Below are 56,414 nucleotides of genomic sequence, written 5' to 3'. Positions count from 1 at the left end.
AATGTTTGCCGTGCATTATTTCCTTTCGACTTTAATCGCTGTTTCAATGACTGCCTATCCTGCCAGGAAGATCTTTTGTTTGAAACAGATCATGAATTTTATGACGAATAAATAAAAGACTAGAAGTCACCAATCATGTGACTTCTAGTCTTTTATATTTTCTGCCTCCCCTTCATTCTTAACTTCAGTGCAAAACTAATGATAAAAATATTATTTGAAATTCCCCTAGTTAAAACTTAACCTCCTCTATCATTCTCGGAAGCCTCTTTATTTTTCTATCTCAATTCTTTGTTTCAACAACCAGTTATTTGATTCAAAACTAAAAAGCGACATCCTGTCATTTAAGACCTAAGATATCGCTTTTAAAGAATCATACTATTCTTTTTCTTCACTATTCTATTCATCCCCAAAGGTTTCAGTCACCCCAAACGTATCCTCATGGTCATAGTGATTCATCGCTTTATCGAGATCATGGAAATACCTGTGGAGTGTGCGAATTTCCAATGTGTTTGGCTCACTACTCGCGAGCTCCTTAATCGATTTCAAATCTTTCTCAAGGTCTTCATGTGCTACCCCTTTATCAAGAAAAATCGTAATATATGCAACTGCAGCATCTGCCTGCATTTTTTGAGCTTCCACATCAAGCTTTCGATCGATCATCCCATAGCCTGTTGTTCGGTTATAAAAAGCATGGAAATCGGCGACAAAATCTTCAACGTGACCATATTCAGTAGGAAAAGAAGCGGCGGAAACAACGTGATCTGAAGTCTTCACTTTTGAACCATTTACTTCTGTGTGCAGTGAAAAAATATAAATATAGAGAGCAGCGAATGTAGCAGCGACGAGGAGACTGAGTATGGAAAACATCATTTTGACTTGATCCATTTCATCTTCCCCCATTCAGATTTCTCCCTCTCTATCTCAATCTGTTATTTGGCAAAACCGAAAATATTTTTGATTTTTGATACGCCCCATTTAGGGTCTTGTATTTTAGCACTTTCCTCTCGAAATCGATCCTGGACAATTGCCATCAGTCTTTCCTCTCTCGCTGACATATGATCTTCTGAAATTTTCCTCTCCTTCGTAATTTCATACTGGTACAATTCACGCTCATCGACTGAAACATCAGCCAGCGCATCGATTTTCTTTCCAATGTTATTAAGTTCCATCTGGTTGATCGTCGCGTGAGCGTCCGATGCCGTAGCAATTTCTTCATGCACAATTTCATGGACCTGATGAACAATATCTTTTTCTAACCTTTTCACCGTATCATCTATTTTTAGTAACTGCTTAACCTCATCTGATTCTACAAACGATACAATTTTAGATAAGGATAAACGAATGTCTTCTTCCCCTTCCCTTTTCTGTGGTATAGCTGGCTCTCGAAAGTCAGGAGTTTCTCTTATATGCAATTCAAGAGCACTTGTTATTACATCATCTCCTGCACGACTCTCCTTCAAGTTCTTAATTAATTGAAGCACTTCAATGTCGCCAACTGTATACGTACGGGCATTATTCTCATCGCGTGGTATTGTCAGAAATGGAGCAAACTGCTCCTCCCATAATTTTAATGTATGACGGGACACATTCAACATGGAAGCCACCCTGGAAATCATCATTGTACTGTTTGTCATCTTCATTCCTCCCCGTTGATTTTCTAACAGTATTCCATGCGTCTATGTGTAAATTCCTGCCTGTTGACAAAGCTTCTTATAAACAGTCAGAGACTCTCAAATCTAGCTACATTCTTCGATTTAAACCCGTATCCTGTATTTTTTTGGACCTCAATGAATGATGAGGAACAAATTTCTCCCACCATCGAGTTGTGGTACCAATTCATAGCTTTAAATCGACAAGTTCAGATCAACTAGTCTTATAACCATGACAAAGAACCACCTCAAGGTATGAGGTGGTTCTTTGTCAAATTAAAATCACTACTTCACTGCTATCGTCCACTCATATCGATCTTCAAGCTTTCCGGTTTGAATGCCTGTGATGGTATCGTACAATTTCTGCGAAAGCTCTCCGATTTCGTGGTTGTTGATCACGATTTTCTTGCCCTGCCAGTTTAATTCACCAACTGGTGAAATAACGGCAGCTGTTCCTGTACCAAACGCTTCTTCTAGCAAGCCTTTTTCAGATAACTGGTAGAGCTCTTCAATCGATACTTTACGTTCCGTAACTGGGATGTCCCATTTCTTCAGTAATTCAATAACTGACATTCGAGTAATCCCCTGCAAAATACTGCCGTTTAGTGCAGGCGTAACCACTTCTCCGTTGATTTTGAAGAAAATGTTCATGCTTCCAACTTCCTCGATAAATCGTTTCTCTACCCCATCCAGCCACAATACATCAGCATTTCCATCTTTGTATGCTTTTGCCTGCGCTTGATAAGCTGAAGAATAGTTACCGGCAGTCTTGGCCATTCCCGTTCCACCTTTAACTGCACGAGTGAATTTATCCTCCACACTTATTTTGACTGGTGTTAACCCTCCAGAAAAGTATGAGCCAACCGGTGAAAGGATGATCATTAGTTTATACGTATGAGATGGAGCGACAGAAAGGTTAGGTTCTGTCGCAATGATGTATGGACGAATATAAAGTGAAGTTCCTGGTGTTGAAGGAACCCAATCTTTTTCAAGGCTAACCAGTTCTTTCAGGTATTCCATCACTCTTTCTTCATCAATCGGTGGAATGCTTAAACGCTCGCTTGATCGGTTTAAACGCTCGAAGTTTTTCTCAGGACGGAATAACAATATTCGATCACCTGAACGATACGCCTTTAATCCCTCAAAAACAGTTTGTCCATAGTGAAAAATCATAGCTGCAGGATCTAACGTAATTGGCTCATAAGGAATAATACGCGGCTCAAACCACCCTTTATCTGTTTCATAATCCATAATAAACATGTGATCTGTGAAGGTTCTTCCGAAAGGAATTTGATCCTTCTCTGGTTTTGGTTTCAGGTTAGTGCATTTCACGATTTCTAGATCATTACTCATTGTCAGGACTCCTTACTCTCTTGAAAGTAATAAATTCTTAAAAAAACTGTAACCTCTCACATAGAGGTTGCTACTATACTATCTATCCATTGTACTTCCAATCTCTAGCGAGTTAAAGCTTTATTGTACAGAAAGATGAAAAATTCAGAGCTTTCTTTATCATTCTGTTAAACTTCACAAAAACCTCTATAAAAAACATTTACCTACTAGAAACTTTTATTCTATTTCCATTCTTATATGAGAGCGTTATCTTTCCAGTCTCAACAAGCTAGTAGCAAATTCACTTTCAAGATCCACTGTGCCCTCTTCAATTTTTGCTATTGCATCTATCCATTTTTTTATGTAAATTAGTCAAGTATGTTTAATAGGAGGTCTCAACATGAATAACACACAAACAACACAACGGGTGCAAATGGTATCAGCCGATCCTTCAGCTATTGGATTATTCGGACTAGCTATGGTTACACTCGTTGCATCTTCTGCAAAGCTCGGTTGGACAGAAGGAGTTTCCTTCGTTCTACCATGGGCTATTTTTCTGGGTGGAATTGCGCAGCTATTTGCTAGCTTTCTAGATGCAAAGCATAACAATACATTTGGAACAACGGCCTTCGGGGCATTTGGACTATTCTGGCTCGGTGTTGGAACTTCATGGTTAATCCAATTCGGTGTGTTCGGCCAAGCTGCAGCAAGCGCTGTTGATCCAAAGCAATTAGGAATTGCGTATATTGGCTACTTAATCTTCAGCTTATTTATGACTGTTGGCGCGATGGAAACTCATAAAGTGCTATTTTTTATATTCGTCTTTATTGATTTCTTATTTATAGGTCTGACATTCTCTACACTTGGTATTCTACCTGAAGGAATGCATTTGCTCGCTGCAGTAGCAGAGTTTATGATCGCTATCTTAAGCTTCTATGGCTCAGCTGCTAGCGTTTTGAACACCCATTTCGGTAAAGTTACCCTTCCTGTGGGAAAACCGTTTGGTATTTTCAAATAAGGCATGATCAAAACCAAAACTAAAGAGGACAGATAGGGTAATACTTTATCTGTCCCCTTTTTCTATTCTCCTATTATCTGACTGCTTGAGCCAATACCTAAATCCTTTTCCTGCATATGTATCGTTCCATTCTTCTATCGTTAACTCAAACGCATTCCCATGATGTTCTTTAGGGACAATTAACCCTGATCCTTCTAACACATCTTGTTCTTTATCGTGCTGTAAGAAATAACATGGAGCATTTTCAAATATAATGTGTTGTTTTGAATCCATTTGCGGATGACAAAAAGGACATTGATCGTTAACCATTTCAACTCTCCTTGTAAGAATTTTTGAGATAAGTTGGGAATCACTATTGCTTGATTAATGAATTGCCGTCAATCAATCACCCCATTTCAATTTACAAGGAAGAAGCTATACATCTGCTCCTTTTTAGAACACTTCGATTGTGAGAACTTAGTTAACCATTCGCCCCTGGTCCTTCCAGAACGATTTACGGATTACAGCTTTTTGGATCTTACCTGATGCGGTTTTTGGTAATTCATTGATAAAAGAAACACTTTTAGGCACTTTAAAATGAGCCATTTTTTCACGACAAAACGCTATAAGTTCATCCTCAAGTAACGTTTCACCTTCTCTTAAGACAACTACCGCATGAGGGACTTCACCCCATTTTTCGTGCGGAATGGATACCACCGCAGCTTCCAGGATCGATGGGTGTTCATATAAAACACCTTCCACTTCAATTGAGGATATATTCTCACCTCCGCTAATAATCACATCTTTTTTCCGATCAACAATCTCAATATTACCGTTTTCATCCACGACTGCCATATCTCCAGTATAAAGCCAGCCGTTATGAATAGCTGCATTCGTTGCTTCTGGATTTTATAATACCCCTCCATCACTCCGTTCGTTCTTGTAATGATTTCACCAATCGCTTTTCCATTATGGGGTACCTCTACACCCAGTTCATCTACAACGTTCACTTTACTTCCAATCATGGCATATCCCGCTTTTGCTTTGAGACGATACTTTTCTTCAGAAGGACGTTCGAGATCCATAGACCTAAGTTCCGATGTGGTAATCAACGGCGATATTTCAGTCATGCCATATACCTGAATGAATTTCCATCTTAAATCCTCTTCTACCTTTTTAACGAAAGCAGATGGCGGTGCAGATCCTGCAATCACAACGCGAACATTTTGATTGATTGTCGGCTTTTCTTTTTCAAAGCTTTCGATTACCATATTAAGAACTGTTGGCGCCATATGTAATACCGTTACGCCATACTTTTCTATTTTTTCAAAAATGAGTTTTGGATCTATTTTTCGTAACATAACCTGTGTCGCGCCATTTGCCGTATAATAAAATGGAGAGCCCCAACCATTGACGTGGAACATCGGAAGAACATGGAGCAAAGTATCCTGGTCATGAACACGTAAATGGTGCATAGCTGACAACGCATGAAGGTAGTTAGCACGATGACTGAGTAAAACACCCTTTGGATCTCCAGTTGTGCCACTTGTATATAATAATGACGCAATATCAGTTTCTTCTATTTCAACCCTCTCAAATTGGGCACTTGAAAAAGAGGCAAGCCATGGCTCATAAGCGATAGATCCTTCATTAGCCTTACCGTGAATAATAACACTTTCTAGTTGAGAGATTTCCGGTAAAATCTCTTCCACGAGAGGATAAAGCACTTCGTCAACCAATAAAACCTTGCTTCCACTATGCTCTAGAATGAATTGGTAGTCCGCTGGTTTCAGGCGGGTGTTTAATGGCGTCATAATTGCACCAATCTGAAAAACGCCATAAAACCCTTCAAGCATTTCTGCTGTGTTAGGGGCCAGATAAGCTACTTTATCGCCTTTCTCCACCCCTAGTTCCTGTAATCCCCGAGAAAGTTGATTGACACGTCCGTTCATTTCCCTGTAAGTCAAGACGCGCTCCTCATCGATAATAGCTGGTTTCTCTCCATATAACTCAACAGCCCGGTCTAGAAAATCAGTCAATACTAACGGTACATTCATCCCATCAACTCTCCTTCTGATTAAAGCGGTTACATTTAATTGTAAGTATTCTCCTGTTATATATCAACACCTTAATAGTAATACAGATTATAGAATATGATTTTTACATTGCACAAGCAAGATTATTACACCAAAATACCCTCCTAGCTTAGATAGAGCAGAAGTTGTCAATATGATGCAACTAAAGACTTAGAATAAACGAAAACCCGCTTTAATAAAGCGGGCCATTCGGTTCTAGGAAACAATTTTATTCCCTCAATTGTTTAATCTCATTGATAATACTTGTAATCTCATTCAGTGATTGAAAAGCTTCTGTATTCTCAAGCAGGGATGGATCAAGCTGTCCATCCTGGATATTAGTTAAAAAAAGATCAATCGCATCTGTAGCTTTGTTGTTATTTTTTACAATTTGCTGATGGAGATCAGCCCCTACTTCAGGAGCCTCAAGCTCATTAAATTCTTCAATATCCTGCTTCATTTCTTTCAGTCTTGTTTCGAATTCCTCAAGTGCCTGCTGATCATTGATTGCCTGTTCAGCTAGCGACGGAGCTTCATTCGCAAAAGCACTGGCTTCATTTGCGTATTCTGTAGCTTCATCTACATAAGTTAATGTGTTATTAACATCAGTAAGGAACGAACATCCTCCGACGAAGAGAAGGAATATCAACGACAAGAGCATAGCATGTTTTTTCATTTTAGTACCCCTCTCCTGATCTAACTGTAATACGAAAGAAGCGATCAAAAGTTTCACATTCTACGATATAACTATATTTTCCATGAAATTGAAGGGAACATTCGAACAAAGAATTTGTTAACCTTCCAACACCATCCATTAAATACATGAACCTTTCATCCTGTGTGCTTGATAAATCGATCTTCTACCATTCTATCGTTAGATTTCCAGATTTCATTATAAAATTCAGACGCTTTTTTCATCATTGATTTACTACTTTCCAACTCTTTAATCTCAGCCACAACTAACACTCCTTATTTAGCTAAGAACCACTTACTATTCTATACACTAACACTAACCTTCAACTTTAATCCACCAACGGGTTCAAACGGACTGCTTGGGCCACTTATGGGACAGCGTGCCTGACTATTGTATGAATGTGTCCTTCAAAGGACCAAAATTAGCTATGTAGAGCTTTTCAAAAATCTCAATCCCTTGATAAAAGCTCTCATCAAATGTTTCGCCCTCAACTGTCCATGAGGTGGCTAATACCGTATGACAATAACCCCAGAGAAGTAACCTTTTTTTATCTAGATCAAGTTCTTTCACGAAGATTTCCACCCGCTTTTCGATTACACCATAAACTCCCTGATCAGGTAATTTATTAAGCATAAACTGTATCAAATCATACTCCATCTCACCGATTAACCCTTTAGGATCAATCGCCGTCCACCTACCCTGTCCAGAGGCAAGAACGTTATAATGATGAAAATCCCCATGAAGAAGCAAGCGTTTTTTAATTGTTTGATTTAAGGATGTGAAAATCCTTAATGCCCGTTCTAACGTCGCCCGGGATATAGGGCCAACACCCTCTGGATTTTGATCTATCATTTTTTGAAGTCCTTCTTCTCTTACCTTGGTTGTAGGAATCCGAGTATATGCAGGTGCACGAACGGATAAATCTTTCATTACATCAGCTGCTATCCGACAGGCATCCTCATCATCCTTTACTTCTGCGAGAGTATGCCCGGGTAATAGTTTCTCAAGAATAATAATTCCATTATCTCTATCAGAATCGATCAGTTGAACAATTCCCTTTTCCCCTAATAATTTCAAAGCTTCCACCTCATCAAGAAAGCCATCCCCCGGTATACATAGCTTCAAAACTAGCTTAGTTCTGTCTTCCATTACCGCGGGTGCAACGTAATTGATGGAGAGCGAATAAGGTTCTTTTATCTTCATAGTCCATTTATCTTCACAGTTTTGAATTAAAGACGGCAACTTTTGTAGCCAGGCTTCCCCTTCTGCTTTAAAGTAGAAACGCACGGACTGTTGAAAACGATATGGTAGTTCCATATGTCCTCCTAGTTTAATATCTTACTAATACTCTCCATAGTGAATGTGCCAGTGCATATGCCTAATACTTTGATATAGTGCTGTAAATTAAGTAAAACTAGAATTCTACATAAAACGGCTGAAACTCTTCATTTAAGCAATACTCAATTCTTTGTTTGAAATTTCCCCAGGTTACCATTTTTAATGCAAGCTCAATTGGAAAGAAACCCACTTCTAAAGCTTCAGAGGTTGTAGTTAGGTTTCCTCCAACTGGTCTTCATAAAAATAGTGTATTGCATATTGATCTACTGACATTTTGAAAAACACCGCAGAATTTTGTTACCTCAATATCCAAGCCGCATTCTTCCTTTGTTTCTCTTATTGCCGCGTCTTTCAGTGATTCTCCTTCTTCCACCTGTCCACCAGGCATTTCCCATCCACGCCTTGGTCCTTTAATTAATAGAACTTCATTCTTTTCATTTATGATTATAGATGCCGCTGAGACAATATGTTTTGGTGGTATCATCAATGAAGATTCCTTTCCATCTTAGCTTTTTCAATAATCCTTTTGATAAAAGGCTCTTTTCCCTTTGTATATGTAGGTCTTTCGATATATTTCACTATAAGTTCTTTTTTTAATTGTGCATACTCTTCTGCTGCTTTTGGATGTAACCTAAGATAATCACGAAACAAGTTTTTTTCAACCCACTGTGTACCCTTATATTCACAAATATACAAATGAAAGGATCCCTTCCGGAAAAACCTTCTATCTTTCAATTCGGGTTTAGGAATGTATTCATATTCAATTTTGCGTAACGGACTAATAAACATGTCAGCTTCATCTAAAGTCTTGTACACCTAACAGAATGTCAATGATTGGCTTCGCTTCCAGTCCCGTGATAGACGTGCTCCCGAAGTGTTCAATCCCAATAACTTTCTTTCTTAAAACACCAATTATTCTATTCTTTTCATCTTCAAATTGTAGTTTCCATTCAGGGTTATATTCCTTAAGAGTAACAATTGGTTTTGTCATTTACAGTTCCCACCTATTAAATTCACCTTAATTTCATTTGATTCTTCATACTTAATTGCAAACAGTGAATCTTATTTCTCACTATCCCTTATTAAATCTAAACCATTTCAAATAACTCAAGTTATTGTTTGTTAGAAGCTTCTATCACTATAAATAAACCTTTGAAATAGGATTCAACTTTATTTATCCTCATGTTTGACTGGTTAAGTAACTGCAATGTATCCCGGTTTAAATGACAACCATCACATATTTTTTTCCATATCGGAGTTACGATCTCTTGAGTTTTCCCTAAAACAGGTTGGTGCATTTTGATATGCTCAAATAATAATAAAGAGGCATTTGGCTTACACACACGTTGTATTTCTTTAATAGCCTGAGCGGGGTGAGGGATGGTACAAAATACAAGAGTAGCGACAACGCTATCAAATGTATTATTTTCAAAAGGTAATTTTTCAGCCTCTGCCCCATAAACATAGATGGGGACTTTTGCTTGTTCCAATTTGCTTTGAGATTGTTTTCTCATCAAAGGATTTGGTTCAATAGCATCTACCTGTAGTACACCATTATATAATGGGAAATTCACTCCAGTTCCTGAACCAATTTCTAGTACTCTTCCTTGCGACCTAGTTACAAGATTTTCTCTAATCTTACGAAACCTATACTTCTCAAAAGGCGCCATGACCGAATCGTAAAGTATTGGAAACCAGTTACCCATCTCTTATCACCCTAACTTTATGATTAAAATATACTATTTCCTCCACTTTAATAGTATTCCCCCTTAGCCATGAATGACAGCTCTTCTCAACTGTTCACTCTCCAACCCCAATTTTCACCATCCGATCATCTTCTTTAACAGGATTGCCTCTACCATCTCTATTGTTCGTAATCGCATAAAGCATGCTTTCTTCTTGATAGAGAGACCTGATTCGACCTATACTATCAACGTATTTCTTCGTTTCGCTTCCGTCGAGCTTAAATGTTCTTATTTCTTCGCCTCTAAGTCCTGCTACGTATAATAGGTCATCGTAAACAAGCATGCCAGATGGTGCCCACGTATCGTTTCCAGAATGATAGAGAGGGGTTTCCATGCCTTCTTTTTCCTCATCTCCTTCGATTTCTGGCCAACCGTAATTTTTCCCCGCTTCAATTTCATTAATTTCATCATGAGCGGATTGCCCATGCTCTGAATTGTAGAGCTGACCATTTTTATCCCATGCCAGTCCCTGTGGGTTTCGATGTCCAAAGGAATAAACAAATGAATGCTCGAACGGATTATCCTCTGGCACTGTCCCATCAACGTTCATTCTAAGGATTTTCCCTGCAAGGCTCGTCACATCCTGTGCTAGCTCCGGTTGTCCAGCATCTCCTGTGGTGATATATAGTTTTCCATCAGGGCCGAGCTTAATCCGTCCGCCATTATGAAATTGAGCTCCCGGGATGTTACTGAGCAACTCCTCCGTCTCTTTCCACACGCCATTTTCAAGCTTTACTTTTACAATGCGATTTAACGTAACGCCTTGCTCTTGATAGGTATGATAGATAAAGGCTGTGCTGGAACTTGAAAAATCCTGTAATTGCATACCAAGCAGTCCACCCTCCCCTTCATCATGAACTGAAAAACTGAGGTCGACTGGTTGTCTTGTCACCTTTCCGTTTGCAACCTCAACAATTGTGCCGCTTCGTTCTGTTAAGTAAAAGGTATTATCGGATTTAGTAATCTCCCAGGGTACATTCAGATTTTCAACAACGACGTCAATCTCCTTATTCATTTCTTCCGTTGGAGCTTCCTGAGAGCCTTCATTTCCGCCCGCACATCCAGTAACTAGCATCACAATAACAACCGCCCTTGAAAGCTTTAGCACAACGATCCCTCCTGCAGAATAACTCTTACTATTTAAAAAGCAGCCGTATCTCAACAGCCGCCTTACGGTCATTACTGGCAAATCATAAGGAGATTGCCGTCAGGATCTTTAAAATTAAACCAGTGACCGTTCTCAATGGCCGTGGTGAGAACGACACCTTTCTCCTTCATATAGGAGTATGCTGCTTCAATATCGTTCGTATCAAAATGAAAGGCTGGCCATTTATACACACTTTCTTCAGAATAAATTTTACTATCCAGGACCACACCAGTGCCTTTCATCGGCATCACGTATAAATGCCCTGCGACAATGTTGTCTGTTTCTGGAAGATTTAATAGATCACAATACCATGCCTTTGATTTTTTAATGTCTTTGACTGGAATAAATACTGTCCCTATTTCATTCTTAATAGGATTCATTTCATTCAACTCCTACAGTAAAAGATTACAAGCTCTTCTGTATTCTTTTTCTACAAGACAATTCCATCTCCTTCCTTACTAGTAGAAGATCACTTAAGTCCAACCTGTTTAACACTCCACTCCCACAGCCAGGCTGCAGTATCATCGTCAAGCGCCCTTATGGAGATGCTTGCAGGTTTCTTTTTGTAAAAGTACTGATCCGTTACGCCCGTACATGCCGGACTAGAAGCTAGATAGATAGCGGTTGCTGCCCCCTGTTCAGGTGTTTGAAAAACGGGAGTTAGTAGTTTCATAATTGTTTTACCAAACCCTGTTTCTCGATCAATACCAAGGTTTGTAGCTACAGCTCCAGGATGAAGCGCGTTGACGCTAATGGTAGTGCCCCGAAGAAGCTTATTCAGTTCCCTTACGAATAAAAGATTTGCTAGCTTAGAGATTGACCATAGGCTCGTGCGACATTATAGCGTTTCTGCAAATGAGGATCTTCTTTATGAATTTCACCCCATTTATGGGCACCAGATGACACGACGACAATCCTACCTTCTGAAGACCGCTCAATCCAATCGAGAAGCAGATTAGTTAAGAGAAAGTGACCGAGGCGATTAACCCCGAGAAGCTTTTCAAAACCCTCAGAGGTTTCCTGCCTTTTAAGTGACACAACCCCAGCATTGTTAATTAATATATCAACTCTGTCTACCTTCATTTTCACATTTGTATCAAATGACCTGATATTTTGCAGGTTAGCGAGATCGAGCATCAATAATTCGATGTGATCCTTCCCGCTCTTCGCCTTAGCATCTGAAAGAGCACGTATTACGGCAAGCCATGATCACATGTATGCCTTTCTTCGCGAGGGCCACCGTCGTCGCAAGTCCCATTCCCGAGTTAGCACCTGTTACAATTGCTGTTCTCGTCATCCGCTCTTCCTCCCTATGTAAAAAAAGCACAGCCAATGCTGTGCTTTCACTACATTCTTTCTATTGCAGCTGTAATGTCGTATTCCGCTGGATCTAATTCCGTATCCCGGCCGAGCGCGAGGTGGGCAAGCTCGCGGCCAAGGTATGGACCTGACGTTAGACCGGAAGCTCCAAGGCCATTAGCGGCAAGTAATCCCTTCACTTCCGGTACAAAACCAAATACAGGGAGAAATCCAGGCGTAAATGGACGGAATCCTACTTTTGTTTCAAGTACTGTGCTATTCGCAAGGCCAGGCGCGACTGTCAATGCTTTGTTGAAAATTTCATACAGGCCGCCAGCTGTCACTCTGTTATCCAATCCAGCATCATTTTCATGTGTAGCACCAACAACAACTCGTCCATCATCAAAGCTCAATAAATACTGATCGTTTGGAGGCATCACTAATGGCCATTCATTTGTTACCTGATCAGGAACCTCCAAATGGACGATTTGAGCTTTTTGGGAAGTTATTTTAAATTCGAGACCAAGTGGCGTCAATAGATCCTTTCCCCATACACCTGCTGTTACAATGACCTGGTCTGCAGAGATCGTCTCGTTACCAACCTTTACGCCTGTTACCTCATTCTCTGTATAAACAAGCTCAGCATTACTAATGAGACTCTTTGCTCCATGCTTTTCTGCTGCTTGTAGAAGTGCTTTTCGTAAGCTTGAGCCGTTCACTCTTGCAGCACCACTTACAAACACTGACTGATATTCTAGTCCGAGAGGCGGAAAACACTTCTGGGTTTCTTCTACCGTTAATTTTGTAATGTCCCCAATTTCAGGCGCATCTTCTCTCCGCTTTTTAGCTCGTTCAATCATTTTATCAAGCTTGGTTTCATCTGTGTGAAGACTAATTGCGCCAACTTTTTTGTATCCTGTTTCGGTTTCTCCATCGTTCATTAATTGCTGAATCAATTCAGGATAATACTTCGCACCAGCCTTTGCAAGTCGATACCAGACTTTGTTTCGACGTTGCGAAAGCCATGGGCAGACAATACCCGCCGCTGCTTCCGTTGCCTGTCCTGGCTCCTGTCTGTCAACAATGATCACCTTTGCTCCTTCTTTTGCAAGGTGGTAGGCTGTAGAAGCCCCAAGAATTCCTGAGCCAATAATAATAGTTGATTTCATCTCTAACACCTAATTTCATCAAATTCGATTCTTTTTCCATTTTACTGAAGATAACGTATTTGCTCAAATCTATCCTTCCCGAACTAATGATAGGCGACTTTCCTATTTAAGTGATCTTTCATTATGCTAAAATAAGGCCATTACATCCAAAAGGAGCATGCACCATGAAGAAAACGTTAGATCATATCGGCATTGCGGTCAGACGCCTCAATGAAAGCATCCAGTTTTATACCGAGGTATTGGGCGGTGAGCTCTTTGATCGTTACCGTAGTGAAGCGACAGGTGTAGAAAGTGAGATTGCTGTCATCGACCTTAATGGGAGTCGCATTGAATTGCTTATGCCTACAAATAACACCACGTCACCCATCGCGCGCTTTATGAAACAAAAAGGGAAAGGTGTCCACCATATAGCCTATGTTGTTCCAAACCTTGATCAGGCTTTAGAAGAATTAGAAGGACAAAACATTCGCGCAATGGAAGACACGCGTCGTGTTAATAAACATGGCCGTCGGCTTATCTACCTCAATCCAGCTGATACCGAAGGAACCATTATTGAGTATTGTGATTATCCTGACCTTGATTAATCTTTTACAGCTAGATAAATGCAAGGCGAAAAACAAGAATCATGAAAAGCAGGAAAGTAAGAACAAGGAGTACGTTTAGTCTTGTTGGCAAATCACGGTTACGATTAGGTTTATCACTCATGTTGTTATCTCCTTTCAGAAGTCTAATAATTGATATCGCTCATAATGGAATGTGAAAATCAATCGGATTAGGATTTCACTACTCCTTATCGTTTGCATTTTAGCACAAATCATCATGATGATGACTCATATTCCTAAAATTAGTTCGTGGCTACTTGTGATATTGTGAGTTTCATACGAAAGTTACATTAACTATTCAAAGCAAAAAGCAGCTTTTTTTAGCTGCTTTTTGCTTTGAATATAGTGAAGACTTTTAATGAAGTTTACGATATGGCAATTTCCAACTAAACCGGAGTGAAAGCATTCGAAGAAAGACAATTGATACAAATAATAGCATCAATGGTGGTAATTCTTGCGGATAGCCAAGTCCGATAAGCAATCCAGCAAGCATCGCCCAAACAGCATAAACTTCCTTTTGGAGAACAGTCGGTTTTCTTCTCGCAAGAAGATCACGGATAATACCGCCACCAGTACCAGTCATCGCTGCAGCAACCATTGCTGCAATAAAGGGATGACCCATCTCCTCAGCATACAGTGCTCCTTGAATAGCAAATGCCGCTAATCCTATGGCATCAAAAAAGCTTCCCCATTTCTCCCAGTAATAGTTGATCCAGGTTGCTGGAAAAACGAAAATGATAAGAATGGTTCCTATTGCAACCATAATAAGCACATCCTGCTCCCAAATCGAAGCAACAGGTACCCCAATTAATAAATTACGTATGATTCCGCCGCCAAAAGCTGTTGCTAATCCAAGCACGATGACACCAAGGAAATCAAATTCCTCTTCTAATGCAACCAGCGCCCCACTGGCTGCAAAAGCAATGGTTCCGATTATATTTAATATCTCCCACGTCACTACATAACGCCCTTTCTATTCCACTCGAAAGTTAAAGTGTACGTGACCTTCCCTCTCTTTTCAACCTTTTTAAATTGGTAGTTACAAAGAAAAAAGCCTCTACATGAAAGGCTCAGGAAGATATATGGTAGTACATTTGAATAAGGTCTTCGTCCGAATGAGGAATTTCATTTCCTCTAACGATTTGGGCGCCGTTAATACATCCGCTCGTTAATAAGATAATGTCATTTTGACTGCCGAGCTCAAGTGATTTCAGTACTCCCTCTCTTCTCGTGTTTGTTCGATGAATGTGAGGGACATTCGGATCGGAAAATCCTGACATCACTTTGTCTACAATGATAGATGGATCATGATAACCAGGATGGTCGACTGTTACGATGATTTCATCAGCTCGTCCTTCAATGGCTTTTGCCATTTTCGGCATTTTCTCAAAATCACGAATGCCAATGCCGGCGATCATCACAATTAGTTTTCGATGCTCGATCTTTTTAACTTCATCAACTAGCCTTGTCAACGCAACTGGCGTATGAGCATAGTCAAGAATAATCGTTTCATTAGACGGACCTGCAATAACCTGGAAACGGCCTTCTGGACTTTCAAGCTGTGTTAATGCCTGAATTACATCGGGAAGCGTGTACCCAAGTAAAAGGGCAGTCCCCATTGCAGAGAGCACATTTGCTACATTATAATCCCCAAAAACGGGGACAAAAACATCAAATTTCTGTCCGTTCGTAAGTAATGTAAACGATGTTCCGTTTCCGGAAAGTTGAAGATCAATAGCTTTTAAGTCAGCTTCCGTTTCCGGTTGTAAGCTATATGTGACCATGCGATTATCAAAGTTGCTTACAAGATCAAGACCCATTTCATCATCTACATTCACAACAGCACTTCTCGCTTGATTGAAAAGTCTCATTTTGCATTTCTTATAATGGTCAAAAGTATGGTGATATTCAAGATGCTCCGGTGAAATATTCGTTTGTATAGCAACATCAAATTGAAGGCCTTCAACACGCTTCTGATCAAGAGCAATCGACGATACCTCCATCGCCACTGCTTGATCTCCGTGTTCATGGAGATCCTTGAAAATTTTGTGAAGATCAAGTGATTCAGGGGTCGTTGGGGTACTTTTCTTATAAGGAATCCTTTTTGTTGAAGACCAGATCCCTGTTGTGCCGATTGAGCTGGAAGGCATACCAAGAAGTGTTAGCAACGAGCGAACATAAGCAGCAACGGTTGTTTTGCCATTAGTCCCAGTTATACCAATGGTATTTAGCTTCTCATCAGCAGCTTGATAGAAGTGCTTTGAAAAATAGGCCATTGTTTTTCGAACATCATCGACCAAAAGGATTGTGCAACTCGGGTTTGTTTCGGAAAGACTTGCGGCAAGGTCTTCACGTTCAGCTACAATTGCAGCTGCACCTCTCTGAATCGCATCTTCAATGAACTCATGACCATCATGATTTTCACCTTTAATAGAGAAAAAAATAGAGGAAGGCACCGCCATTTTTGAATGAAAAGTTAGTGCCTTTATCTGTTGGACCATTGGCCCATAAATTGAACGTATAGTATGGAATTGAAGCTGGTCAAATTGAATAATCATGGTGAATTCCTCACTTTTATGGTTGCATCATTTACTTTTATTGGAAAATTTTTAAAGTGAAAGTAAATAATAGATCATTACTTAAATTCCCCATATCTTACTAAATAGAAACATTTATTTACTTATAGCTTGTGCAATTAGTCCTATATTTATCAAATTCACGCGAGTAAAACAAGGTTTTACCCGCGTGAATCAGGTACGTAATCACAATAGCAGTTAACGAACAACAGACAGCTCCTTATTCATAAGCTGCCTCTGTTGTTTTCAAACCGCTTATTCCGTAAAAGCTTGATAGTGGTTCTTAATTAAATCAGTTAAACTCAATTCATCTAGTAGATGTGTTGGAACAAGGAATGTTACGGTAACAACTCCCGGGTGTCTACCGATCTCAATCGAGCCTGTGATTGTTGCACGGTTCATAACTTCAGGAACTGTTAATCCAAGCGTATCTGCCGCTCGCTGTAATCCATTATCCGTTGCGTCATTTAACGTAGCTCCTGTTCCGATAAATGAGACAGGAAGAGATTCTTCAAGCTTCGAAACGCCATATAATCCTGCAACCTGTTTGGCAGCCTGCTTTTCTTTTGCAGTAAATGGCTTTGCAAGATATGGAAGATCCTCCGGTACAGGAAGTATAATTGGTCCGTCCAAAGTAAGGTCTTTAATAACCTTAGCCTGAAGATTGACTATACCTATTACATCTGTCGTATGTCCAGCAACTTCACCATTTCCCTGCATCGCATGCATATCTCCTACATAGATGCCACCGCCAGGTACTTTAACAGGACAGATCAAAACGGCGCCTTCTCGCACTCGATTAATATCCATATGACCATCTGTGCGTTCTTCAAGTTGTTCCTTTGTGACGCCATAATCATGAGGGGCGTCGATGAGAAATTGGCCGAAATCTCCAGCGTTATGGGAGTCAGGCAAGGCGCGAGATGGCGTAGTTCCAAGTTGTCCTAGAAAAGGACGTAGTCTCGCCATTGTACCTACAAGATCGGTTGGTGCAAACGTTACAATTGGATTTTGGACGGAGTTTTCAGGAGTTGCCATGAACTCTCTTCCTTCCGTACCAATGTGATTTGCCGCTGCTTCATCCACGGTTACACCAACTGTTCGATTGGAATCGAATGCCATCGTATAACCGTTTGTAAACACAAATGGTGTAACATCCTCTCCACAACTTGCACAGCGAATTGCTTCAGGCCCTATTCCTTCAATTTTGGCATCAGGATAGAGTTCCCACAACCGGGGCACTTCACAGCAATAAAAGGGTCTCCAATAAATCGTCCATCCACGGGACGATCATTACCAGAAGCCGTTCCCATAGATGTCACTTGAATAGATTTGATTCGGATTGCAATGGCGTCCCCAACTTCGGCGCCTTCAACAAAAACAGGTTTTGTAACCTCATGTCCCCCTCGCAAACAGGGTGTGATCATTGGTCCCCAGCATCCAGGTGCTGTATTTGCTACGATATGACCGCCGTCTTTTAGAGGACCGAGCATTTTTTCAGCTGGATCCAGGACGCCATTCGTAAACTCATTGACATAAATTGTTTGCTTTGCTTCCATTTCCTCTCCCCTTTACATTATTATTTCTACCTTTATTATAAGAGTTTTGTCGATTCTAGTAAAAAAGAAATGGCTTAAACCTTAAACTGAACGATTGACAGTTAACACAGATGATTGACGAATTCATTAACCTTGCCTATACTGAATGAACGCAAACTTAAAGACAGGTGATGACATGGAACTCAAGATGCGATACCTCTCCTTTTATTTAATCCAGGTTGATGGTAGCGGGGAAAGTGAAGAAAGACGATTCAAGCATTATCAAACGCTTGATCAAGAGCATTACGAAGACAGTTCTCTTAAAACGTTCCTTGATGGTGAACTAGCTAAAATCATGAAGAGAAAAGTAGATCGTCACGCTAAATCAGAAGGCGCTCCTACTAAAATCGGGCGATTCGTCGTAGAACCAGGGTACGACCTAACGTCAAACCCCAATTACAATCTTTTTGATAGGACACGCCATGCTGAAACAGGGGATGATTTTGAAACTTCGGCGGATCAAATCGTTCAAATGTATCTCGACACAAGCGCGATACGTGGGGGCGTTCTGATCGTTGCAACAGCTAAGCTCACTAAACTGTTTGATGATCCATTTCTATTTATTATGAAATGCGATTTTGAACAAAAGGTAGCAACGATTACAGATGAAGAAACACTCATCCAAAATGTTGAAATGGCTATTACTACAAAGAGCATGAAATCCGTCCAATACCCCTACATGCCAGAAGAAGGCATGATCGACAGCGCTGAGATCAAAGTCCACCAATCGTCTCACGCCCGTTACTTTGAAGACTTCTTAAAATGGGTCGAATATGAAAAGTCGATGCCTGAAATCGTGAAGACTCAGACGGTGGGCATGGTGCAGGAGCACATCCAAGAAACGTATCAGGAAGAAAGCGAAGAAAAGGAAGAGTTCGAGCAAGCGATGGAAGAATGGGCAGCTAGTCCTAAACGTGAGCTACAGGAGCGGTTTACAACGGAACAGGTCGTTGAAGCAACCTCCCAAATCGTTGAACACTCCCCTGACGTTGAATGGAAGATAAAGCTAGACCATGTATCAGTGAAAGCGATGCTCTCTGACTTTGGAGAAACGATTCATCTTGCGAAGGTGAATGGGAAGTATGTACTTGCGATTGAAGCGGATGCGATTACGTTTGAGAAAGGCTTTTCTCCTGTGGAGTTTCATAAGCCTGATACGCTTCAGGAAGTGGTCGAGCGTATTTATAAAAAGAATGAGAATGAATAAATAAGCAGCATCCACTAACCACATTTCACAAACTGCCTATTAAGAGCATTTATTAATGAGGCATAAAAAATAAGAAAAAGTATACAAAAACGCTCAGAGGATAAAGTTGCTCTGAGCGTTTTTGTATACTTTATATACTAAAGAAAGAGGGTTCCCTTACTTCACTTTTACTTATTCTCATTTTTAGCAGAAATATAGCCTAAAATAGCACCTAAAATCGCTCCACCAAGTACCTCTACCGGTTGATGTCCTAAAAGCTCATTCAGTTCCTTTTCCCTTTCTACAAACTCAAAGCTAGGAAAATCTCCTGAAATTGCAGCGAAGTTATCCTCCAAATCATTGACAAGATGAGCAATCTCACCCGTGTGACGTCGGATTCCCTGCGCATCATACATGACGATCACACCAAAAATGGTTGCCAGTGCAGTTTCCGTATGGCGTGATCCTTTATTTGTAGCTATATAGGTAGCCAGTGCTGAAACGCCCGCTGAATGTGAGCTTGGCATCCCACCTGTTGTAGCCACCTGCTTTACATCCCACTCTCCTGTCAGTCTCTTGTAAGTCAGGATTTTAAGTCCCTGTGCAATCGCAATCGACGATATCGCCGTCAAAATTCCTCTGTTCATCTTCTGCATCTCTTTCACTCTCCACTCTCAATCATTTATGTAACAGGTTGCTTCTTTTATTTCCAATACCCTAAGTGGAGGATTTTAATCGACGAGTTAGGACTTTCTTTAATGAATTTATCGACCTCACCCCTTTCGAACTTCCTTTTAGTTTAAAAAGCTCCAACCCTACTACTTCACCTACTATGAGTTTGTTCCAGAATAATTTTCATTTGATTACCATCCACATTGTAAATAATGGTGAAAATCACTCATTTTAATATAATTCAGTTACCAACACCCATTTAAACACCTGAAATGAACGACTTTATTATATATTAAAGTAAAAGTTATAGTATTAAACAAAACCATTGACTTATAAATCAGTGGATTTCATACTAGCTGTAATGGATTCAGTTGACGTAACGTTCTTACCCGATCGAGCAAGAATAAATAAACATACTTCCTGAAAGGGTTGTGATAGATAAGATGCTTTATATATGGGACATCGAGAATATAATTAAAGATACATTACATGAACACAATTTAGACATTAATTATGAATTTAACAATAATCTAACTTCACCTATGAGTTATAACGTATCCACCAATACTATAAAATTTAACTACTTAGAAGTTAATGGTTATACAGGTAAAATAAACTTTAAAATTAAAGAGACAGAAGAAAACATCGTTAGAATTCTTCTTTATCATGAGATCGGTTATTATTTGGATTTCAAGAAACACAAACATGATTTAAGAATTCTAATGTATGATGAGGAAGAGATACAACAAGAGCTTCTATCTGAAATAGAAACGAATGCCTGGGAATATGGAAGGAAATTGATACCTGAACAACTAATAGAATCCTTTGATAAAGTTCGTGAATTAGATAAAATGCTGCTTAAAGGCCAATAGATGAACTTTTATCTGACAGAAGTTTACTAGACCTCATGTTGGTAGAAATATGTTAAATCACATTCGAATGAAAATAGTATACAGAATGAAATCCCACCTCCAAAGTTCTCTAACTAACTTTGGAGGTGGGATTTCATATATAAAAAATATCGAGTTTTTAGATAGTAATGCTGTAAAAGAATCTTAGGTTCTGAAAATATACTTCTTATGCCACTTAAAATACACTTTATTTTCGAAATAAATTTGTAATTTAGCCCGTGGTGCTAATCCATACATTACATAATCTTCATTTCTTATCACTGAAGAAATGTGCAAACGACCTTGCCCATCAAATGCAATTAATCCTTCATTATAAAGCGCATCATGATTACTACATAGTAACAAGCCGTTATACGGGTCCACCCGTTCAATGTTTGTGCTGTCTTTCCATGGCTTGGAATGGCTTGCTTTTAGCACTTCTGATAAGTTTATAGCACACAATGCACACTTACCTTTCCATAGAGGAATCAAATCTTTTCTGAACTTTTGTTCGCCCCATCGCATTTTTGTTTTCGCTTCAGACTCTGTTTCAGTAATCACTGGAATAAGTGTATTTCGTTCTGTTCTTCTTACCTCATCAATTGTTAATTCTAATTGCTCGTCATTTACTTGATAAATATTCAACTCGCTTATTAGTTCGAGTAGCTTAATGGCTAATTCTTCGTTACATGGATACAAATAGCCTGGATTCCCATTAGCATCTTTCTGAAATGGTGCATACTTAATAGGTAACAGTGGAAATATTTCCTTAAACTTATCCCTTACATTAACCGGGACCTCTAAATCATGATATTCTAGATTCACTAAGTATCCTTCGATTCTTTCATTACTACTCTCCAAATTAGATGGTTTACAAGCCTCTTTGCATCCTTCACTTGCAATGCTAACCGCAACAATATTTCCTTTTACATAGTGAAAGAATTGATCTCCTTCATTTACTTCAGTTATTCGTTTCCAGGAATGAGGCTCATTACCTCCTTTATCTTGTTTTGGCGACCAAATCATCCCTAAATCTTTTTCTATCTGGTAAGTGTCACCTTGCATGACAATAAAACTGTTCATCTTTTGTCCCCCAAATCACGTTCTTCTATCACTTTTTCTATTTTACATGAAATACTCTCATTTTACTTCCCATTCACTTTGTATACTTCCCCAAATAAAAACCAGCAGTCGTTTGCCTTTCTTTGGTTGATCGTTTATCGAATCCCTAAGTCTCCAGCCTTGTCTTCTCGACGACCTAAGACCGCAACGTTCGCTCCCTCATTAGCAAGGTGCCTCGCAATCGCTTCACCTACTCCACTACTCGCTCCTGTAACGACGGCTACTTTTACCTCAAGTTACAATCTTCATTTCCATACCTATCCAATTAAAATAAAGTTGACCGTAGCTAAGTTGAATGAATTTATTAATGCTCGTACACTCATTAAATTCACTGGAGTAAATCTGAATCTCACATTAAAATAGAGTTAGATAGGGGGGTATCAATGTTAACGAATGATCAGCTAACAGATATTGAAAGGCTCAAAAACATTTGCGAAAAGGAAGACCAAATCTCATTGAAGTTGAATTTTGATTTTCTGAGAAATCGGAAGAACAATGAAAAGAGAGATTTTTTCATTACGAAGAGGAAGAGCTAGTTGGATTTATAGGGCTATATGGTTTTGGCAATGTCATCGAGGCTTGCGGAATGGTTCATCCAGACTATAGAAAAAAAGGGATATTCACCACCCTCCGACATGAAGCTCTAGCTATCATTAAACAAATAGAGCCTGAACAAGTACTCTTGAATGCACCTGCAGAATCAAAATCCGCAATAGTGTATTTAAAGAATTTACCATGTACGTATTCCTTCTCCGAACATCAAATGAAATGGATTCCCTGTAAATTCACACAACAGTTGACGGGGGTTTCATTGAGAAAGGCACAAGCAGAAGACCTTTCTTACTCTAATTGGTTAAATAAGATCTGTTTTCAATCGACTCATGAACTAACCGGTATCAATGAGTCGGATACGTACACTTCCTTTATAGTTGAAGAGAAAACGATAAAACGAGGAAAAATACATATTGAACCTTTGGGAAAGCAAAGCTGGATATGCGGCTTTGCGGTAGAACCAGAGCATCAGGGGAAAGGTATTGGAGCAGAAGCATTAAGAACGGCAATTTCTATGGAATTGGAACAAGGACAGGAAATCTACCTGGAAGTAGCTCTCGTCAATGAGCATGCTATGAACCTCTATCTAAACTGCGGTTTCCAAATCATAGAGACTCAAAACTATTACGAACTAACGCGATAATTACAGAAACCACCCCGCCTACGGGGTGGTCTCTGACTAGTCGACTGTTTTTTCTGCTGCGTCAACGGTATGCTTTAATAAGGTAGCAATCGTAACTGGACCTACACCGCCTGGTACTGGTGTAATATAAGAAGCGTTCTCGGCAGCAGCTTCATATTCAACATCACCAATGTTCCCTTTATTGTAGCCAGCATCAAGCACGACTGCGCCTTCCTTAATCCAATCGCCTTTAATAAATTCAGGCTTTCCTACAGCTGCAACAACAATATCAGCTTGAAGGACATGGCTTGCAAGATCTGTTGTTCTAGAATGACACGTTGTAACCGTTGCATTTTGATTGAGTAAAAGCGCGGATACCGGCTTGCCAAGAATCGGGCTTCTACCAACGATAACAGCATGCTTCCCTTCTGCTTGAATATCATAATCTTCCATGATTTTCATGATCGCAGCTGGAGTACAGGAAGGAAATGTTCCAAACCCGAGTGCTGTTTGACCATACCCTGCACTCGTCACACCATCAACATCCTTCTCGATTGCTATCGTTTCAAAAGCAAGTCGCTCATCAATTTGCGACGGGACAGGGTGTTGAAGCAAAATACCGTGAACAGAAGTATTCTGGTTTAGTTCCTCAATCGTCTGAACTAATGTTTCAGTGGTTGTTTCTTCAGGGAGATGAATCTTTTTAGATGTAATGCCAACTCGCTCACAGGCATTCCCCTTCATTCTGACGTACGTTTCAGAAGATGGGTCATCACCAACAAGAATCGTTACTAGACTCGGTGTCACACCTTGCTCTTTAAGGGCTATAACTCTTGTTTTCAACTGATCTTTTATACGATTTGCAACAGCTTTTCCGTCTAAAAGTTTCGCTTCGTTTGTCATATGAATTCCTCCTGAAAATTGGTTAAAAATGAATACGGCCACTTCTTCGCCCAGACGACCGGCTTTAGGCACTGCAGCTCCCCTATGGTTCCTTCCACAATTGTCGTCAGTAACTGCAATGAATGGTTTCTACGGATATAGTAGCACAAAATGTGTTATAAACAAATAATTTCATGTAAATATTCTTAAAAAGTTAATAAATATCCACAGAAATGATTTAACGTTCGTGTTTTTGTTATCAATGTGACGATCTATATCTTACGACTTAAACAATTTAAAAGGTAAAAAGCCCTCTGAATGATTTCATTCAGAGGGCTTTTGTATATGCGCCTTAGAGGATTCGAACCTCTGACCCACAGCTTAGAAGGCTGTTGCTCTATCCTGCTGAGCTAAAGGCGCATGATGTGATGAGGATGGTTACTGTTTGATAGTATACCACGTTTTTTGTCCTCAAGGAAGTCACTATTTTAGGATTTCTTTAATAAAATTATGGAGCGGGTGATGGGGATCGAACCCACGACATCAGCTTGGAAGGCTGAGGTTTTACCACTAAACTACACCCGCAACATGGCTGGGCTAGCTGGATTCGAACCAGCGCGTGACGGAATCAAAATCCGTTGCCTTACCGCTTGGCTATAGCCCAAAAAATGGTGGAGGGGGACGGATTCGAACCGCCGAACCCTGAGGGAGCGGATTTACAGTCCGCCGCGTTTAGCCACTTCGCTACCCCTCCATGATGAAATTGTGAAATTGAAATATGGTAGCGGCGGAGGGGATCGAACCCCCGACCTCACGGGTATGAACCGTACGCTCTAGCCAGCTGAGCTACACCGCCACTAATTAAGTTATGTAATGGTGCGCCCGAGAGAAGTCGAATCCCTAACCTTCTGATCCGTAGTCAGACGCTCTATCCAATTGAGCTACGGGCGCAAAATGTATGGTGCGGGTGAAGGGACTTGAACCCCCACGTCGTAAGACACTAGATCCTAAGTCTAGCGCGTCTGCCAATTCCGCCACACCCGCATGTGCTTTGTTGTGTATCAGCGACGTTTAATACTATAGCATCTAATCTGATTTAAAGTCAATCATTATTTTAAAAAAGTTTTGTTATTGTTTTATTTGCCAGAAGTGAAAGCGTTGACAGTACCTCGTCTCTCTCATACGATAAGTTGTAGTAAAGGAGCTGAGTAATATGAGTTTATCACAGTCAATTGCTTATGCAAAAGAATTAGATAAAAATGATCCGCTTTCCCTATTTAAGAATGAATTTTACGTAAATCCAAACTCCATCTATATGGATGGAAATTCATTAGGTCTATTATCTAAGAAAGCAGAAAAAACCCTTCTGGACTCCCTTGAAGACTGGAAAACCCATGGCATTGATGGTTGGACCGAAGGTAAACATCCATGGTTCTATATGGCGGAAATCATTGGTGAAATGACCGCCCCTCTAATTGGTGCAACGCCACAGGAAACCATTACAACAGGATCGATTACAACAAACCTTCATCAACTGTTAGCAACGTTTTATAAACCAGGTAAAAAATCAAAAATCCTTGCAGATTCCCTTACATTTCCGTCAGATATTTATGCCATCAAAAGTCAGCTTGAGCTTCATGGGTTATCTCCAGAATCACATTTAATTCAAATTGGAAGTGAGGATGGCCGGACGATTCGCGAACAAGATATTATTGAGGGTATGGATGAAGACGTCGCGATAATCCTACTGCCCTCGGTTCTCTATCGAAGCGGACAACTCCTTGATATAGAGGCATTAACGCAAGCAGCGCATAAAAGAGATATCATAATTGGTTTTGATTTGGCGCATTCCATTGGCGCTGTTCCTCACAACCTACATAATTGGGGCGTTGATTTTGCAGTCTGGTGTACATACAAATATTTAAATAGTGGTCCCGGAGGCGTTGGTGGTCTTTTTGTCCATGAGAAACACCTCGGAAAAAGACCTGGTCTTGCCGGCTGGTTTAGTTCAAATAAAGATGTGCAATTTGAGATGAGTCATGATCTTGACCATGCCCATACGGCTGGTGCTTACCAGATTGGAACACCCCATATTTTTAGCATGGCACCTTTAGTCGGATCTTTAGAACTCTTTAAGGAGGCGGGAATAGGTCCAGTCAGAACGAAGTCCTTATCACTAACAAGGTATCTCATGGGTCTCATTGAACTAAAGCTTTCTACATTCGGCTTTTCGATTGCCAATCCAAAGAGTGATGAACACCGTGGCGGGCATGTATGCCTTCAGCACCCTGAAGCCGCAAGAATTTGCAAAGCATTAAAGGCGAATGGAGTAATCCCTGACTATCGATCGCCAAATGTTATCCGTCTGGCACCAATTGCCCTCTATTCATCATTTGAAGATGTTTGGAATGTGGTTCATGTCCTACACGGTATTATGGAGAATAAATCATACGAGCACTATTCCAATGAACGGAACGTAATTGCATAATAAATGAATAAATCTACCTCCGTTATTTCATATTAGTAGTGACTGAATTTAAGGAGGTAGAAAAATGGCGCAACTTAATGAACTTGAGCTTCAAAACCTTCGCCATATGATTGGCGGTCACGAAACACTCGCTAATAAACTGGATTCCTATGCACAATCCTGCACATGTCCTCAGCTAAAGCAAATGCTTCAAAAAGATGCACAGGATGCACGAAACACGCAACAACAACTCATGGGCTTTTTAAGTTAAGGAGGGTTTACATGAACGAGAAAGATATGGTCAATGACTACCTGTCCGTATTAAACAGTAGCTTAAGCAACTATGGAAGTGTCATTTCACAAGCAGATAATCAACAACTTCGTCAGGCGCTTCAACAAATTAGGAATTCAGATGAGCAAAGACAGTATACTCTCTACCAATATGCGAAGCAAAAAGGGTATTACCAGCCAGCAGCTGCAGCTCAAATGAATGAAATTCAGCAGGTTAAAAGCCAGCTTAGCTCTCAGCCTCAAAACAACCAGCCTCCGCAGGTTCATTAAATCTCAGCCGGTTAACACCGGCTGAGATTTCTTTTATATTTCACCCACTAACAACAAGATATATTTTTATGCCTTTATGCTCATTTTCACATAAATATGTAAAAAACGTTTGACCCTCCCTTTATTTGGATAATAAATATATACCACTAGTAGGGAGAGATGATGATGGATCGTGTTCTAAATGCAGTTACTGAATTTTCAGCTTTTATCTGGGGTTACCCGATGATGATTTTGCTATTAGGTGGGGGGCTGTTCTTAACCATTCGACTGGGCTTCTTCCAAATTCTCTTTTTTCCACATGCCTTAAAACATACGATCGGAAAGGTTTTTCAAAAAGAAAAAGGGGATGGAACGATTTCCCCATTTCAGGCTTTTGCTTCGGCTCTTGCTTCCACTGCTGGCGCGACGAACATTGTAGGTGTTCCAGTAGCGATTGCATTTGGTGGACCGGGAGCAATTTTTTGGATGTGGGTCGTAGCCATTATTGGAATGTCGACGAAGTTCTCAGAAATAGTTCTGGGTATTAAATATCGTGAAGAGGATAAAAACGGCGTGTATGTTGGCGGTCCAATGTACTACATAAGAAAAGGGCTCGGATGGAAGTTTGCTTCAACATTGTTTGCATTCGGTTTAATGATTGAAATTGTTCCGAGCGTCATGGTTCAAACAAACTCAATCTCTACATTAACCGAAAGTTCATTTGGACTGCCTACCTGGCTAACAGGTATTATTCTAATCGTGCTAATTTCCATCGTCGTGATTGGTGGAATACGAAGAATCGGTTCTGTAGCTGAGAAAATAGTTCCTTTTATGGTTCTTACATATATTGCCGGTGCAATCGGCGTCATGATTATTAATATTGATCAATTCCCTGAAGTGATGCGCTTAATATTCGTACATGCTTTTCAACCAATTTCAGCAGCAGGCGGTTTTGCAGGCGCAGGATTCGCAGCTGCCGTTCGCTGGGGACTTGCAAGAGGACTTTATTCGAACGAAGCAGGGATGGGTACTGCCTCAATCGCCCATTCAGCTGCAAATACACCTCACCCCTGTCGTCAGGGGCTGTGGGGCATCTTCAGTGTATTTATCGACACCATTGTATTATGTACGGTTACCGCTTTTACGGTTCTCCTATCGGGCGCTTGGAAAGATGTAAAACCAGCTAATGCTGCAGACATGGTTTCTGATGCCTTTTCAGGTCTAATGGGACCAACCTGGGGCCCAATCTTCGTCTCATCTCTTCTGCTGATCTTTGTCATTAGTACGATCGGTGTTCTCGTCTATTATGGCGAGAAACAGGCTGAATACTTATTTGGCTATTCATTTTCAAGAGTAATGAGATTCGTTTATATTGCTTCGATTTTTGTTGGTGCCATTGGAGGCCTACAATTTGTTTGGGAACTTGTCGACATTACCCTTGCGCTTTTCGTAGTGCCAAACGTGATCGCCATTCTGTTCCTCAGTAAAGAAGTGAAGGAGCTAACAGATGACTATCGCTATAACTTCTTAAAACAGCCTCAATCAAAAGATAAAGGGGTTAGCTCGTAACCCTAAAGGTTAATATTTGGCCTAATTTTATCCCCCACTCCGCTTCTGCCTATATCTTTTCTAGACAGATACATACTGTGTTAAGGAAAGAGATATTTTAAAGGGGGAGCTTTTATGTATCATGCAAACAATGCACCTTATGGAAATGAGCCTTACCAGCCAGTTGCGGGAGCTGGTTATGGCATGCCATGTCACAGGCCTGCAGGCAGCGGATTTGCGCTAATTGTTGTGCTGTTCATTCTTCTCATCATCGTAGGAACCGCTTTTATAAAGTGCTAGGAAAACAGGGCAAGAACCACGAGGTTCTTGCCTCTTTTTTGTGTGGAAGAATTGTCCCTGTCCGCATGCACTGGTATAGTGGAAATGAATGTGTAAGGAAAGAAGTGATCTAACTTGAGAACGTTGTTAATTGATATGGATTCCGTTATTTGCGATCTCATGACGGAATGGCACAAAAGGTATAATAATGACTATCACGATTCGTTATCTGTTGAGAAACTGCAGTGCTGGCGCTCAGAGGATTATGTGAAGAGTGAATGTGGCGAGAAAATTTATCAATACCTTGATGAACCAGGACTATTTCTCCACCTCTCTCCACTTCCGCATGCAATTGAAGTCCTGAAGCGTTTAGTGAAACAGTACGATATCCTAATTGTGACGAGCAGCCGTACATATGCATATACGGAAAAAGAACTGTGGGTGGAGAAACACCTTCCCTTTATCGGAAAAAAGAATCTGATTTTCTCTCATCGGAAAGACATGATCTGTGGTGACCTTTTATTTGACGACGCCCCTCATAATTTAATCGCTTTTCAAGAAACCGGAAGAACGGCTCTCGCAATGAACTATCCCTATAACCAACAGGTGGACGTTCCTCGCGTTAACGACTGGCTTGAATTTGAGAAGTGGCTTTCAAAATGGAAGTGAGGAGAAACCAGTGATTAAAAAAATAGATCTACTTATTATTGGTGGAGGTCCAGCTGGAATTTCAGCTGCAATATGGGCGAAACGACTGGGTCTACATCATCTTCTACTAGAAGCAAGAGACGAACTAGGTGGACAATTAACGTCCATATACAATAGGATCATTGACTACCCTGGCATAATAGGTGAAAATGGACAAGCCCTTAAGGATCACTTTATTCAACACTCAAGGGAAATTGGTGTCAACTATGTCACCCACTGTCCTGTCTCCACCATTGATTGGGATACTCGGGTTTTAAAATCGCACTCAAATCAAACGTACAAGTTTCGTTCCATTCTAATCTCAACCGGTTCATCACCAAGAAGACTGGACGTACCGGGTGAGCAGGAGATGATTAATCGAAATGAAGTTTATTCTGCTACAAGAGACCGAGAGAAATTCAAAGGGAAAACTGCAGCAATAGTTGGTGGTGGGGATCGCGCATTTGAAGGTGCACTCCTGCTCGCGAACGCTGGAGCTACTGTTCACCTTATCCATCGCTCTGGTAAATTCAAAGCCAGGAATGAATACAGGGACCCGGTTCTAGAGCATCCCTCGGTAACCGTTCATAGAAATGCTGTAGTGAAGGAGATCAGCGGAGCTCGCGTAAAAAAGTTAACAGTAATTGAAAATGAATCTATCATCCACCTATTAGTAGACGGCATCTTTATTCGAATTGGTGTTGAACCAAATACTGCACCCTTTAAAGATGGCGTTATTCTTGATCAAGATGGCTACGTGATATGCGATCGAGTTGGCAGGACCTCCATTCCCTATGTTTATGCAGCTGGAGATGTATGTACCCGTCCACTGCTATCAAGTATTACTTCTGCTGTAGGACAGGGAATGACGGCTGTTAAATGTCTGTCCTTTTACCTTGAGGAATAGGTCATACTAAACAAAAAAAAGGACCGAATGGTCCTTTTTTGTTTTAAAGAAATTACACGATTAAAATCAAGGAAAAGAACGAGAACGCTTGTAAGTTGATTTGCTTCTACCGAAAATAAGCATTAATAAAATAAAAGCAAAAATACTAATGCCTCCATAAAAAATGGTATGACTTGTTAGAAACGCTTCCGTATCCTCGTCTTTCACTTGAACCGCTGGAGTAGCTTCTTTCGATTTATCAGAAGCATCCTCTTCAACAGAAGTAACTGTCATTAAATCTGAATCTAGCGTTGACGTTAATTCACTTGCTTTACTCTCCAGTTCGCCTGCCTCATTCATTTCAAGTTCGAGACCTTCTTCACCATCTTGCAAAAGGGTCACATCTTCTGTAAGTGAATACTTCTTGCCATTCAGTTCACCAAGTTCAGTTCCTTCACTGTATACGACAGATGAGAATGAATCAAAACCATAATTTAGAAGAGTAAGCGTATCCTGGTAAGCAATTTGATCATCGTTTGCTTTTATTGTTACTGCAATTAATTCTCGATTGTCCTTTTCTGCTGTTGTAACGAGGGTAAATCCTGATTGGGAAACATAGCCGTTCTTACCACCTGTTACATAATCATAGTCAAGTAAAAGTCTGTGGTGGTTGATTAATGTCGTATCCCAATTTTCTCTGGACCAATCCATCTGCTCAATTCCAGCCAAAGAGCGAAATTGGTTGTTTTTCATCGCATACTGGGTAATCTTCGCCATATCCTCCGCCGTTACCACATGATTTTCATTAAATAAGCCATGAGGGTTTGTAAAATGACTATTCTCTACACCGATCTCTTCCTTCACAAAGGTGTTCATGTCTTCAGCAAATGCTTGCACACTTCCACTTAAATGCTCGGCAATCGCGATGGCAGCATCGTTGCCAGAGTTCACCATCATTCCTTTGACTAATTTCTCTAGAACTACCGTCTCGCCTTCTTCAAGGTACACTCTTGTCCCATCAACATCACGCGCGTTCTGACTCACAGTAGCTGATTCGTTTAACTTTCCCGATTCAACGGCCATAAGCGCTGTTACAATTTTCGTAATACTTGCCGGATACATTTCTTGATTACCGTTCTTATCATAAAGTATTTGCCCAGTTTTCCCATCCATTAAAACCGCGGATTCGCTTTGAATGTCAGGCCCTTCAGCAGATACAAGAATCGGCGATAGTGCTGCTGCAATCAGGTAGGTTGCAGTCAATAAAAGCCATTTTTGTTTTCGAATCATGAAAGCTCCTCTTCCTATGAATTACTAATTACACTGTTCGTGTTGTTTATTGAAGTGCTGTCTAGTATAAAAGACCTGATCCGTTCACTATTATAACTAAATTTGCAGTAATTTAAAATACTTCTTTTATATACCCTACGAACAATAACTTTTAACTAATAAAAAAAATAAACCGCTCTCGGCGGTTTATTTTATCAGGACGCATATGATCCTTTCCACTGTTCCACTATATCAGAAGGTGCATTCCAGCATAGCCAGGAAACCAACACCTTATTTTCCCCTGGGAAAACCATCCAGTATTCCCATCTTCGTTTCTCAAGATTTTGATAGAAGCCAGATTTAGTGATAAACCGTTCCACTTTTAGATTCCCTCCCAATTCTTTGTGTTACCTATGTATTCGTTAAAGGAGGGTTGAATCCTTTAAATTTTCAGATAATTAAAAGATGAGACTTCTACCATAATGTTCCACCTTCGTGGCGGTATATGTGTGTTATTACTTGAGCATCTTAATGGTCAAGGAGGTGTACAACATGGCAAACAACAATAGCTCAAACAATCTGGTAGTCCCTGGTGTACAACAGGCTTTAGATCAAATGAAGTACGAAATTGCTAGCGAATTCGGCGTACAACTTGGTCCAGACTCCACCGCTCGCTCTAATGGTTCAGTTGGAGGAGAAATCACAAAGCGCCTTGTCCAAATGGCTGAACAGCAAATGGGCGGCGGAAGCAACTAATTAACCCAAATAGAATGGATATAGGAGGCGGAGCAATCCGCCTTTTTCTAGTTCTCATTTCCAAGCAAACGAGCTGTTTGGACTGCATACTCAATTAATTCAGATAGATCGCTGATTTGATCTTCATTAATTCGACGATTAAATTCAAGTACGATATAATTCTTTAGCTCATCTTCTCTTTCAAATTGAAAGGAGAGTATTTGAGTTATCGTTGGTCGAGACCCCCATATTTCTCTAATCTCTTCTTCAATTTCTGCACACTCTTCTGATTCAGAAATGGACATATCGAAACTAATTTTAATTTCACATCCGGCCTCAATGTGATCAAGTTGAAGTTGCTCTGCACTAAAACTCGCTAAATCAGCATATAGTCCTACCATTACACGTACATTTTCATTTTCTTCAAAATAGACTTCATATGTCCTCGACAAGGAAGCAAGATCAACTAGATCTTTTCGGTTACGGATCGAGATCTCACCTTCAAGATCCCGATCGTATAATTCACCTTCTAAAACCACTTTAACATTTTCATAAATCGTTGGATCAAACATACAGTCCCCTCCTTACCTTTTCACTATATCATGAAAATAGGAGGGCCTTCCGTTAGGAGCCTCTTGGGTGCGACCTCGCAAATTGAATAAACGTTTCTTCATCACCAATTTCGCCACATGCCCCACACTGGATGCGGAACTCCGGTCCACGGTACATGATATGAAATGGATCGGCGCTTCCTTCTTCCATCACTGACATTACTTCTCCAGACTCAGGATCTAATTGAACTGAGGTTACTTTTTGTTCAATTTTATTAAATCTCCTTCGATTTGTTTTACATCTAGGACATAAATATGCTGTCATAACAGCACTCCCTTTTAGCTTAGTTATTCTCTATAAAAGGGAATTTTATACACACATTACGGTATGTGAAAATTTATTTGTTATAAAGAGCATGCCGTTTATTCAGCCTGCTCGATTAGTTTCCCTAGTACATACTCTACAGATTGGACGCGTTCATTAAATTTCTTTGGTCCTGTATCTTTCTGCCATGCCACTACAGACACCATTTCCAAATTTTCATAAGTATTTTTAATTTGGATCGGATATAAATACTTTGGCTTATTCTCCAAGACCCAGGCTCTCGCAAGGGGCTCCCAATCCTTTAAAAGCGCAATAGTACGATCTGCAAAGGGCTTCACTTCTTCATAAAAATTCACTTTATACTCATCCAGATGAGTTCGAGTCGCATATTGTTGCCTCGCCTCTTCGTTCAATTCTAATAACTGTTTCGTTAAATGTATCAACTGTTTTGTATCTTTCATATTAATCACTCCAATCGTACCTATCGTATCATAACGCTTCCAACTACTAACAAAAAAACCTTATATCCGGGTTTGGACATAAGGTCAGTTAGAACCATAAACCAATTATCAGAAACTGAATAAACTCATGATCCAGGGGCGTTTTCCTTTGCCCGACTGACCTACCGCCTCTTGAATGGAAGTGTGATCCTCTAGCTCAAGTAATTTTTCCTCTAAGGCCGTTACTTTTTGAACTAGTTCATCAAGCTCTGACCGGTGCTGTAGCACTTGAACCGTAATAACTTCGTTCGCTTTTTCTTCTAACTGTCTCTCAAGCTGATCCAATCGTAACGTAAAGCGATCAAGTCTTTGTTCAAATTTTTCTTGAGAAACCATTTTTTCTGGGGAAGATTTTTTGGAATTCCTAGGTTTTTCTCCAAACCCAGCTTTAATCTTCTCCATTGATTGACCCCTTCTCAATTCATTTTGAATGTTTTTAAGTTGGTCCAACGTTTCACTCGTAAATAGAAAGTGGCCGAGTTCATTTTTCTCACATGATAAATTAAAATGCTTGACCCAGCGCTGAACAGTAGTAGGGTTTACACCAAGCTCATCTGAAACCTGTTTCGTTTTTAATAACATGCAATCCCATCCCTTCTGTCATTCACAGGCCTTCGCCTGATCTTTGTATGAGCTTATATTCGCTCTTAACTTGGAGTTGCCTTCCTCTCTGACAAAACTAGAACGGTTTCGGCAAAGGTAGTGGTTTACTGCTAAAGGAAGACGGTTTCGACATTCAGAGAGAATGATTTTGTAACATCTGCTCACACTAACGACAGGAGGTGTTAAGCGATGAGTAAAAAAAGAGGTAATAAAGCAGCACGAAAACCACAGATGCCTAACGAAGAAACAAAGGCTGGCTTTGGCAACAAGAAACTTGAAGGTCCTGATCGTCCATCAACGTAAACGCAGGGTTAACCCCTGCGTTTTTGGTTAAAGAGGTTCTCGATCTCAATCCCCGCTCTAATCTGGCTTCTTTTCCTCTCATACCATTGAGTCAACTCGATGGTATCTGGTAACGATACATCATTTATAAGCATTTTCTTAAGATAAAGCTGTCCTTTAAACCAATCGGTTTTCTTCACCTGGTTATGCTGAATAATCGGATAAACCATTCTTAATAACGAACCTTCTCTCTTTTTCCCCAGGTATCGTTCATAATCGTACCTTGATCCTGTTGGCGGTGTAGAAGCTGAAAATTGATAAAATCGATGGAAATATTCGTCATGGAATAATAGTCTGGCAAGTTTCTTTCCAAGCTCGACCCGATTAGCTGTGTGATTAAATCCACTTACAGAAATCCCATACAGCCTCCCTTCTACCGTAGGAAACAAAACGGTACTAAAATGAAACCAATCCTGGACAGTAAACAAAAATGAATGAAACACTTTTTTTGAATAGAAATGATGATGAAGTACAGGTTTCTCAATAACATGCTGCTCATTTATAATAAGTGCGGTCAACAGCCGTTTTTCATCCTCAGTTTGAAAAAAATTCGCCCACTCGTCCATCATGAATTCTGATACCCCAAATGCTCGGCCGTAGAGTAGAAATGACTGATTTCTTTTTTTGCTCAGGGCATATAAAAGCAGTTGAGGAGTAGCATCCTGGAAGATTGTCCAGTTTGCACGCTCATATGCCAAAAACAGAGCACTTATTTGTCCTTCATCTAATATTCGTGGAAACCACTCTCCTTTTAAATCGGTCATACTCCAACCAGCATTTCTTGACACCATTGAGGCTAGAAACGCCCACTTTATTTCAGGATGGGCATTGAAATAATTATAATAAAATACGGTACGTGAAATATTATCCTTGTTCCATCTTCCTGTAACGGTTGATATGTATTCGGTGATTAATTTGCGATCCTTTTCATTCTGCATGGGATTTTTCACCTGCTTGAAACATTTTTGTCGTACAACTCGTTATAATTAAAGTAGAATAGATTCAGTGCACCTTTTATATAGAAAGGATGATTAATTTGCCGATTCGATATCCGAATGGAAAGCCGTACATTCCTTCGGCACAGAATCAGCTTGAAAGTCAGAAACAAAAATCATACAGCAATCGAGGTATGACGTTAGAAGAAGATATTAACCAGAGTAATACGTATTATCTCTCAACTGGCAAAGCTGTTATTCACAAAAAGCCAACTCCGGTCCAAATTGTAAACGTCGATTATCCAAAACGAAGTGCTGCGGTGATCAAAGAAGCGTATTTCAAACAGGCTTCCACGACAGATTACAACGGTGTTTATAAAGGCAGATACATCGATTTTGAAGCAAAGGAAACGCGGAACAAAACATCTTTTCCCTTAAGTAATTTTCACGAACATCAGATCACACATATGAAACAGGTTCATAAGCAGAATGGCATTTGCTTCGTGCTACTACGCTTTTCCATTTCTGATGAAGTGTACTTTATTGATTCTTCACACCTTTTTTTGTATTGGCAAACAATGAATGATGGTGGAAGAAAATCAATTAAAAAAGAAGACATCGAAAAACAGGGTGTTCGCATTCCATATTCTTTTCAACCGCGCATTGACTATATGAAAATTATTGATAAAATGTACTTCAGTCATTGAAGAACTAGTTATTATTCATAAAACAATCGATTGTTTCGAATCCTATTAATAGTACAGGCTTGAAAGGCAGGAATATTCATGAATGAATATCAATCACGTCAAGAACGACGTAAAATTAACAACAAGAAAAAGCCCTCGTCCAAGAAACGAGGCAAGAAGGGCATCATTAAGAAAACTTTTCTTACTCTTGTTATTTTATTCTTAGTTGGCATTGTTGCAGGTGGTATTACAGCAATAGCTTACATTAACAATGCACCTGAGCTCGATCCTGAAAAGCTTACGACTCCTCAGTCATCCGTCATTCTTGATCGGAAGGACGAAGAAGTTCAAACCATCGAAGGGACAGATGCGAGGGAAACAGCAAAAATCGATGAAATACCAGACATTGTGAAAAATGCGTTCGTTTCTGTTGAGGACACACGCTTCTATGACCATTTTGGTATCGATCCCCGCCGTATTGGTGGTGCTGTACTTGCTAACGTAACTGAAGGATTTGGCGCTGAAGGCGCAAGTACAATTACACAGCAGGTTATTAAGAACTCCCTTTTAACATCTGAAAAGTCATTAGAACGAAAGGTTCAGGAAGCCTATCTTTCTATAAAGCTCGAGCAGGAATATACAAAAGATCAAATTCTCGAAATGTATTTGAACAAAATTTATTTCGGCAATGGCTCCTGGGGTATAGTGGATGCCGCTGAAACTTATTTTGGGAAAGATATTACCGAGGAAGATTTAACACCAGGTGAGGCTGCACTACTTGCCGGACTCCCACAGCGTCCAACTTATTACAACCCTTATGAGTATCCTGAAGAAGCCGAAAACCGTAGAAACACGGTGTTAAGCTTAATGGAAAAACAGGGTGTTATTACAGCTGAAGAAGCTGATAAATACCAGGCTGAAAAAGTTGGCGACATGATTGTTAAGTTAAGTGAAGATAAAGAAAGCGATAATTATAAAGTGTTTATGGATCAGGTTGTGAAAGAATTACGCGATCATGAAGACATCACAGAAAAAGACATCTATTCTGGTGGTTTACAAATTTACACAACGCTTGACACACGCGCTCAGGATATTACAACTGAAGTAATAGCCAACTATCCTTATTCGAATGAAAACATCCGATCAGGGCTTGTCCTGATGGATACGAAGACAGGATCCATTCGCGCGATTGGTGAGACGCGTAAAGATGAGAGCATCATTACGTATGCGACAACCGGTACAAGTCAGCCGGGCTCAACAGCAAAGCCTATTATCGCTTACGGACCAGCAATAGAGAACATGCAATGGTCTACAGGTAGATCTATTAAGGACGAACCACTTGAAATTAACGGTGCTAACATCCGCAACTGGGATCGAAACTATCGTGGGCAGGTTTCCATGAGACGCGCCATTGAAATGTCTTACAACGTCCCTGCTGTTAACACGTTCCTCGAAGTTGGCGAAAAACCAGCTAAGGAATTCGCTAATAAGCTTGGTATGGGTCTTGAAGATAAGGATATGGTTCCAACTGCCGCGATTGGAACGTTCCAAACCACTCCCCTGCAAATGACTGGAGCTTATGCAGCATTCGGGAACGGAGGTACGTACAATGAACCTCATACCGTCCGAAAAGTGGTTTTCCCTGATGGAAGCGAAATAAATCTGGAACCAGAACCTGTTAAAGCGATGAATGATTACACTGCGTATATGATCAGCGATATGCTTAAAACCGTTGTCGAAAGTGGCACCGGAACAGACGCCAAAATTTCTGGTCTCCCTGTTGCGGGTAAAACAGGAACTACGAACCATGATGCAGATACTATTCAAAGTCAAGGGTTCCCAACTTCAGGAATTGTAAAAGATGCCTGGTTCGCAGGGTATACAACGGAATACTCAATGGCTGTCTGGACAGGATTTAATGAGCCTAACAATCATTACCTTGATTCAAGCAAAGGAGAAGATGATACGTCCAAACTTCTCTTCAAAGAAATTATGAGCAAAGTGTCTGAAGGTGTTAATACGTCTGACTTTAAGAAACCAGATTCAGTTGTTGAAGTAGGCGTAGAGAAAAGCACTGGGCTACTCCCAAGTGATTACACACCTAAAGATCAAATCGTTTACGAACTATTCGTAAAAGGAAATACTCCAGGAAAAACATCTGATAAGTATAAACAGCCTGATGGTGTGAAAGGTTTGTCTGCCACATATAAGGCGGATTCTAATAGCATTGGCCTTTCATGGCAACCAGGTGAAGATAAAAAGTTTACCTATAAAGTTGAAATGAGTATTAACGGTGGAGGTTACCAGAGCGTTACTGAGACTGGGGAAACTAGCTTATCAATTGAAAATGCCGAAAAAGGAAGCGAGTATAACTTTAGAGTAACGGCTGTAACCGAGGCAGGTGTTTCAACTAAGCCAGCTGAAACTTCTGTTAAAGTTCCAGCTGAAGAAGAACAGAAACCTGAAGAACCTGTAGAGCCTGAAGAACCCGTAGACCCAGAGGAACCTGAACAGCCTTCAGAAGGCGATGAAGAAGGCACAACGCCTCCTGAAGAAGGAAATAATCAGGGCGGCGAGAACGGGACAGGAAATGGTGAAGGTGAAGAACAACCACCTGCTGACGATCAGGGTGGAAATTCTGGTGAAACCGGCACCGGCCAGGAGAATGGCCAGGGTAACGGCAATAACACTGGGAACGGCGATGCGAATACCGGTAACAACGGTGGAAATTCTGGTGAAGATACTGGCGGCACCGGGAACTCTGAGGAAGACACAACTACCCAACCTAATTTACCACCTGCAACAACCAAACCTGAACAATAATGTAAAATGAAACAAGCACAGGAGCCACGTTTTTTACACGTGGCTCCTGTGCTTGTTTTTTTCACTACTTCTTCTCTCATCTTAGCATTAAAAAGCGCATCAGATTAAGACTGATGCGCTTTTTAACTGCTATCGTGTTATCTTACTTACTTCCCATTTTTTATGCATTTCCTCAATCAGCTTCCGCAGCTGAATAAACGCAATATAATGATCAGGTTTATCTAACAAGTATTTTATGCGCTCTTTTCCATTTACCGGTGTAATGGGTAGATCATCATACCTCTCTTCCCATACGCCGGGGCATGCTCGTTTATCGTTCATCCAGAAAAGCGCTTCAAGGAAATACCCAATTTGGAAGATCATTTCAATCTTAGCTTTACTCTTTCTTCGACTCGCAAAAAGCTCAGCAAGCGCATCATCAACTTTCTCCCAGCCATTAAAATAGTTCATCATAAACTCCGCTGGGTCATCCCACGGGGCAATGTCCAATTCTTCACAATTAGCTTGCATTTCGTAATAGAACGGCAAACGTTCTTCCTTTTCTTTCAGCTCAAACGTCCAATCATTTTCGATGAAAAATAGTGGATGCTTAAGCTCTAATGGAATACTTCTACCGTTCATTACGAATTCGTTGCTTCATTCGTTTTTGTCCTTCACGACAGAGTTCAAGCAAAGGGCATATCTCACATTGAGGCGACTGTGCTTTACAGTGGTACCTTCCAAAGAAAATAAAACGGTGGTGAGAATCAGACCACTCCTCTTCCGGAATTTTTCTCATTAACGTTCTCTCTACTTCAAGAACAGAATCCTTCCACCTGCAAATACCAAGTCGCTTACTTACTCGTTCTACATGTGTGTCAACTGCAATCGCTGGCACGTTGAACGCTACTGATGCGATCACATTAGCCGTTTTGCGGCCTACACCTGAAAGCTCCATCAGTTCCTCTCTCGTTTCGGGTAGTGCGCCTTCATATTGCTCTACAACCGTACGTGCAAGTTTCTTGATATTCTTCGCTTTATTTCTGAACAAACCAATTCGTCTTATATCATTTTCTAACTCTTCAATTGGTACCTCAATAAAATCTTCAGGGCTTTTGTATTTCTCAAACAGCACGGGTGTCACTTTGTTTACAAGGGCATCTGTACACTGTGCAGACAAGACAACAGCAATCGCCAACTCAAATGGCGTCGAGTGGTTCAATTCACAATGGGCTTCAGGAAACATCTCACCCATTTTGTCAAGAACTGTTCGTATTTGGGCTTTTGTTAACACTCTCTCCATTCCTTTCTAAATAAAAAAGCGGAAGGTTCACTCCCGCTTCTCTCTATCGACCAAGCCAATTATAAATCGGAGCACTCTGCCCCGTTTCCTGTTTCTCTACTGGTGCTTTTTTATCATACTGATGTTTTCTAAATTTCTCACCGTAAGCTCTCGCCTGGTCAACTGTTTTAATGCCATTACGTTTCCATTCAAAAAGGATCCGATCGATATATCGAAAGTTTAACTTCCCGGCAAGAACGGCTTCTTTTAACGATGCTTTAATTAACTCTGCGTCATGGTTATCACCATCAATCCACATGGCAAGCGTCTCACATTCAATTGGAGATAGTGGCCTAGAAAATTCTCGTTCAAACAACGTGTAAAGACTTTCTTCATTTTCAACGTTTTTCGCTGCTGACTTTTCGGCTGCTTCCTGCTCAATTGCTTTAAAGATGCGCTCCCATAGCGGAAGTAATGAATAAGCTTCCGAATAGTAGCTCTTTGCTTCATTACGGTGCTCTTCAATGGTAAGAACACCTTTTTGCATAAGCTGCTGTATCTTGTCTAAACAAACTTGTGGAGAATACGTCATTGCCGAAGCAAGCTCTTCTGGTGTAGGAAATGAATTTCCTTGATCAATGAAACTGTGTAACCTGATTAAAAAGAAGGTGTCTTCTTCCTGCAAACCGACGCTAGCATAATAATTTAACAGTAGTCTCGGTACAGAAACATGACCCTCATTCAAAAATTGCATCATTTGTTCTTTCTTCATCCCATCCACCTCTACCTTTCATTATAGCATGCCGGCATTTTGTGATGGGAGTAGAATAATCTGGCTAGTTAAGATAAACGTCCACACATTTTCATATCCACTACCTTTTAAAGAACACTATTTAAGTGTAAATCATTTAAAAATACGGCAACTTTTTCAGATAAAGACGCCTCTTTCACAGGGAAAGAAGCGCCTTTATTAGTTTATCACGGATATAGTCGATTTAAAAGTCTTGGGAACGGAATCGTTTCACGGACGTGTTCTACTCCAGAGAGCCATGCAACAGTTCTTTCTAGTCCGAGACCAAATCCAGAATGCGGTACTGAACCATAGCGACGCAGCTCCAGGTACCACTTATATGCATCGTCTGTCAGTCCGTGCTCCTTGTATCGTTGCTCAAGAAGAGCTAAATTATCGATACGCTGGCTTCCTCCGATGATTTCTCCATAGCCTTCCGGTGCAATCAAATCGGCACAAAGGACAACATCTTCTCGCTCAGGATCGGGTTTCATATAGAAAGCTTTAATGTCTTTTGGATAGTTCGTAATGAAGACTGGCTTTTCAAAGCTTTCTGCGATCGCAGTTTCATGAGGGGCACCAAAATCCTCACCCCATTCAATATCAGTAAATCCTTTATCCTTAAGGAGAGTAATCGCATCATCGTAAGAAATGCGTGGGAACGGAGCTTTTATTGCTTCAAGTTTTGAAAGGTCACGATCAAGTGTTTTAAGTTCAATTTGACAGTTTTCTAATACAGACTGAACAAGGAAACTCACATACTGTTCCTGCACTTCAAGACTTTCTTCATGATTCATAAAGGCCATTTCAGGCTCAATCATCCAGAATTCAATTAAATGACGGCGTGTTTTAGACTTTTCCGCTCTAAACGTTGGTCCAAACGAGAAAACGCGGCCGAACGCCATTGCTGCTGCTTCCATATAAAGTTGACCACTTTGAGAAAGATAAGCGTCTTCTTCAAAGTATTTTGTGTGGAATAAATCCGTTGTACCTTCTGCAGAACTACCTGTCAGAATTGGTGGATCAATTTTAACAAAATCGTTTTCGTTGAAAAACTGATAAGTTGCGCGAATGATTTCATTTCGGATTCGGAGGATGGCATTCTGACGTCTTGAACGGATCCAGAGATGACGATTGTCCATTAAGAACTCTGTTCCGTGCTCTTTTGGTGTAATTGGATAGTCAACGGCTTCATGAATTAATTCCACATTCGTTACCGTTAATTCATAACCGGATTGTGAACGGTCATCTTCTCTTACTATTCCTGTTACCCAGACGGAAGACTCCTGTGTTAAATTCTTCGCAGCTTCCCATGCCTCTTCAGAAACTTCTTTTTTCACCATAACGCCCTGGATAAATCCAGTTCCGTCTCGAAGTTGTAGAAACTGGATTTTACCACTAGAACGCTTATTATGTAGCCATGCTCCGATCGTTACAGACTGTTCAACTTGCTTGTCAACATTCGAAATCGTCGTTTTCACTGCTCATTTCCCTCCAACTAATTAAGAAAAGCGATCACGCCTGATACATATGAACAGGCGTCGCATCATCGCTTAATATGATATTTGGTTTTCACTTCAATCCAGTACATATTATACCTATTCTGACTGGATTGAACAACTTGCTTAGACCTGCTTTGCTTTTATGAAACGGTCAATTCTGTTAATCGCTTCTAATATGACATCCAATGACGTTGCATATGAAAGTCGAACATTTTCCGGGGCTCCAAATCCTGAACCAGGAACAAGCGCAACTTTTTCCTCTTCTAGCAGGCCTTTGACGAAATCGTCTACAGAGGCGAATCCTGTTTTCCGAGCCGCTTCTTTTGCATTTGGGAATAGGTAGAATGCGCCCTGAGGTTTCACACAGTTGAATCCAGGGATGCTGTTCAAACGATCGTACACTGTATTCAACCTTTCTTCAAACGCTTCTTTCATCTCAAGTACAGGTGCCTGAGTGCCTTCATAGGCTGCAAGTGCAGCATACTGTGCTATGGATGTTGGATTTGAAGTGGAATGGCTGGCAAGGTTCGTCATGGCTTTAACGATTTGTTTATTTCCAGCTGCATATCCAATTCTCCATCCCGTCATTGAATGAGACTTCGATACACCATTAATGATAATCGTTTGTTCTTTCAACTCATTGGAAAGCTGTGCAATTGACGTGTGCTCGGCTCCGCCATAAACAAGTTTTTCATAGATTTCATCTGAAACAATCAGGATATCGTGCTTCAAGCAGAAGTCACCAATCTCCCGTAATTCTTCAGGTGTGTAAATTGAACCGGTGGGATTTGAAGGTGAGTTAATGATCACGGCTTTTGTTTTAGAAGAGACCGCTTCATTTAGCTGGTCAACCGTTACTTTAAACGATTTATCTTCTTTACCTTCCACGTACACCGGTTGACCTCCTGCAAGCTTTACTTGCTCGGGGTAACTTACCCAGTAAGGAGTTGGGATGATCACTTCATCACCTTCATCCAAAATCACCTGAAACAGTGTGTAAAGAGCATGTTTCGCACCTGTACATACGATGATTTCTTCTGCTTTGTAAGATAAGTTTTGATCATTTTCAAACTTTTTGATGATGCTTTCCTTCAGTGGAAGAATTCCTCCTGACGGCGTGTATTTCGTTAATCCCTCATTCATTGCTTTCTCAGCTGCCTGCAAGATATGGGTAGGTGTATTAAAATCAGGCTCTCCTGCTCCTAAAGCAATAACGTCATGGCCTTCTGCTTTCAATGCTTTTGCCTTTGCTGTAATTTCAAGTGTAGCTGACGGTGTTAGTGCTGCTACGCGCTTGGATAAGTTCATTTCTCTCTTCCTCTCCGTATAAAATTAACTCTGTCTGATCGTTCTTGAGCGCCAGTATTCACCGTTGCTGAAGTAATAATAAGCGAATGTATAGCGATCATTTTTATCAATAAACGTAGCTTCCCAGACAAGTACCTGTTGCTTTTCATTATTCACTTCAATACCCGGTTTAATTGCGATGATTTTCTCCGGAGAAAATCGGTCAGTAAGCTTTTCTTTAATTGTGTCAGAAGAAACTCCTTCACTCGTTTTTTTAGTAACGAGGGGCTCATCATCCTCTGGTACGAAAACATATAATTCTTCGTTAGAGCTATTATTACCCCTGAGGACGACATAGGCATCATTCGTACCATGATATTGAATTACTTCGTCAATGTTCGTAATAGCAGACTCTGATTGTGCCCTGGCCGTAGCTTTATCTTCCAACTGATCGGGTAGGTCCATTATGGATTGATAAAAAGAAAACCCAAGCCAGATAAACAGAGCGATGATTACGCCTGCAATTATCCCTATAACTCGCATATACTCACCCTATTATGTACGATAAATTGTAAAGATCATTTGTTCCTGGTCTTCTTCATCAAGTGCAAGTCCAAACATTAAATCTTTCTCTTTCAGTGTCCGATTTAATGAATCCACGATTTTGTAAATATCGAGCGACTTGCTTACTTTAACGGTCGACAATACTTCGATATTAGATTCCATTTCTGTCAACTCCCTATTTAGTGTGTTATTACCACGTTCACAAATATTTGCTACTTATAGTTTACGTGAGCTTAAGCCAAACTATCAGTACCGCTAAAAGCGGTGCAAAAGAAAATGCTCCACTTCCAACATTGCCTGCGTACTGCGCAGGCTTTTTGGTTTCACCTTTTCTTTCATGAAAAGTCTGGCGCTCGTAAAGAAGCACCAGTTTTACTACCACTATTTTTCAATAAGTTAGCTTATTTTGCAACAATTATTCATGATCAGCGTAACCTTTCTTCTTTTGTCGGAAGCGTAATAACATCATAACGATCATCCTGCATACGAAGCGTAACGCTCCCAATGCGGTATGGGTAGTACACATCCGTCCAGCTTTCGCTCAGTCGCTCCAATACAGATTCACTGATATCAATATTCTTATGGCGAAATATAACGGCCATCTGAGGATCAATCGCGCTCAAAAACTCGGTCGATGTGCCATTGCCACCTCCGAAATTCGCAACCTTTAATACCTCAACCGTTCTACCGGAAGAGCTGATCGTTTTCTCAAGCTCTTCATCTGTATCGCCCATCATTAAGATATCCTGACTACCTAAGGATAGCATAAAAGTCACTGATCCTGCTTTAGATATGTTCACTATTTCTGCCTCTACATCTTCCATTAAGGTGATTTTCTGCTCTTCTTTCAGCGTATTCTTCCTGACGTGAGATGGGATTTCTGGAAGAAGAGCTTGTTGCAAACTTTGAGACAGCATCACTTCACCAATCGAAAAGTAGCGTAATAATGATTCAAAATTCCCGGCATAGGCTTCATCTGCGTTCGTAAGCCAAACCCTGCTAATTTCTTTAACCTGAAACATCTGAAGGCGATCGATCAGTTCCTGCTCAGATGCGGCACTGCCCGTATTGATTAATACAGCCGTACCATCTGACTTTTGTAGTAAAATGGCTTCCCCCACTGACAAATCGAGAAATGTAATGGCTACTTCATTATTCCCTAAATGCAAATCAACCGACTGAATAGAGGCTTCAGCAATGGGTCCTATCAAACAAAATAGCAGCACCCAGCTGCAAAAGGTAACAATAATCTTCATCACAATACCTCCTATGGCGTTAGTTTGTGATGAAGAAGAACTTTATAACCAGAGATCAAGCTCATTCACTAATTCTTCAATGCTCCCTTTAAGAAGGGGAACTTCAGGCAAAGACTTTACAAAAGAACGACCGTATCTTGTAGAAATGATACGCCTATCAAAAACAAATACGGCGCCACGATCACGCTGTGACCGAACAAGTCGTCCAAACCCCTGTTTAAATCGGATAATCGCTTCCGGTAAAGACAGTTCCATAAATGGATTTCCCCCGGACTCTTTGAGTTGTTCAGATCTTGCCTGGAAAACAGGGTTATCTGGCGGTGAAAATGGCAAGCGAACAATGATCAGGCAGCTAAGATCTTCACCCGGAATATCGACACCTTCCCAGAAACTGCTTGTTCCAAATAGAATCGCCTCATCGCTTTCTTTAAAATTCTTTGTTAGCCTGACCCTACTTCCACTATCAACACCCTGACTAATAAGCGTCAACTCATCATGCTCAATTAATTCCTTCATCCGATGATGCGCTTTTCTTAGCATGTCATATGACGTAAACAGAACGAGCATACGACCTCTTGTCACACGGGCAATTTGTAAAATGGCATCTGTGATGTGCTCGACAAATTGAGCGTCTGACACATCCTTAATCATCGGAAGATCTGTTGGAATCATGAGTCTTGCCTGTTCGCTATAGTCAAATGGTGATTCATAACGTTCGACTATTGGACCAAATTCTTCAAGGCCAAGACGCTTTACCATATAATCAAAAGAATTTCGAACGGTTAACGTTGCGGAAGTTAGAAGGATGCTTTTCTTTTTCCCGAAATACTCTGATGAGAGAACTGTCCCCACTTCAACAGGTCTACTGAAAAGAAACGCTGAATTTAATGCCCCTTTTGGATCAATTTCGACCCACTTCACATCATTATTGTTTTCCTGTAGAAGGAGGTAATCCACTTTAGCGAGTTCTTCAAGAACGGAAGCATGAATGCCTTTAAAATCGGCAGCAGCATTGAGCTGCTCACGTGTTAGTTCATCTTCTTTTAAGTCGAATTCTTTTTCTAGTTTCTTAAGTACTTTATCAAGATCTTTTAAATAAAAGACCAAGCGATGGGCAGCTTCCTGGATCGCCTCCCACGCAGGACCGCTTTCCTCTGTAAGACGGTAGCTTAAGCGACCAATTTCATTCGAACGGTTGATATTTTTCTGCACGTACCTATGAAGCATCCGAAACAGCTCATCAAGATCTCCAAGAATTGTTTTCACATAGGCGTCGATTTCCACCTTGTATTCCTGAACATCTGATTCAAGATCTTTCAAGATACTGACGATTTTTCCATATAACCCATCTCCGTCTTTTAAGCCCATACGAACAAATCCCTGGATGATGGCGAAGTAATCCGTTTTAACGCCGAAAAACTCTGTTGCAATATCTTCTAAATGATGAGCTTCATCGATTACAGCCTGTTGATATGCAGGAAGAAGTTGGTGTTCATTTATAAGGTCACTGAATAAGAGCGCGTGATTGCTAATAATTAGATCGGCATTCATCGAAAATCGTTTTCGGCGATGATAGAAATCTCTCGAGAACCATGGAGAGCGATGATTTGCTGAGACGGCTGCATCGCTTTTCACCTGCTGCCAGAATAATTTTCCGCCGCTTGAGAGATTAAGCTCTTCCACATCACCGTAATCTGTTTCAAGAAGCCAGATTAGAATTTGTGCTTTCGTTAAAATGGTATCATAATTATCATCTTCTACTCGATAGAGCTGCTGCTCAAATCGCGTTAAATCAAGATAGTTGCTTCTTCCTTTAATAATCGTTGCACCAAACTCAAACGGAAGTATATCACGCAAAAAAGGAATATCGCGCTGTAACAACTGTTCTTGTAATTGAATGGTATGGGTGCTTACAACAACAGGTTTGCCGGTGTTTTTTGCATGTACAACTCCAGGTAATAAATAACCAAGAGACTTACCAATACCCGTCCCTGCTTCTATGAGGGCGTGCTGGTTTTGTTCAAATGCGAGAGCGACTTGCTTCATCATATCGCTCTGCCCTTTTCTTACTTCAAAGCCCGGGATAATTTGGGCCATCCTGTCTGCAAGGTCCTTTTGTGCTTCCTCAAATAAAATTGGCTCTTTCATCGGTTCAATTTCCTTAAGTTCCTCCTGCCGCTTCATGGCAATATCACGAAAAACTTCAAAGTTGCCCTCAGGTTCAATCACAAGTTGTTTCTGCTCAATCATTTCATTCAACACAACTTCGATGTCACTGTAGAGCCTCGCCGCAAGTTCTGCTAATTGATGTAATGTGACGATTGGGAGGTCATTCAATTTATCAAACAAATACAAAAGTAGTTCTGCCGTTACCTCCGCATCGCTATCTGCTTGGTGGGGGTTTTCGTGTGTAATCGATAAGTGATCAGCAAGCCAGGACAGCTTGTACGCTTCAGCCGTTGGAAGAAGAATTCTCGCTAGTTCAACCGTATCGATTATTGGTCCTGAAAAGGGCTCGTATCCACTTTCATCAAGCTCTGCATTCATGAAATTAAGATCAAATCTAACATTATGCGCTACAAAATAAGCGCCATCAAGGCGTTTGAGGAGCTCTGGTGCCACTTCCTCAAACAATGGTGCATCCTTGACATCATCATCTGTAATACCGGTTAGCTGCTGAATAAATGGTGGTAATCGCTGCTCTGGATTCACAAACGAGGCATAGCGCTCAACGATGGAACCATCCTCGACAACGGCTAAGCCAATCTGAATAATTTTATCTCCATTTTTAGGAGAATTACCGGTTGTTTCAAAATCTATTATTGTATAACGATTCATTTCGTTTTCACCTCAGTTGCTTAAACCCTGTTCATATTCCCGACAAAAGGAAATCAGTTCCACTTTAGTCGAAGTTTCACCATCTAACTTTATCATTTTTTTATTAGAACGGAAAATCTTTTATAATATGGGCAGTCCTCTTGAAGCGAAAAAAAGCCCCGGACAGAGTCCGGAGCATCTCGTTCTATAGGATTGTGGCAGCTGGTTCAGCACCAATCACATCAATAATGTCATTATGTTCATTCATTATAGCCACACGTGGAGTGAATTGTTTCGCTTCTTCTTCGCTCATCATACCGTACGCAACAATAATAATGACATCACCTTCCTGAACGAGACGCGCCGCTGCTCCATTTAAGCATACGACACCGGAACCTCGCTCTCCTGGGATAATATAGGTTTCGAGCCTTGCTCCATTATTATTATTTACAATTTGAACTTTCTCATTCGGTAACATCCCTACTGTGTCGATGATATCTTCATCTATAGTAATACTTCCTACATAGTTCAAATTCGCTTCTGTTACTCGCGCTCTATGGATTTTGCCCTTCATCATCGTTACAAACATATGTTACACTCCTATCGCTTTTTCACTTCTCAGTGCCATGGTGTTATCGATCAGTCTTGCAGCAGAAAACTGAACCGCAACGGCTATAATAACCTCTTCATTAATTCGATTGACTGGCTGAAGCTCAGGATAAGAGAGCACTTCCACGTAATCGATCGTTCCTGACGTTTGCTTAAGATATGATTGAACAAGCTCTATTATTAATCCAGGATCGCGCTCGCCATCGCGGATCACTTTTCTAGCCGCATTCAAACTCTGCGAGAGGAGGGTCGATTCTTCCCGTTCAGATGGAGTCAGATACACATTCCGAGAACTTTTAGCCAGCCCATCTTCCTCCCTTATGATCGGACATGGGATAATTTCAACCGGGAGGTTATAATCATCTACAAGACCTTTTATAACGGCGACCTGTTGGGCATCCTTCATCCCGAAATAAGCTTTATCCGGTAGGACAATTTGGAATAACTTCATAACAACTGTCGCTACTCCATCAAAATGACCTGGCCTCGATTCACCGCAAAGGGTGTCGACTCGCTTGTTGACTGTGAGCATGGTTGTTAGCTCTTTCGGATACATTTCATCCACATGGGGATAAAATAAAACATCCACTCCAGCCTTTCTTGCAAGCAGTTCATCTCTTTTTAAATCTCTTGGGTATCGATCAAAATCTTCGTCCGGACCAAATTGAAGCGGGTTAACAAAAACACTCATGATAACGCAATCATTTTTCTCCCTGGCTTTCTGAACTAAGCTCATATGTCCTTCATGTAGATATCCCATTGTCGGGACAAATCCGATTGTCTTACCCTCTCTTATCATCGTTTTTGCTTCATGTTGCATTTCTTTAATTGTTGTAATAATTCTCATCAGCGACTACCTCCGTACATGCCAGCAAGCTGCTCTTCTTTCATGTTAAATGAATGCTGCTCTTCCGGGAATTTTCGACCTTTTACTTCAGAGACATAGGATTGTATCGCTCGATCAATTGATTCGTTAATGCTAGCATATTTCTTTACGAATTTCGGAACATGCGTTGCTCCATAACCGATCAGGTCATGATAAACAAGGACCTGTCCATCAGCGCATACTCCAGCACCGATCCCAATCACAGGGATTGAAATCTCTCTTGAAACAATCTCTGTTAGCTGTTTCGGGACACATTCAAGTACAAGCGCAAAGGCTCCAGCCTCTTCAATCGCTCTTGCTTCATTTAACAACTCTGCAGCTGCTTCTGATTCTCTCGCCTGCACTTTATAACCACCAAGAACTCCTACAGATTGTGGAGTAAGTCCCAGATGTCCCATCACAGGTACACCGGCTTTCGTTAATTTATTAATTTGTATAATCACATCAGCACCGCCCTCAAGCTTCACGGCGTGTGCCCCAGCTTCCTGCATCAATCTGCCTGCATGAGCCAGTGTCTCAGCAACTGTGCAGTGATATGTCAAGAAAGGCATGTCGGTTACAACAAACGTATTGGTAGCGCCTCTTTTTACTGCCTTCGTATGCAACACCATGTCATCCATCGTCACTGGTACGGTTGAGTCATACCCAAGCGCCACCATACCGACGGAGTCGCCTACAAGGATAAGATCTACGCAAGCTCCTTCCGCAAGCTTCGCAGAAGGATAATCATACGCTGTCAGCATAGCAATTGGTTCGTTACTTTCTTTCATTTTCTTGAATTCACTTGTTGTCTTCATTTCAGTTCCCTCCTTTTTCAGAGGAGCATGAAACCGAACAAAAAACCTCCTATACTGGAGTTACGGCTGACAGGGGTTGCCTCATCAGTCTGTAAAACACAGACTTGCCGCAACACTCCAAAAGGAGGTTACATATCGGTATCATCCCTCTGTCCCAGTCCAATCATGGATCAAGGCAGACTATTCATTTTGAATGTAACTAAATGGTGCGGCTCCATCCCAGGATACCGCCCTTACACATGTAGTATAGCAGATTATGGGCAAATGTGGGATACCATTAACAAATTTCGATATCAGCTGAATAAATATGGTGAATTCTGCCTTGTACATCTTCCAGTAGCAGAACACCTTCATCTGTAATTCCTTTCGCTAGCCCTTCGATTACACCGTTAAGCGTTCTTGCTTTAATTTTTCTTCCTAGACTAACGGCGTAGCTTTCCCATAACAGTTTAATCATTCGAAAGCCGTTAGTAAGGTATTCTTCATAAAGCGTTTCGAACTCATTTAAAATCGCCGCAAGAAGCGCGGAACGATTCACATTTTGTCCGGATTCAACCTTAAGTGAAGTTGCCTGATTTAGATCAGAAGGAAAATCTTCAGACCCTGCATTTACATTGATCCCCATTCCAATAATGATGGACTTAATTTGATCCGACTCCGCTTGAAGCTCTGTTAAAATTCCTACAACTTTCTTTCCATCAATCAAAATATCATTCGGCCATTTAATTTCAGCTTCAAGCCCTGTTTGCTTACGAATAGCATGAACAACGCTAACTGCCGCGATCAGTGTAAATTGAGGTGCGCGCTGTGGAGGGAGCTTTGGACGAAGAATAATGCTCGTCCATATCCCGCTTCCCCGCGGTGAATGCCACGATCGTCCAAGACGTCCCTTTCCAGCCGTTTGTTCATCTGCAACAATAATTGTCCCGTCAGGCGTACCACGATGCGCTAGATCGTGGGCAATGTATTGAGTCGATTCAACAGAAGGGTACGTATGAACAGTTTTCCCGAGGAATTCTGTTGTTAATCTCAGCCCGATTTCTTCCTTGCTCAGCATGTCAGGTCTCGATACGATCCGATACCCTTTCTTTTGAACGGCCTCTACTTCATAACCATTTTTTCGAAGCTCTGATACATGTTTCCAGATAGCCGTTCGAGACACACTTAACGTTTCACTTATCATTTGACCAGAAACATAATTTTCTCCATGTTCTTCAAGCATTTGCAGCAGGCGCTGCCTTATTGAGTCTGCCACTTTTCAAGCCACCTTTTGATGCTGGATTTCTCATTCTTTATCTCTTCAGATAATACAGCCAGTTCAATCTGTCTGAGTGCCTCTCCAACCCAGGGACCGGGCTTTACCCCGGTCCAGTTGATCAGGTCTCCTCCCGTTACGGCTAGCATATCAGAAGACGTTATTTCTAACGAAGCAATCATCTGATCTACTTGCTTGTAATTAGGTTTCCGCCCTTCAATTACCGCTAGTAATCGCTCACAGTATTTCTCATTTGGATACGCGTCATAGAGTGTGCGCTTCGTCCAGCCTTCCTGTTGAACCTGACTTACAAGATGGAGGAGATGCTCGACTTTTCTCACCAATCGATTGGATAATCGCCATCCTTTCAAGAAAGATACTGGATCCGATTGGCCTCTGGTAAGCCACGCCCACCTTTCTTCTTCGGTTTGAAGAAGCATGGTTAAATGATCATTTTTTTGAAGAAAATCTTTCATTCCGCTCAATCCAGGTAAATACTTATCCACTCCACTTGTAAAAAGCTGTATAAACGCTTTCTTTGCAGCTTTACCTCCAAGCAGTTTAGACATCTCAGTTTGAAGCCGTTCAATAGCTATGTATTTGAGAAGCTGAGCATGGGTAGAAAGCGCTTCTGCCGTCTCATACTCAAGAGTAAAATCAAGTACACTTTGAAACCTGAGCGCTCTTACCATCCGGAGTGCATCTTCCTGAAACCGATCTCCAGGATCCCCTACGGTGCGGATTAGCCGATGCTTTAGGTCTTCCTGCCCGCCATAAGGATCAATGAGGTCCCCCGTATCAGAGAGAGCCATGCTATTGATCGTAAAATCTCTCCTTGAAAGATCATCTTCAATGGTTGAAACATAGGAAACCTCTGACGGATGTCTGTGATCCGTATACAACATTTCTGATCGAAAGGTCGTGATTTCAAACGACTGGTATTGATAGATGACTGTAACGGTGCCATGGTCAATTCCAGTTGGAACCACCTTTTCAAAAAGAGTTAACACCTCTTCCGGTTTCGCAGACGATGCTAAATCGAAATCAGCTACTGGCAGTCCGAGTATTGCATCTCTTACTGCTCCTCCAACAATGTACGCGTCAAACCCTGCTTTTGTAAGAATTCTTAGTACCTCTTGACAGGATTCGTAAGCCTCTCCTTCAAACAAGATCAAGTAAGTGCCCCCTGGAGTGTTTTGTAATAAAGCGCTTCATACTGTTCGAGAATCCGCTTTGAAGCAAACTTTGTTTCAACGGCTTCGACCGCTGCAGCAGTCATCTTTAGATGCAACTCCTCATCTAAAAGGAGCCTGTAGGCGTATGATGCAATCGACTCAACATCGCCTATTTCAGCAATAAAACCATTTATCCCATGTTCAATCACTTCCGGAATACCACCGATATTCGTACCAATAGCTGGCACGCCGCATGCCATCGCTTCTAGTGCTACTAAACCGAAGCTCTCTTTCTCAGATAATAACAGCTTCAAATCACAAATCGACAAAATTTCGGCTACATTCTCCTGTTTACCAAGGAATTTTACCTTATTTCTTAATCCGAGGTCATCGACTAGACGACATGCAACCTGAATCTCAGGGCCGTCACCGATCAGCAAGAGTTTAGCAGGCATATTCTTTTGGATACGATTAAATACTTCAATCACATCAGGTACACGCTTCACAGCTCTAAAATTCGAAATGTGAACAATGACCTTCTCTTCTTCCGTAATGCCATATCCCCTTCGTAAATCAGCCTGTTCTTTCGGATAATAAACTCGCTCGTCAACAAAGTTATAGACCGTATCAATTGGTTTATCTGTTTCAAGTAAACGATGGGTCTGTTCGACGAGATTATTCGATACTGCAGTCACACAATCAGATTTTTCAATTCCAAATCGTATTAATTGTGTGAGGGATGGATCATAACCAAGTACAGTGATATCTGTTCCATGAAGTGTTGTAACGATTTTCACATCTTCGTTCACCATTTCTTTCGCAAGAAATGCACATACGGCATGTGGGACAGCGTAGTGAACGTGAAGTAAGTCAAGTTTCTCTCTCTGGATCACTTCAGCCATTTTACTTGCAAGTGTCAGGTCATAAGGAGGGTATCGAAAAACGGCGTATTGATTCACCTCCACTTCATGAAAATAAATGTTTGGGTGAAACGTATCAAGTCGGAAAGGAACGCTGCTTGTGATGAAATGCACCTCATGACCCTTTTCTGCAAGCATTTTTCCAAGTTCCGTTGCAATAACGCCAGACCCTCCGACAGTTGGATAGCATGTAATACCAATTTTAAGTGTCATCGTCTTTCTCCTAAAGGGATTTCTTCCATGCATAGCAGGTTTTTTGCTATAAAGCCTTCCGCATACTCAACCCCTGATTCCTTTCCATATAAGTATTCCCTACAAATCACCCTATCGACATAACCATTTGTTAAAGGTGTTTCCACACTTCCGCTACTTAAGGAAAACTGACTCCTATATGCTTCGAGCGCCTGCTTCTTTGCTTCTATTTGCTTTGAAATATTTATTGTAAATTGTGGTTTATGGAATCCATTAATGAAATAGTAATATAGCTGACTTACTTTGTGAGCATCCCCTAATTCAGGGCGAAATTTTCGAATCCCTGCAGAGAAAACGGCTTCTTCGACAAGTCTGGCTGCATGGCCGTGATCAGGGTGTCGGTCTTCACTATAAGGAACAAAAACAGCTAACGGCTTTGTTCTTCGAATCACTTTTACGATCGCTGCAACAGCTTCATCAGTTATCTTCAGTCCACGGTCAGGCAATCCCAGATTAAAGCGGGTTGTAACGGAGAGCAGATCGGATGCCGTACGAGCTTCATGGTGTCTTATGAAGATCGTTCCATTCGATGATAATTCCGCTTCTGTTAAATCACAAATTCCAGTTTGCTTCCCTTCTTCAGCCATTTTCTTTAATGATCCACCCATACCAATTTCAACATCATCAGCGTGAGCACCGAAAGCTAGTACATCAAGTATTATTTCGTCCATGAATTATCTCTCTCCAATCCAGTTCACCTCTTGCCAGAGCATGCACAAGGATTTCTGCACTACCCATATTCGTCGCAAGAGGAATATCATATACATCACACAGTCTTATTAATGCCGTTATATCTGGCTCATGAGGCTGGGCTGTGAGAGGATCTCGAAAGAAAATCACTGCATCCATATCGTTTTCGGCAATCATAGCTCCAATTTGTTGATCTCCACCGAGTGGTCCGGATTGAAAACGATGTACGGCTAATCCCGTTTCATCAATAATTCGCTTACCTGTAGTTCCGGTTGCGAAAAGCGTATGTGGATCTAAAATCATTTTGTACGCAAGTGTGAAACGAACTAGATCATCCTTTTTTTTATCGTGTGCAATTAAAGCGATTTTCATCAGCTCATCCCCTACTCCATGATATTTTCAAGACCATAAACGAGTTGATCGATTTTCAGGACGGTTTCAATTGCAAGCTTAACTCCAGGCATAAATGAGGCCCTGTTCATTGAATCATGACGGATTTTAAGCGTCTGGCCTTCCCCGCCAAACAGAACTTCTTGATGGGCAACAAGACCAGGCAAACGAACACTATGAATTCTCATTCCGTTATAATCAGCACCCCTTGCACCTTCTAAATCCTCACGTTCATCTTCATGTCCCTGTGGCTTTTCTTCGCGAACTTCCGAAATCATTTTTGCCGTCTTCACAGCAGTTCCTGACGGAGCATCAAGCTTACGATCATGGTGCTGCTCAATAATTTCAACATCTTGAAAATACTTCGCTGCCATAGCAGAAAATTTCATCATAAGCACGGCACCAATTGCGAAATTTGGAGCAATAATCGCGCCAAGTCCTTTTTGTTCAGCTGTTCTTGATAGCTCTTCTACGTCTTCATTCGAAAATCCTGTTGTCCCAACAACAGGGCGAACGCCATGTGCAAAAGCAATTTCCATATGTTTTTTCCCAAACTCAGGGGTCGTTAAATCAATTAGCACGTCACACTCCACCTCAGCAAGGCACGCTTCGAGATCAGTATAAACAGGTGCCTCCAGGG

58 protein-coding genes, 7 tRNA genes, 6 pseudogenes and 1 riboswitch (2 of these 72 cut by a window edge) are annotated in these 56,414 nt (G+C 40.9%); of the genes and pseudogenes, 17 read left to right on the top strand and 54 right to left on the bottom strand.

Annotated features, from left to right (window positions below; translation table 11 throughout):
• Positions 1–111 carry the end of a hypothetical protein gene (locus ABFG93_RS20960; RefSeq protein ID WP_347549925.1) on the top strand. 114 nt of this gene lie to the left of the window's left edge, so only the last 111 of its 225 coding nucleotides appear in the window; the start codon falls outside the window, past its left edge; its stop codon occupies positions 109–111.
• 285 nt (positions 112–396) lie between these two features.
• On the opposite strand, the gene ABFG93_RS20955 is transcribed toward ABFG93_RS20960, so the two are convergent.
• The 3 genes from ABFG93_RS20955 to ABFG93_RS20945 form a co-directional block, all read right to left on the bottom strand.
• Positions 397–900, bottom strand: a complete 504-nt coding sequence (locus tag ABFG93_RS20955; protein ID WP_347549924.1) for a hypothetical protein — start codon at positions 898–900, stop codon at positions 397–399.
• Between the two features lie 29 nt (positions 901–929).
• Positions 930–1,634 carry a MerR family transcriptional regulator gene (locus ABFG93_RS20950; protein ID WP_347549923.1) on the bottom strand — a complete coding sequence of 235 codons (705 nt, stop codon included), beginning with the start codon at positions 1,632–1,634 and terminating at the stop codon, positions 930–932.
• A 300-nt stretch (positions 1,635–1,934) separates the two neighbouring features.
• Entirely contained in the window at positions 1,935–3,002 is a 1,068-nt protein-coding gene (locus tag ABFG93_RS20945; RefSeq protein WP_347549922.1) for a branched-chain amino acid aminotransferase, read from the bottom strand.
• A 379-nt stretch (positions 3,003–3,381) separates the two neighbouring features.
• Between ABFG93_RS20945 and ABFG93_RS20940 the strand changes: the two genes are divergently transcribed.
• Positions 3,382–3,999: an acetate uptake transporter gene (locus ABFG93_RS20940; RefSeq protein WP_347549921.1), complete on the top strand. Its 618-nt coding sequence runs from the start codon at positions 3,382–3,384 to the stop codon at positions 3,997–3,999.
• A 45-nt stretch (positions 4,000–4,044) separates the two neighbouring features.
• Here ABFG93_RS20940 and ABFG93_RS20935 read toward each other — a convergent pair whose 3' ends face one another.
• The 13 genes and pseudogenes from ABFG93_RS20935 to ABFG93_RS20875 form a co-directional block, all read right to left on the bottom strand.
• Positions 4,045–4,308 carry a hypothetical protein gene (locus ABFG93_RS20935; protein ID WP_347549920.1) on the bottom strand — a complete coding sequence of 88 codons (264 nt, stop codon included), beginning with the start codon at positions 4,306–4,308 and terminating at the stop codon, positions 4,045–4,047.
• A gap of 147 nt (positions 4,309–4,455) precedes the next feature.
• Positions 4,456–6,035, bottom strand: a pseudogene (locus ABFG93_RS20930) (long-chain-fatty-acid--CoA ligase).
• Positions 6,036–6,282: 247 nt separating this feature from the next.
• Positions 6,283–6,729, bottom strand: a complete 447-nt coding sequence (locus tag ABFG93_RS20925; RefSeq protein WP_347549919.1) for a DUF6376 family protein — start codon at positions 6,727–6,729, stop codon at positions 6,283–6,285.
• A 155-nt stretch (positions 6,730–6,884) separates the two neighbouring features.
• Positions 6,885–7,010, bottom strand: coding sequence for a hypothetical protein (locus tag ABFG93_RS20920; protein ID WP_347549918.1), 126 nt, complete (start codon positions 7,008–7,010; stop codon positions 6,885–6,887).
• 124 nt (positions 7,011–7,134) lie between these two features.
• Positions 7,135–8,064, bottom strand: a complete 930-nt coding sequence (locus ABFG93_RS20915; RefSeq protein ID WP_347549917.1) for an aminoglycoside phosphotransferase family protein — start codon at positions 8,062–8,064, stop codon at positions 7,135–7,137.
• A 97-nt stretch (positions 8,065–8,161) separates the two neighbouring features.
• Positions 8,162–8,569: pseudogene (locus ABFG93_RS20910) on the bottom strand (NUDIX hydrolase).
• Positions 8,569–8,874, bottom strand: coding sequence for a GrpB family protein (locus ABFG93_RS20905; RefSeq protein ID WP_347549916.1), 306 nt, complete (start codon positions 8,872–8,874; stop codon positions 8,569–8,571). The pseudogene ABFG93_RS20910 and the gene ABFG93_RS20905 overlap by 1 nt, the downstream one beginning before the upstream one ends.
• Positions 8,875–8,881: 7 nt before the next feature.
• Positions 8,882–9,076, bottom strand: a complete 195-nt coding sequence (locus ABFG93_RS20900) for a GrpB family protein (RefSeq protein WP_347549915.1) — start codon at positions 9,074–9,076, stop codon at positions 8,882–8,884.
• Between the two features lie 121 nt (positions 9,077–9,197).
• On the bottom strand, positions 9,198–9,791 hold the full coding sequence (locus tag ABFG93_RS20895) for a class I SAM-dependent methyltransferase (protein WP_347549914.1): 594 nt from the start codon (positions 9,789–9,791) through the stop codon (positions 9,198–9,200).
• Positions 9,792–9,885: 94 nt separating this feature from the next.
• Positions 9,886–10,938, bottom strand: coding sequence for a PQQ-dependent sugar dehydrogenase (locus ABFG93_RS20890; protein ID WP_347549913.1), 1,053 nt, complete (start codon positions 10,936–10,938; stop codon positions 9,886–9,888).
• A 71-nt stretch (positions 10,939–11,009) separates the two neighbouring features.
• Positions 11,010–11,357, bottom strand: a complete 348-nt coding sequence (locus ABFG93_RS20885) for a VOC family protein (protein WP_347549912.1) — start codon at positions 11,355–11,357, stop codon at positions 11,010–11,012.
• 89 nt (positions 11,358–11,446) lie between these two features.
• Positions 11,447–12,274, bottom strand: a pseudogene (locus tag ABFG93_RS20880) (SDR family oxidoreductase).
• A 49-nt stretch (positions 12,275–12,323) separates the two neighbouring features.
• Positions 12,324–13,445: an NAD(P)/FAD-dependent oxidoreductase gene (locus ABFG93_RS20875; protein WP_347549911.1), complete on the bottom strand. Its 1,122-nt coding sequence runs from the start codon at positions 13,443–13,445 to the stop codon at positions 12,324–12,326.
• Between the two features lie 164 nt (positions 13,446–13,609).
• On the opposite strand from ABFG93_RS20875, the gene ABFG93_RS20870 reads away from it, so the two are divergent.
• On the top strand, positions 13,610–14,029 hold the full coding sequence (locus tag ABFG93_RS20870) for a VOC family protein (protein ID WP_347549910.1): 420 nt from the start codon (positions 13,610–13,612) through the stop codon (positions 14,027–14,029).
• Between the two features lie 373 nt (positions 14,030–14,402).
• Here the strand turns inward: ABFG93_RS20870 and ABFG93_RS20865 are convergent, their stop codons facing one another.
• The 3 genes and pseudogenes from ABFG93_RS20865 to ABFG93_RS20855 form a co-directional block, all read right to left on the bottom strand.
• Positions 14,403–15,005, bottom strand: coding sequence for a trimeric intracellular cation channel family protein (locus ABFG93_RS20865; RefSeq protein WP_347549909.1), 603 nt, complete (start codon positions 15,003–15,005; stop codon positions 14,403–14,405).
• Positions 15,006–15,117: 112 nt separating this feature from the next.
• A complete protein-coding gene (locus ABFG93_RS20860; protein WP_347549908.1) occupies positions 15,118–16,605 on the bottom strand; it encodes a UDP-N-acetylmuramoyl-L-alanyl-D-glutamate--2,6-diaminopimelate ligase in 1,488 nt (495 codons plus the stop codon).
• A 273-nt stretch (positions 16,606–16,878) separates the two neighbouring features.
• A pseudogene (locus ABFG93_RS20855) lies at positions 16,879–18,182 on the bottom strand (acetamidase/formamidase family protein).
• A gap of 175 nt (positions 18,183–18,357) precedes the next feature.
• Here ABFG93_RS20855 and ABFG93_RS20850 point away from each other — a divergent pair.
• Positions 18,358–19,428: a DUF3900 domain-containing protein gene (locus ABFG93_RS20850; protein WP_347549907.1), complete on the top strand. Its 1,071-nt coding sequence runs from the start codon at positions 18,358–18,360 to the stop codon at positions 19,426–19,428.
• A gap of 167 nt (positions 19,429–19,595) precedes the next feature.
• Here ABFG93_RS20850 and ABFG93_RS20845 read toward each other — a convergent pair whose 3' ends face one another.
• Positions 19,596–20,063 (bottom strand): divergent PAP2 family protein, encoded by a 468-nt coding sequence (locus tag ABFG93_RS20845; RefSeq protein WP_347549906.1) that lies wholly within the window; start codon positions 20,061–20,063, stop codon positions 19,596–19,598.
• 447 nt (positions 20,064–20,510) lie between these two features.
• Here ABFG93_RS20845 and ABFG93_RS20840 point away from each other — a divergent pair, with 447 nt between their 5' ends.
• Complete coding sequence (locus ABFG93_RS20840) at positions 20,511–20,951, top strand: hypothetical protein (RefSeq protein WP_347549905.1); 441 nt, start codon at positions 20,511–20,513, stop codon at positions 20,949–20,951.
• A 183-nt stretch (positions 20,952–21,134) separates the two neighbouring features.
• On the opposite strand, the gene ABFG93_RS20835 is transcribed toward ABFG93_RS20840, so the two are convergent.
• Both ABFG93_RS20835 and ABFG93_RS20830 read right to left on the bottom strand, forming a co-directional pair.
• Complete coding sequence (locus ABFG93_RS20835; RefSeq protein ID WP_347549904.1) at positions 21,135–22,052, bottom strand: HNH endonuclease; 918 nt, start codon at positions 22,050–22,052, stop codon at positions 21,135–21,137.
• A 134-nt stretch (positions 22,053–22,186) separates the two neighbouring features.
• Positions 22,187–22,306, bottom strand: a pseudogene (locus ABFG93_RS20830) (SDR family NAD(P)-dependent oxidoreductase); the annotation flags it as partial.
• Between the two features lie 329 nt (positions 22,307–22,635).
• On the opposite strand from ABFG93_RS20830, the pseudogene ABFG93_RS23195 reads away from it, so the two are divergent.
• Positions 22,636–22,692: pseudogene (locus ABFG93_RS23195) on the top strand (hypothetical protein); the annotation flags it as partial.
• A gap of 210 nt (positions 22,693–22,902) precedes the next feature.
• The gene (locus tag ABFG93_RS20825) at positions 22,903–23,286 is read left to right on the top strand and encodes a GNAT family N-acetyltransferase (protein WP_347549903.1); all 384 of its coding nucleotides are present in this window, start codon (positions 22,903–22,905) and stop codon (positions 23,284–23,286) included.
• Between the two features lie 36 nt (positions 23,287–23,322).
• Here the strand turns inward: ABFG93_RS20825 and ABFG93_RS20820 are convergent, their stop codons facing one another.
• The 8 genes from ABFG93_RS20820 to ABFG93_RS20785 form a co-directional block, all read right to left on the bottom strand.
• Positions 23,323–24,168: a bifunctional 5,10-methylenetetrahydrofolate dehydrogenase/5,10-methenyltetrahydrofolate cyclohydrolase gene (locus ABFG93_RS20820; protein ID WP_347549902.1), complete on the bottom strand. Its 846-nt coding sequence runs from the start codon at positions 24,166–24,168 to the stop codon at positions 23,323–23,325.
• Between the two features lie 41 nt (positions 24,169–24,209).
• Positions 24,210–24,292: riboswitch (ZMP/ZTP riboswitch) on the bottom strand.
• 201 nt (positions 24,293–24,493) lie between these two features.
• Positions 24,494–24,567, bottom strand: a tRNA-Arg gene (locus tag ABFG93_RS20815).
• Between the two features lie 91 nt (positions 24,568–24,658).
• Positions 24,659–24,732, bottom strand: a tRNA-Gly gene (locus ABFG93_RS20810).
• Positions 24,733–24,736: 4 nt separating this feature from the next.
• A tRNA-Gln gene (locus tag ABFG93_RS20805) sits at positions 24,737–24,811 on the bottom strand.
• A 5-nt stretch (positions 24,812–24,816) separates the two neighbouring features.
• Positions 24,817–24,901 (bottom strand) — tRNA-Tyr (locus ABFG93_RS20800).
• Positions 24,902–24,926: 25 nt separating this feature from the next.
• Positions 24,927–25,003 (bottom strand) — tRNA-Met (locus ABFG93_RS20795).
• Between the two features lie 18 nt (positions 25,004–25,021).
• Positions 25,022–25,098, bottom strand: a tRNA-Arg gene (locus ABFG93_RS20790).
• Positions 25,099–25,106: 8 nt separating this feature from the next.
• A tRNA-Leu gene (locus ABFG93_RS20785) sits at positions 25,107–25,191 on the bottom strand.
• Positions 25,192–25,360: 169 nt separating this feature from the next.
• On the opposite strand from ABFG93_RS20785, the gene kynU reads away from it, so the two are divergent.
• From kynU to ABFG93_RS20750, 7 genes are all read left to right on the top strand, one after another.
• Positions 25,361–26,635: a kynureninase gene (gene kynU, locus ABFG93_RS20780; RefSeq protein ID WP_347549901.1), complete on the top strand. Its 1,275-nt coding sequence runs from the start codon at positions 25,361–25,363 to the stop codon at positions 26,633–26,635.
• Between the two features lie 64 nt (positions 26,636–26,699).
• Complete coding sequence (locus ABFG93_RS20775) at positions 26,700–26,885, top strand: hypothetical protein (protein ID WP_347549900.1); 186 nt, start codon at positions 26,700–26,702, stop codon at positions 26,883–26,885.
• 11 nt (positions 26,886–26,896) lie between these two features.
• Entirely contained in the window at positions 26,897–27,175 is a 279-nt protein-coding gene (locus ABFG93_RS20770) for a spore coat protein (protein WP_347549899.1), read from the top strand.
• Between the two features lie 165 nt (positions 27,176–27,340).
• Positions 27,341–28,723, top strand: coding sequence for an alanine/glycine:cation symporter family protein (locus tag ABFG93_RS20765; protein WP_431522104.1), 1,383 nt, complete (start codon positions 27,341–27,343; stop codon positions 28,721–28,723).
• 114 nt (positions 28,724–28,837) lie between these two features.
• Positions 28,838–29,002 carry a YjcZ family sporulation protein gene (locus ABFG93_RS20760; protein WP_347549897.1) on the top strand — a complete coding sequence of 55 codons (165 nt, stop codon included), beginning with the start codon at positions 28,838–28,840 and terminating at the stop codon, positions 29,000–29,002.
• 114 nt (positions 29,003–29,116) lie between these two features.
• Positions 29,117–29,650, top strand: a complete 534-nt coding sequence (locus ABFG93_RS20755; RefSeq protein ID WP_347549896.1) for a 5' nucleotidase, NT5C type — start codon at positions 29,117–29,119, stop codon at positions 29,648–29,650.
• A 10-nt stretch (positions 29,651–29,660) separates the two neighbouring features.
• Entirely contained in the window at positions 29,661–30,575 is a 915-nt protein-coding gene (locus ABFG93_RS20750; RefSeq protein ID WP_347549895.1) for an NAD(P)/FAD-dependent oxidoreductase, read from the top strand.
• A 66-nt stretch (positions 30,576–30,641) separates the two neighbouring features.
• Here ABFG93_RS20750 and ABFG93_RS20745 read toward each other — a convergent pair whose 3' ends face one another.
• Positions 30,642–31,844 (bottom strand): D-alanyl-D-alanine carboxypeptidase family protein, encoded by a 1,203-nt coding sequence (locus ABFG93_RS20745; protein ID WP_347549894.1) that lies wholly within the window; start codon positions 31,842–31,844, stop codon positions 30,642–30,644.
• Between the two features lie 531 nt (positions 31,845–32,375).
• Between ABFG93_RS20745 and ABFG93_RS20740 the strand changes: the two genes are divergently transcribed.
• On the top strand, positions 32,376–32,579 hold the full coding sequence (locus tag ABFG93_RS20740; protein WP_048309282.1) for an alpha/beta-type small acid-soluble spore protein: 204 nt from the start codon (positions 32,376–32,378) through the stop codon (positions 32,577–32,579).
• A gap of 47 nt (positions 32,580–32,626) precedes the next feature.
• On the opposite strand, the gene ABFG93_RS20735 is transcribed toward ABFG93_RS20740, so the two are convergent.
• The 5 genes from ABFG93_RS20735 to ABFG93_RS20715 all read right to left on the bottom strand — a co-directional run bounded on the left by ABFG93_RS20735 (position 32,627) and on the right by ABFG93_RS20715 (position 35,817).
• A complete protein-coding gene (locus ABFG93_RS20735) occupies positions 32,627–33,130 on the bottom strand; it encodes a hypothetical protein (protein ID WP_347549893.1) in 504 nt (167 codons plus the stop codon).
• Between the two features lie 52 nt (positions 33,131–33,182).
• The gene (locus ABFG93_RS20730) at positions 33,183–33,434 is read right to left on the bottom strand and encodes a DNA alkylation repair protein (protein ID WP_347549892.1); all 252 of its coding nucleotides are present in this window, start codon (positions 33,432–33,434) and stop codon (positions 33,183–33,185) included.
• 98 nt (positions 33,435–33,532) lie between these two features.
• Positions 33,533–33,895 (bottom strand): YppE family protein, encoded by a 363-nt coding sequence (locus ABFG93_RS20725; protein ID WP_347549891.1) that lies wholly within the window; start codon positions 33,893–33,895, stop codon positions 33,533–33,535.
• A 108-nt stretch (positions 33,896–34,003) separates the two neighbouring features.
• Complete coding sequence (locus ABFG93_RS20720) at positions 34,004–34,516, bottom strand: MerR family transcriptional regulator (protein ID WP_347549890.1); 513 nt, start codon at positions 34,514–34,516, stop codon at positions 34,004–34,006.
• A 332-nt stretch (positions 34,517–34,848) separates the two neighbouring features.
• Positions 34,849–35,817, bottom strand: coding sequence for a DUF2515 family protein (locus ABFG93_RS20715; protein ID WP_347549889.1), 969 nt, complete (start codon positions 35,815–35,817; stop codon positions 34,849–34,851).
• Between the two features lie 98 nt (positions 35,818–35,915).
• Here ABFG93_RS20715 and recU point away from each other — a divergent pair, with 98 nt between their 5' ends.
• Together recU and ABFG93_RS20705 are read left to right on the top strand one after the other, a co-directional pair.
• Positions 35,916–36,521, top strand: coding sequence for a Holliday junction resolvase RecU (recU, locus tag ABFG93_RS20710; protein ID WP_347549888.1), 606 nt, complete (start codon positions 35,916–35,918; stop codon positions 36,519–36,521).
• A 78-nt stretch (positions 36,522–36,599) separates the two neighbouring features.
• Positions 36,600–39,323: a PBP1A family penicillin-binding protein gene (locus tag ABFG93_RS20705; protein ID WP_347549887.1), complete on the top strand. Its 2,724-nt coding sequence runs from the start codon at positions 36,600–36,602 to the stop codon at positions 39,321–39,323.
• A gap of 129 nt (positions 39,324–39,452) precedes the next feature.
• Here ABFG93_RS20705 and ABFG93_RS20700 read toward each other — a convergent pair whose 3' ends face one another.
• The 18 genes from ABFG93_RS20700 to dapB all read right to left on the bottom strand — a co-directional run.
• Entirely contained in the window at positions 39,453–39,944 is a 492-nt protein-coding gene (locus ABFG93_RS20700) for a YpoC family protein (protein ID WP_347549886.1), read from the bottom strand.
• Complete coding sequence (nth, locus tag ABFG93_RS20695; protein ID WP_347549885.1) at positions 39,934–40,596, bottom strand: endonuclease III; 663 nt, start codon at positions 40,594–40,596, stop codon at positions 39,934–39,936. The genes ABFG93_RS20700 and nth overlap by 11 nt, the downstream gene beginning before the upstream one ends.
• 52 nt (positions 40,597–40,648) lie before the next feature.
• Positions 40,649–41,356 carry a DnaD domain-containing protein gene (locus tag ABFG93_RS20690; protein WP_347549884.1) on the bottom strand — a complete coding sequence of 236 codons (708 nt, stop codon included), beginning with the start codon at positions 41,354–41,356 and terminating at the stop codon, positions 40,649–40,651.
• 206 nt (positions 41,357–41,562) lie between these two features.
• Complete coding sequence (gene asnS / locus ABFG93_RS20685; RefSeq protein ID WP_347549883.1) at positions 41,563–42,855, bottom strand: asparagine--tRNA ligase; 1,293 nt, start codon at positions 42,853–42,855, stop codon at positions 41,563–41,565.
• A 144-nt stretch (positions 42,856–42,999) separates the two neighbouring features.
• Positions 43,000–44,184: a pyridoxal phosphate-dependent aminotransferase gene (locus ABFG93_RS20680; RefSeq protein WP_347549882.1), complete on the bottom strand. Its 1,185-nt coding sequence runs from the start codon at positions 44,182–44,184 to the stop codon at positions 43,000–43,002.
• Between the two features lie 24 nt (positions 44,185–44,208).
• Positions 44,209–44,706 (bottom strand): DUF5590 domain-containing protein, encoded by a 498-nt coding sequence (locus ABFG93_RS20675; RefSeq protein ID WP_347549881.1) that lies wholly within the window; start codon positions 44,704–44,706, stop codon positions 44,209–44,211.
• 12 nt (positions 44,707–44,718) lie between these two features.
• The gene (locus ABFG93_RS20670) at positions 44,719–44,889 is read right to left on the bottom strand and encodes a YpmA family protein (protein WP_136947239.1); all 171 of its coding nucleotides are present in this window, start codon (positions 44,887–44,889) and stop codon (positions 44,719–44,721) included.
• 263 nt (positions 44,890–45,152) lie between these two features.
• Positions 45,153–45,983: a ComEC/Rec2 family competence protein gene (locus tag ABFG93_RS20665; protein ID WP_347549880.1), complete on the bottom strand. Its 831-nt coding sequence runs from the start codon at positions 45,981–45,983 to the stop codon at positions 45,153–45,155.
• A gap of 42 nt (positions 45,984–46,025) precedes the next feature.
• The gene (gene dinG, locus ABFG93_RS20660; protein WP_347549879.1) at positions 46,026–48,821 is read right to left on the bottom strand and encodes an ATP-dependent DNA helicase DinG; all 2,796 of its coding nucleotides are present in this window, start codon (positions 48,819–48,821) and stop codon (positions 46,026–46,028) included.
• Positions 48,822–49,005: 184 nt separating this feature from the next.
• A complete protein-coding gene (panD, locus tag ABFG93_RS20655; protein WP_347549878.1) occupies positions 49,006–49,389 on the bottom strand; it encodes an aspartate 1-decarboxylase in 384 nt (127 codons plus the stop codon).
• A 3-nt stretch (positions 49,390–49,392) separates the two neighbouring features.
• Positions 49,393–50,256: a pantoate--beta-alanine ligase gene (panC, locus tag ABFG93_RS20650; RefSeq protein ID WP_347549877.1), complete on the bottom strand. Its 864-nt coding sequence runs from the start codon at positions 50,254–50,256 to the stop codon at positions 49,393–49,395.
• Positions 50,256–51,092 (bottom strand): 3-methyl-2-oxobutanoate hydroxymethyltransferase, encoded by an 837-nt coding sequence (gene panB, locus ABFG93_RS20645; RefSeq protein ID WP_347549876.1) that lies wholly within the window; start codon positions 51,090–51,092, stop codon positions 50,256–50,258. The genes panC and panB overlap by 1 nt, the downstream gene beginning before the upstream one ends.
• A 277-nt stretch (positions 51,093–51,369) precedes the next feature.
• Entirely contained in the window at positions 51,370–52,347 is a 978-nt protein-coding gene (locus ABFG93_RS20640; RefSeq protein WP_347549875.1) for a biotin--[acetyl-CoA-carboxylase] ligase, read from the bottom strand.
• On the bottom strand, positions 52,332–53,522 hold the full coding sequence (locus ABFG93_RS20635) for a CCA tRNA nucleotidyltransferase (RefSeq protein WP_347549874.1): 1,191 nt from the start codon (positions 53,520–53,522) through the stop codon (positions 52,332–52,334). The genes ABFG93_RS20640 and ABFG93_RS20635 overlap by 16 nt, the downstream gene beginning before the upstream one ends.
• Positions 53,519–54,655, bottom strand: coding sequence for an N-acetyl-alpha-D-glucosaminyl L-malate synthase BshA (bshA, locus tag ABFG93_RS20630; RefSeq protein WP_347549873.1), 1,137 nt, complete (start codon positions 54,653–54,655; stop codon positions 53,519–53,521). The genes ABFG93_RS20635 and bshA overlap by 4 nt, the downstream gene beginning before the upstream one ends.
• A complete protein-coding gene (gene bshB1, locus ABFG93_RS20625; RefSeq protein ID WP_347549872.1) occupies positions 54,652–55,365 on the bottom strand; it encodes a bacillithiol biosynthesis deacetylase BshB1 in 714 nt (237 codons plus the stop codon). The genes bshA and bshB1 overlap by 4 nt, the downstream gene beginning before the upstream one ends.
• Positions 55,346–55,756, bottom strand: a complete 411-nt coding sequence (gene mgsA, locus ABFG93_RS20620; RefSeq protein ID WP_347549871.1) for a methylglyoxal synthase — start codon at positions 55,754–55,756, stop codon at positions 55,346–55,348. Before mgsA ends, bshB1 begins: the two co-directional genes overlap by 20 nt.
• A gap of 11 nt (positions 55,757–55,767) precedes the next feature.
• Positions 55,768–56,414 carry the 3' portion of a 4-hydroxy-tetrahydrodipicolinate reductase gene (gene dapB / locus ABFG93_RS20615; protein WP_347549870.1) on the bottom strand. It continues 154 nt past the right edge of the window, so the window shows 647 of its 801 coding nt (coding positions 155–801); the start codon falls outside the window, past its right edge; its stop codon occupies positions 55,768–55,770.

The sequence above is a fragment of the Pseudalkalibacillus hwajinpoensis genome, from assembly GCF_039851965.1.
GTDB lineage: Bacteria > Bacillota > Bacilli > Bacillales > Guptibacillaceae > Guptibacillus > Guptibacillus hwajinpoensis_E.
This window is presented reverse-complemented; position numbering and strand designations above follow the sequence as displayed.

What these genes read in the sequence shown, in the direction of transcription:
- ABFG93_RS20955 (WP_347549924.1), bottom strand. Translation starts at nt 900, where the DNA reads ATGGGGGAAGATGAAATGGATCAAGTCAAAATGATGTTTTCCATACTC.
- ABFG93_RS20950 (WP_347549923.1), bottom strand. Translation starts at nt 1,634, where the DNA reads ATGACAAACAGTACAATGATGATTTCCAGGGTGGCTTCCATGTTGAAT.
- ABFG93_RS20945 (WP_347549922.1), bottom strand. Translation starts at nt 3,002, where the DNA reads ATGAGTAATGATCTAGAAATCGTGAAATGCACTAACCTGAAACCAAAA.
- ABFG93_RS20940 (WP_347549921.1), top strand. Translation starts at nt 3,382, where the DNA reads ATGAATAACACACAAACAACACAACGGGTGCAAATGGTATCAGCCGAT.
- ABFG93_RS20935 (WP_347549920.1), bottom strand. Translation starts at nt 4,308, where the DNA reads ATGGTTAACGATCAATGTCCTTTTTGTCATCCGCAAATGGATTCAAAA.
- ABFG93_RS20925 (WP_347549919.1), bottom strand. Translation starts at nt 6,729, where the DNA reads ATGAAAAAACATGCTATGCTCTTGTCGTTGATATTCCTTCTCTTCGTC.
- ABFG93_RS20915 (WP_347549917.1), bottom strand. Translation starts at nt 8,064, where the DNA reads ATGGAACTACCATATCGTTTTCAACAGTCCGTGCGTTTCTACTTTAAA.
- ABFG93_RS20905 (WP_347549916.1), bottom strand. Translation starts at nt 8,874, where the DNA reads ATGTTTATTAGTCCGTTACGCAAAATTGAATATGAATACATTCCTAAA.
- ABFG93_RS20900 (WP_347549915.1), bottom strand. Translation starts at nt 9,076, where the DNA reads ATGACAAAACCAATTGTTACTCTTAAGGAATATAACCCTGAATGGAAA.
- ABFG93_RS20895 (WP_347549914.1), bottom strand. Translation starts at nt 9,791, where the DNA reads ATGGGTAACTGGTTTCCAATACTTTACGATTCGGTCATGGCGCCTTTT.
- ABFG93_RS20885 (WP_347549912.1), bottom strand. Translation starts at nt 11,357, where the DNA reads ATGAATCCTATTAAGAATGAAATAGGGACAGTATTTATTCCAGTCAAA.
- ABFG93_RS20875 (WP_347549911.1), bottom strand. Translation starts at nt 13,445, where the DNA reads ATGAAATCAACTATTATTATTGGCTCAGGAATTCTTGGGGCTTCTACA.
- ABFG93_RS20870 (WP_347549910.1), top strand. Translation starts at nt 13,610, where the DNA reads ATGAAGAAAACGTTAGATCATATCGGCATTGCGGTCAGACGCCTCAAT.
- ABFG93_RS20860 (WP_347549908.1), bottom strand. Translation starts at nt 16,605, where the DNA reads ATGATTATTCAATTTGACCAGCTTCAATTCCATACTATACGTTCAATT.
- ABFG93_RS20850 (WP_347549907.1), top strand. Translation starts at nt 18,358, where the DNA reads ATGGAACTCAAGATGCGATACCTCTCCTTTTATTTAATCCAGGTTGAT.
- ABFG93_RS20845 (WP_347549906.1), bottom strand. Translation starts at nt 20,063, where the DNA reads ATGCAGAAGATGAACAGAGGAATTTTGACGGCGATATCGTCGATTGCG.
- ABFG93_RS20835 (WP_347549904.1), bottom strand. Translation starts at nt 22,052, where the DNA reads ATGAACAGTTTTATTGTCATGCAAGGTGACACTTACCAGATAGAAAAA.
- ABFG93_RS20820 (WP_347549902.1), bottom strand. Translation starts at nt 24,168, where the DNA reads ATGACAAACGAAGCGAAACTTTTAGACGGAAAAGCTGTTGCAAATCGT.
- kynU (WP_347549901.1), top strand. Translation starts at nt 25,361, where the DNA reads ATGAGTTTATCACAGTCAATTGCTTATGCAAAAGAATTAGATAAAAAT.
- ABFG93_RS20775 (WP_347549900.1), top strand. Translation starts at nt 26,700, where the DNA reads ATGGCGCAACTTAATGAACTTGAGCTTCAAAACCTTCGCCATATGATT.
- ABFG93_RS20770 (WP_347549899.1), top strand. Translation starts at nt 26,897, where the DNA reads ATGAACGAGAAAGATATGGTCAATGACTACCTGTCCGTATTAAACAGT.
- ABFG93_RS20765 (WP_431522104.1), top strand. Translation starts at nt 27,341, where the DNA reads ATGGATCGTGTTCTAAATGCAGTTACTGAATTTTCAGCTTTTATCTGG.
- ABFG93_RS20760 (WP_347549897.1), top strand. Translation starts at nt 28,838, where the DNA reads ATGTATCATGCAAACAATGCACCTTATGGAAATGAGCCTTACCAGCCA.
- ABFG93_RS20745 (WP_347549894.1), bottom strand. Translation starts at nt 31,844, where the DNA reads ATGATTCGAAAACAAAAATGGCTTTTATTGACTGCAACCTACCTGATT.
- ABFG93_RS20740 (WP_048309282.1), top strand. Translation starts at nt 32,376, where the DNA reads ATGGCAAACAACAATAGCTCAAACAATCTGGTAGTCCCTGGTGTACAA.
- ABFG93_RS20735 (WP_347549893.1), bottom strand. Translation starts at nt 33,130, where the DNA reads ATGTTTGATCCAACGATTTATGAAAATGTTAAAGTGGTTTTAGAAGGT.
- ABFG93_RS20730 (WP_347549892.1), bottom strand. Translation starts at nt 33,434, where the DNA reads ATGACAGCATATTTATGTCCTAGATGTAAAACAAATCGAAGGAGATTT.
- ABFG93_RS20725 (WP_347549891.1), bottom strand. Translation starts at nt 33,895, where the DNA reads ATGAAAGATACAAAACAGTTGATACATTTAACGAAACAGTTATTAGAA.
- ABFG93_RS20720 (WP_347549890.1), bottom strand. Translation starts at nt 34,516, where the DNA reads ATGTTATTAAAAACGAAACAGGTTTCAGATGAGCTTGGTGTAAACCCT.
- ABFG93_RS20715 (WP_347549889.1), bottom strand. Translation starts at nt 35,817, where the DNA reads ATGCAGAATGAAAAGGATCGCAAATTAATCACCGAATACATATCAACC.
- ABFG93_RS20705 (WP_347549887.1), top strand. Translation starts at nt 36,600, where the DNA reads ATGAATGAATATCAATCACGTCAAGAACGACGTAAAATTAACAACAAG.
- ABFG93_RS20700 (WP_347549886.1), bottom strand. Translation starts at nt 39,944, where the DNA reads ATGAACGGTAGAAGTATTCCATTAGAGCTTAAGCATCCACTATTTTTC.
- ABFG93_RS20690 (WP_347549884.1), bottom strand. Translation starts at nt 41,356, where the DNA reads ATGAAGAAAGAACAAATGATGCAATTTTTGAATGAGGGTCATGTTTCT.
- ABFG93_RS20680 (WP_347549882.1), bottom strand. Translation starts at nt 44,184, where the DNA reads ATGAACTTATCCAAGCGCGTAGCAGCACTAACACCGTCAGCTACACTT.
- ABFG93_RS20675 (WP_347549881.1), bottom strand. Translation starts at nt 44,706, where the DNA reads ATGCGAGTTATAGGGATAATTGCAGGCGTAATCATCGCTCTGTTTATC.
- ABFG93_RS20670 (WP_136947239.1), bottom strand. Translation starts at nt 44,889, where the DNA reads ATGGAATCTAATATCGAAGTATTGTCGACCGTTAAAGTAAGCAAGTCG.
- ABFG93_RS20665 (WP_347549880.1), bottom strand. Translation starts at nt 45,983, where the DNA reads ATGAAGATTATTGTTACCTTTTGCAGCTGGGTGCTGCTATTTTGTTTG.
- dinG (WP_347549879.1), bottom strand. Translation starts at nt 48,821, where the DNA reads ATGAATCGTTATACAATAATAGATTTTGAAACAACCGGTAATTCTCCT.
- panD (WP_347549878.1), bottom strand. Translation starts at nt 49,389, where the DNA reads ATGTTTGTAACGATGATGAAGGGCAAAATCCATAGAGCGCGAGTAACA.
- panC (WP_347549877.1), bottom strand. Translation starts at nt 50,256, where the DNA reads ATGAGAATTATTACAACAATTAAAGAAATGCAACATGAAGCAAAAACG.
- panB (WP_347549876.1), bottom strand. Translation starts at nt 51,092, where the DNA reads ATGAAGACAACAAGTGAATTCAAGAAAATGAAAGAAAGTAACGAACCA.
- bshA (WP_347549873.1), bottom strand. Translation starts at nt 54,655, where the DNA reads ATGACACTTAAAATTGGTATTACATGCTATCCAACTGTCGGAGGGTCT.
- bshB1 (WP_347549872.1), bottom strand. Translation starts at nt 55,365, where the DNA reads ATGGACGAAATAATACTTGATGTACTAGCTTTCGGTGCTCACGCTGAT.
- mgsA (WP_347549871.1), bottom strand. Translation starts at nt 55,756, where the DNA reads ATGAAAATCGCTTTAATTGCACACGATAAAAAAAAGGATGATCTAGTT.